56 protein-coding genes, 2 tRNA genes and 1 pseudogene (2 of these 59 running past the window's edge) are annotated in these 56,686 nt (G+C 47.9%); 46 read left to right on the top strand and 13 right to left on the bottom strand.

Annotated elements, in window-relative coordinates:
- On the bottom strand, positions 1 to 605 hold the 5' portion of the coding sequence (gene yfbR, locus ACFQ3W_RS11065) for a 5'-deoxynucleotidase (protein WP_379319281.1). The gene continues 16 nt to the left of window position 1, outside the view; only the first 605 of its 621 coding nucleotides appear in the window; the start codon lies at positions 603 to 605; its stop codon lies beyond the left edge, outside the window.
- Between the two features lie 168 nt (positions 606 to 773).
- Here yfbR and ACFQ3W_RS11060 point away from each other — a divergent pair, with 168 nt between their 5' ends.
- From ACFQ3W_RS11060 to ACFQ3W_RS11015, 10 genes are all read left to right on the top strand, one after another.
- Positions 774 to 2,321: a fumarate hydratase gene (locus ACFQ3W_RS11060; RefSeq protein ID WP_379319280.1), complete on the top strand. Its 1,548-nt coding sequence runs from the start codon at positions 774 to 776 to the stop codon at positions 2,319 to 2,321.
- 2 nt (positions 2,322 to 2,323) lie between these two features.
- Positions 2,324 to 4,123, top strand: a complete 1,800-nt coding sequence (gene pnpS, locus ACFQ3W_RS11055; RefSeq protein WP_379319279.1) for a two-component system histidine kinase PnpS — start codon at positions 2,324 to 2,326, stop codon at positions 4,121 to 4,123.
- A 147-nt stretch (positions 4,124 to 4,270) separates the two neighbouring features.
- A complete protein-coding gene (locus ACFQ3W_RS11050; protein ID WP_379319278.1) occupies positions 4,271 to 4,996 on the top strand; it encodes a response regulator transcription factor in 726 nt (241 codons plus the stop codon).
- A gap of 137 nt (positions 4,997 to 5,133) precedes the next feature.
- On the top strand, positions 5,134 to 6,252 hold the full coding sequence (locus tag ACFQ3W_RS11045) for a methyl-accepting chemotaxis protein (protein ID WP_379319277.1): 1,119 nt from the start codon (positions 5,134 to 5,136) through the stop codon (positions 6,250 to 6,252).
- A gap of 248 nt (positions 6,253 to 6,500) precedes the next feature.
- Positions 6,501 to 7,256, top strand: a complete 756-nt coding sequence (gene pstB / locus ACFQ3W_RS11040) for a phosphate ABC transporter ATP-binding protein PstB (RefSeq protein ID WP_379319276.1) — start codon at positions 6,501 to 6,503, stop codon at positions 7,254 to 7,256.
- Between the two features lie 19 nt (positions 7,257 to 7,275).
- Entirely contained in the window at positions 7,276 to 7,935 is a 660-nt protein-coding gene (gene phoU / locus ACFQ3W_RS11035) for a phosphate signaling complex protein PhoU (protein ID WP_379319275.1), read from the top strand.
- 219 nt (positions 7,936 to 8,154) lie between these two features.
- Positions 8,155 to 10,821, top strand: a complete 2,667-nt coding sequence (polA, locus tag ACFQ3W_RS11030) for a DNA polymerase I (protein WP_379319274.1) — start codon at positions 8,155 to 8,157, stop codon at positions 10,819 to 10,821.
- An 80-nt stretch (positions 10,822 to 10,901) separates the two neighbouring features.
- Positions 10,902 to 11,813 carry a DNA-formamidopyrimidine glycosylase gene (mutM, locus tag ACFQ3W_RS11025; protein ID WP_379319273.1) on the top strand — a complete coding sequence of 304 codons (912 nt, stop codon included), beginning with the start codon at positions 10,902 to 10,904 and terminating at the stop codon, positions 11,811 to 11,813.
- Positions 11,810 to 12,406, top strand: coding sequence for a dephospho-CoA kinase (gene coaE / locus ACFQ3W_RS11020; RefSeq protein ID WP_379319272.1), 597 nt, complete (start codon positions 11,810 to 11,812; stop codon positions 12,404 to 12,406). The genes mutM and coaE overlap by 4 nt, the downstream gene beginning before the upstream one ends.
- Positions 12,403 to 12,966 carry a lytic transglycosylase domain-containing protein gene (locus ACFQ3W_RS11015; protein WP_379319271.1) on the top strand — a complete coding sequence of 188 codons (564 nt, stop codon included), beginning with the start codon at positions 12,403 to 12,405 and terminating at the stop codon, positions 12,964 to 12,966. The genes coaE and ACFQ3W_RS11015 overlap by 4 nt, the downstream gene beginning before the upstream one ends.
- A 69-nt stretch (positions 12,967 to 13,035) precedes the next feature.
- Here the strand turns inward: ACFQ3W_RS11015 and ACFQ3W_RS11010 are convergent, their stop codons facing one another.
- Complete coding sequence (locus ACFQ3W_RS11010; RefSeq protein WP_379319270.1) at positions 13,036 to 13,257, bottom strand: small, acid-soluble spore protein, alpha/beta type; 222 nt, start codon at positions 13,255 to 13,257, stop codon at positions 13,036 to 13,038.
- Between the two features lie 135 nt (positions 13,258 to 13,392).
- Here ACFQ3W_RS11010 and nrdR point away from each other — a divergent pair, with 135 nt between their 5' ends.
- From nrdR to ACFQ3W_RS10975, 7 genes are all read left to right on the top strand, one after another.
- Entirely contained in the window at positions 13,393 to 13,863 is a 471-nt protein-coding gene (gene nrdR, locus ACFQ3W_RS11005; protein ID WP_379319269.1) for a transcriptional regulator NrdR, read from the top strand.
- Between the two features lie 193 nt (positions 13,864 to 14,056).
- Positions 14,057 to 14,989: a phosphate ABC transporter substrate-binding protein gene (locus ACFQ3W_RS11000; protein ID WP_379319268.1), complete on the top strand. Its 933-nt coding sequence runs from the start codon at positions 14,057 to 14,059 to the stop codon at positions 14,987 to 14,989.
- A gap of 79 nt (positions 14,990 to 15,068) precedes the next feature.
- The gene (pstC, locus tag ACFQ3W_RS10995; protein WP_379319267.1) at positions 15,069 to 15,971 is read left to right on the top strand and encodes a phosphate ABC transporter permease subunit PstC; all 903 of its coding nucleotides are present in this window, start codon (positions 15,069 to 15,071) and stop codon (positions 15,969 to 15,971) included.
- Positions 15,968 to 16,855: a phosphate ABC transporter permease PstA gene (gene pstA / locus ACFQ3W_RS10990; RefSeq protein ID WP_379319266.1), complete on the top strand. Its 888-nt coding sequence runs from the start codon at positions 15,968 to 15,970 to the stop codon at positions 16,853 to 16,855. Before pstC ends, pstA begins: the two co-directional genes overlap by 4 nt.
- Positions 16,856 to 16,866: 11 nt before the next feature.
- The gene (gene pstB / locus ACFQ3W_RS10985) at positions 16,867 to 17,625 is read left to right on the top strand and encodes a phosphate ABC transporter ATP-binding protein PstB (RefSeq protein ID WP_379319265.1); all 759 of its coding nucleotides are present in this window, start codon (positions 16,867 to 16,869) and stop codon (positions 17,623 to 17,625) included.
- A 202-nt stretch (positions 17,626 to 17,827) separates the two neighbouring features.
- Positions 17,828 to 18,445: a DedA family protein gene (locus ACFQ3W_RS10980; protein WP_379319264.1), complete on the top strand. Its 618-nt coding sequence runs from the start codon at positions 17,828 to 17,830 to the stop codon at positions 18,443 to 18,445.
- A gap of 243 nt (positions 18,446 to 18,688) precedes the next feature.
- A complete protein-coding gene (locus ACFQ3W_RS10975; RefSeq protein WP_379319263.1) occupies positions 18,689 to 18,805 on the top strand; it encodes a YjcZ family sporulation protein in 117 nt (38 codons plus the stop codon).
- Between the two features lie 50 nt (positions 18,806 to 18,855).
- On the opposite strand, the gene ACFQ3W_RS10970 is transcribed toward ACFQ3W_RS10975, so the two are convergent.
- A complete protein-coding gene (locus ACFQ3W_RS10970) occupies positions 18,856 to 19,158 on the bottom strand; it encodes a PadR family transcriptional regulator (RefSeq protein WP_379319262.1) in 303 nt (100 codons plus the stop codon).
- 106 nt (positions 19,159 to 19,264) lie between these two features.
- Here ACFQ3W_RS10970 and ACFQ3W_RS10965 point away from each other — a divergent pair, with 106 nt between their 5' ends.
- Both ACFQ3W_RS10965 and ACFQ3W_RS10960 read left to right on the top strand, forming a co-directional pair.
- Positions 19,265 to 19,906: an ABC transporter ATP-binding protein gene (locus ACFQ3W_RS10965; RefSeq protein WP_379319261.1), complete on the top strand. Its 642-nt coding sequence runs from the start codon at positions 19,265 to 19,267 to the stop codon at positions 19,904 to 19,906.
- A complete protein-coding gene (locus tag ACFQ3W_RS10960) occupies positions 19,894 to 20,673 on the top strand; it encodes an ABC transporter permease (protein WP_379319260.1) in 780 nt (259 codons plus the stop codon). The genes ACFQ3W_RS10965 and ACFQ3W_RS10960 overlap by 13 nt, the downstream gene beginning before the upstream one ends.
- Here the strand turns inward: ACFQ3W_RS10960 and ACFQ3W_RS10955 are convergent.
- Positions 20,668 to 21,489 carry a helix-turn-helix domain-containing protein gene (locus tag ACFQ3W_RS10955; protein ID WP_379319259.1) on the bottom strand — a complete coding sequence of 274 codons (822 nt, stop codon included), beginning with the start codon at positions 21,487 to 21,489 and terminating at the stop codon, positions 20,668 to 20,670. The two genes, ACFQ3W_RS10960 and ACFQ3W_RS10955, sit on opposite strands and share 6 nt — an antisense overlap.
- A gap of 237 nt (positions 21,490 to 21,726) precedes the next feature.
- Positions 21,727 to 21,787, bottom strand: a tRNA-Ala gene (locus ACFQ3W_RS10950).
- Between the two features lie 158 nt (positions 21,788 to 21,945).
- Here ACFQ3W_RS10950 and ACFQ3W_RS10945 point away from each other — a divergent pair.
- Together ACFQ3W_RS10945 and ACFQ3W_RS10940 are read left to right on the top strand one after the other, a co-directional pair.
- Positions 21,946 to 22,518 carry a PadR family transcriptional regulator gene (locus ACFQ3W_RS10945; protein WP_379319258.1) on the top strand — a complete coding sequence of 191 codons (573 nt, stop codon included), beginning with the start codon at positions 21,946 to 21,948 and terminating at the stop codon, positions 22,516 to 22,518.
- Entirely contained in the window at positions 22,502 to 23,482 is a 981-nt protein-coding gene (locus ACFQ3W_RS10940) for a BtrH N-terminal domain-containing protein (protein WP_379319257.1), read from the top strand. Before ACFQ3W_RS10945 ends, ACFQ3W_RS10940 begins: the two co-directional genes overlap by 17 nt.
- A gap of 24 nt (positions 23,483 to 23,506) precedes the next feature.
- Here ACFQ3W_RS10940 and ACFQ3W_RS26055 read toward each other — a convergent pair.
- Both ACFQ3W_RS26055 and ACFQ3W_RS10935 read right to left on the bottom strand, forming a co-directional pair.
- Positions 23,507 to 23,691 (bottom strand): annotated as a pseudogene (locus ACFQ3W_RS26055) (IS256 family transposase); the annotation flags it as partial.
- Positions 23,692 to 24,002: 311 nt separating this feature from the next.
- Positions 24,003 to 24,078 (bottom strand) — tRNA-Ala (locus tag ACFQ3W_RS10935).
- A 193-nt stretch (positions 24,079 to 24,271) separates the two neighbouring features.
- Here ACFQ3W_RS10935 and ACFQ3W_RS10930 point away from each other — a divergent pair.
- The 4 genes from ACFQ3W_RS10930 (at position 24,272) to racE (ending at position 26,633) form a co-directional block, all read left to right on the top strand.
- Positions 24,272 to 24,559: a Dabb family protein gene (locus ACFQ3W_RS10930; RefSeq protein ID WP_379319256.1), complete on the top strand. Its 288-nt coding sequence runs from the start codon at positions 24,272 to 24,274 to the stop codon at positions 24,557 to 24,559.
- A gap of 44 nt (positions 24,560 to 24,603) precedes the next feature.
- Positions 24,604 to 25,041, top strand: a complete 438-nt coding sequence (locus ACFQ3W_RS10925) for a DUF86 domain-containing protein (RefSeq protein WP_379319255.1) — start codon at positions 24,604 to 24,606, stop codon at positions 25,039 to 25,041.
- Positions 25,042 to 25,200: 159 nt separating this feature from the next.
- Positions 25,201 to 25,626, top strand: coding sequence for a YtxH domain-containing protein (locus ACFQ3W_RS10920; RefSeq protein WP_379319254.1), 426 nt, complete (start codon positions 25,201 to 25,203; stop codon positions 25,624 to 25,626).
- Between the two features lie 191 nt (positions 25,627 to 25,817).
- Complete coding sequence (gene racE, locus ACFQ3W_RS10915) at positions 25,818 to 26,633, top strand: glutamate racemase (RefSeq protein ID WP_379319253.1); 816 nt, start codon at positions 25,818 to 25,820, stop codon at positions 26,631 to 26,633.
- 78 nt (positions 26,634 to 26,711) lie between these two features.
- On the opposite strand, the gene ACFQ3W_RS10910 is transcribed toward racE, so the two are convergent.
- Positions 26,712 to 27,620, bottom strand: a complete 909-nt coding sequence (locus tag ACFQ3W_RS10910; protein WP_379319252.1) for a diacylglycerol/lipid kinase family protein — start codon at positions 27,618 to 27,620, stop codon at positions 26,712 to 26,714.
- Between the two features lie 97 nt (positions 27,621 to 27,717).
- On the opposite strand from ACFQ3W_RS10910, the gene ACFQ3W_RS10905 reads away from it, so the two are divergent.
- The 5 genes from ACFQ3W_RS10905 (at position 27,718) to ACFQ3W_RS10885 (ending at position 30,361) form a co-directional block, all read left to right on the top strand.
- Entirely contained in the window at positions 27,718 to 28,347 is a 630-nt protein-coding gene (locus tag ACFQ3W_RS10905) for a TraX family protein (RefSeq protein ID WP_379319251.1), read from the top strand.
- Between the two features lie 35 nt (positions 28,348 to 28,382).
- Positions 28,383 to 29,309 (top strand): M14 family metallopeptidase, encoded by a 927-nt coding sequence (locus tag ACFQ3W_RS10900; protein ID WP_379319250.1) that lies wholly within the window; start codon positions 28,383 to 28,385, stop codon positions 29,307 to 29,309.
- Between the two features lie 130 nt (positions 29,310 to 29,439).
- Positions 29,440 to 29,679 (top strand): hypothetical protein, encoded by a 240-nt coding sequence (locus tag ACFQ3W_RS10895; protein WP_379319249.1) that lies wholly within the window; start codon positions 29,440 to 29,442, stop codon positions 29,677 to 29,679.
- A gap of 100 nt (positions 29,680 to 29,779) precedes the next feature.
- Positions 29,780 to 30,082 (top strand): iron-sulfur cluster assembly accessory protein, encoded by a 303-nt coding sequence (locus ACFQ3W_RS10890; protein WP_379319248.1) that lies wholly within the window; start codon positions 29,780 to 29,782, stop codon positions 30,080 to 30,082.
- A 33-nt stretch (positions 30,083 to 30,115) separates the two neighbouring features.
- Positions 30,116 to 30,361, top strand: a complete 246-nt coding sequence (locus ACFQ3W_RS10885) for a DUF1450 domain-containing protein (RefSeq protein WP_379319247.1) — start codon at positions 30,116 to 30,118, stop codon at positions 30,359 to 30,361.
- Between the two features lie 126 nt (positions 30,362 to 30,487).
- Here ACFQ3W_RS10885 and ACFQ3W_RS10880 read toward each other — a convergent pair whose 3' ends face one another.
- Positions 30,488 to 32,494 (bottom strand): LTA synthase family protein, encoded by a 2,007-nt coding sequence (locus ACFQ3W_RS10880; protein ID WP_379319246.1) that lies wholly within the window; start codon positions 32,492 to 32,494, stop codon positions 30,488 to 30,490.
- Positions 32,495 to 32,540: 46 nt separating this feature from the next.
- On the bottom strand, positions 32,541 to 33,686 hold the full coding sequence (locus ACFQ3W_RS10875) for a THUMP domain-containing class I SAM-dependent RNA methyltransferase (protein ID WP_379319245.1): 1,146 nt from the start codon (positions 33,684 to 33,686) through the stop codon (positions 32,541 to 32,543).
- 180 nt (positions 33,687 to 33,866) lie between these two features.
- On the opposite strand from ACFQ3W_RS10875, the gene ACFQ3W_RS10870 reads away from it, so the two are divergent.
- The 5 genes from ACFQ3W_RS10870 (at position 33,867) to ACFQ3W_RS10850 (ending at position 39,888) form a co-directional block, all read left to right on the top strand.
- On the top strand, positions 33,867 to 34,511 hold the full coding sequence (locus ACFQ3W_RS10870; RefSeq protein WP_379319244.1) for an O-methyltransferase: 645 nt from the start codon (positions 33,867 to 33,869) through the stop codon (positions 34,509 to 34,511).
- Between the two features lie 152 nt (positions 34,512 to 34,663).
- Positions 34,664 to 35,419 carry a DeoR/GlpR family DNA-binding transcription regulator gene (locus ACFQ3W_RS10865; RefSeq protein WP_379319243.1) on the top strand — a complete coding sequence of 252 codons (756 nt, stop codon included), beginning with the start codon at positions 34,664 to 34,666 and terminating at the stop codon, positions 35,417 to 35,419.
- Positions 35,416 to 36,330 carry a 1-phosphofructokinase gene (gene pfkB / locus ACFQ3W_RS10860; RefSeq protein WP_379319242.1) on the top strand — a complete coding sequence of 305 codons (915 nt, stop codon included), beginning with the start codon at positions 35,416 to 35,418 and terminating at the stop codon, positions 36,328 to 36,330. Before ACFQ3W_RS10865 ends, pfkB begins: the two co-directional genes overlap by 4 nt.
- A 139-nt stretch (positions 36,331 to 36,469) precedes the next feature.
- Positions 36,470 to 38,455, top strand: a complete 1,986-nt coding sequence (locus tag ACFQ3W_RS10855; RefSeq protein ID WP_379319241.1) for a copper amine oxidase N-terminal domain-containing protein — start codon at positions 36,470 to 36,472, stop codon at positions 38,453 to 38,455.
- Positions 38,456 to 38,583: 128 nt separating this feature from the next.
- On the top strand, positions 38,584 to 39,888 hold the full coding sequence (locus tag ACFQ3W_RS10850; protein WP_379319240.1) for an APC family permease: 1,305 nt from the start codon (positions 38,584 to 38,586) through the stop codon (positions 39,886 to 39,888).
- 28 nt (positions 39,889 to 39,916) lie between these two features.
- Here ACFQ3W_RS10850 and ACFQ3W_RS10845 read toward each other — a convergent pair whose 3' ends face one another.
- A complete protein-coding gene (locus tag ACFQ3W_RS10845; protein ID WP_379319239.1) occupies positions 39,917 to 40,417 on the bottom strand; it encodes a GNAT family N-acetyltransferase in 501 nt (166 codons plus the stop codon).
- Between the two features lie 176 nt (positions 40,418 to 40,593).
- Between ACFQ3W_RS10845 and ACFQ3W_RS10840 the strand changes: the two genes are divergently transcribed.
- Positions 40,594 to 41,766: an alanyl-tRNA editing protein gene (locus tag ACFQ3W_RS10840; RefSeq protein WP_379319238.1), complete on the top strand. Its 1,173-nt coding sequence runs from the start codon at positions 40,594 to 40,596 to the stop codon at positions 41,764 to 41,766.
- A gap of 729 nt (positions 41,767 to 42,495) precedes the next feature.
- Positions 42,496 to 43,788, top strand: coding sequence for a group II intron reverse transcriptase/maturase (ltrA, locus tag ACFQ3W_RS10835; protein ID WP_379319237.1), 1,293 nt, complete (start codon positions 42,496 to 42,498; stop codon positions 43,786 to 43,788).
- A 376-nt stretch (positions 43,789 to 44,164) separates the two neighbouring features.
- On the opposite strand, the gene ACFQ3W_RS10830 is transcribed toward ltrA, so the two are convergent.
- Positions 44,165 to 45,376, bottom strand: coding sequence for an MFS transporter (locus tag ACFQ3W_RS10830; RefSeq protein ID WP_379319236.1), 1,212 nt, complete (start codon positions 45,374 to 45,376; stop codon positions 44,165 to 44,167).
- Positions 45,377 to 45,599: 223 nt separating this feature from the next.
- On the opposite strand from ACFQ3W_RS10830, the gene hemE reads away from it, so the two are divergent.
- From hemE to ACFQ3W_RS10785, 9 genes are all read left to right on the top strand, one after another.
- Positions 45,600 to 46,664: a uroporphyrinogen decarboxylase gene (gene hemE / locus ACFQ3W_RS10825; RefSeq protein WP_379319235.1), complete on the top strand. Its 1,065-nt coding sequence runs from the start codon at positions 45,600 to 45,602 to the stop codon at positions 46,662 to 46,664.
- 14 nt (positions 46,665 to 46,678) lie between these two features.
- Positions 46,679 to 47,623: a ferrochelatase gene (hemH, locus tag ACFQ3W_RS10820; protein ID WP_379319234.1), complete on the top strand. Its 945-nt coding sequence runs from the start codon at positions 46,679 to 46,681 to the stop codon at positions 47,621 to 47,623.
- Positions 47,624 to 47,629: 6 nt separating this feature from the next.
- Positions 47,630 to 49,054, top strand: coding sequence for a protoporphyrinogen oxidase (gene hemY, locus ACFQ3W_RS10815; RefSeq protein WP_379319233.1), 1,425 nt, complete (start codon positions 47,630 to 47,632; stop codon positions 49,052 to 49,054).
- Positions 49,055 to 49,183: 129 nt separating this feature from the next.
- Positions 49,184 to 50,569 carry a CapA family protein gene (locus ACFQ3W_RS10810; RefSeq protein ID WP_449290207.1) on the top strand — a complete coding sequence of 462 codons (1,386 nt, stop codon included), beginning with the start codon at positions 49,184 to 49,186 and terminating at the stop codon, positions 50,567 to 50,569.
- Positions 50,570 to 50,590: 21 nt separating this feature from the next.
- The gene (locus tag ACFQ3W_RS10805) at positions 50,591 to 51,322 is read left to right on the top strand and encodes a glycerophosphodiester phosphodiesterase (protein ID WP_379319231.1); all 732 of its coding nucleotides are present in this window, start codon (positions 50,591 to 50,593) and stop codon (positions 51,320 to 51,322) included.
- Between the two features lie 30 nt (positions 51,323 to 51,352).
- On the top strand, positions 51,353 to 51,994 hold the full coding sequence (locus ACFQ3W_RS10800; protein ID WP_379319337.1) for a fumarylacetoacetate hydrolase family protein: 642 nt from the start codon (positions 51,353 to 51,355) through the stop codon (positions 51,992 to 51,994).
- Positions 51,995 to 51,996: 2 nt separating this feature from the next.
- Positions 51,997 to 52,812, top strand: a complete 816-nt coding sequence (locus ACFQ3W_RS10795; RefSeq protein WP_379319336.1) for a DUF92 domain-containing protein — start codon at positions 51,997 to 51,999, stop codon at positions 52,810 to 52,812.
- 14 nt (positions 52,813 to 52,826) lie between these two features.
- Positions 52,827 to 54,791 (top strand): ABC-F family ATP-binding cassette domain-containing protein, encoded by a 1,965-nt coding sequence (locus tag ACFQ3W_RS10790; protein WP_379319230.1) that lies wholly within the window; start codon positions 52,827 to 52,829, stop codon positions 54,789 to 54,791.
- 241 nt (positions 54,792 to 55,032) lie between these two features.
- The gene (locus ACFQ3W_RS10785) at positions 55,033 to 56,424 is read left to right on the top strand and encodes an MATE family efflux transporter (protein WP_379319335.1); all 1,392 of its coding nucleotides are present in this window, start codon (positions 55,033 to 55,035) and stop codon (positions 56,422 to 56,424) included.
- A gap of 80 nt (positions 56,425 to 56,504) precedes the next feature.
- Here the strand turns inward: ACFQ3W_RS10785 and ACFQ3W_RS10780 are convergent, their stop codons facing one another.
- A protein-coding gene (locus tag ACFQ3W_RS10780) for an acyl-CoA dehydratase activase-related protein (RefSeq protein ID WP_379319334.1) crosses the window boundary here: on the bottom strand, positions 56,505 to 56,686 show its end. Its footprint extends 4,027 nt past the window's final position; 182 of the gene's 4,209 nt are visible here — the last part of the coding sequence; its start codon lies beyond the right edge, outside the window; its stop codon occupies positions 56,505 to 56,507.

The following is a 56,686-nucleotide window of genomic DNA, read 5'->3' as shown; positions in this document are numbered from 1 at the left end:
GGCTCAGACAGCTCATCCAGAGTCATCTCAAAGCTAGGAGCGAGGTGCTCCAGGAAATAAGCAACTTCCGGTAAATCGAGCCGCTGCAGCTTCTCCAACAGCTGGCTTTTGGCGACAGCGAACTCACGGTTGCCGGAAGTGAGCTCCCAGGCGCATTTTAAGTAGGCGTCCAGGCTGTCCGCTGCTTTTACATATTTCAGAAGCTCCGCATCCTCATTGGAGCCGGAAGCGATAGCTTTACCAGGGGAAAGCAGGGAGGTGTAGCTTTGCTTCAATTCTGGGGGAACCATGCCTAGCAGCCGCTCGGCGGCAATATCCTCCATCTCTCGAAAATTGGACAGCAGCCGCGGATTGTGATGCTTCACCGGAGTAGGTATATCACCGGTAAATACTTCGGTAGCGTCATGAAATAGAGCCAGAACAGCTGCTCTTTCTGAGTTTAAGCTCCTATTGTATAGGTGGTTCCCTACCTCGCAGAGCAGGTGCGTTAGAAGTGCCACATGGTAGGAATGCTCTGCGACATTATCAGCCGCAGTGCTGCGCATCAGACTCCAGCGCTGAATCGAGCGCAAGCGGTACATATAAGCTGAAAAATGATAGCTCATCAGTGATAAACCTCTCTTATCATATAGTTATTTTTGTACAAAAATTGTCAACCTGGAAGGTTTTATTATGTTATTATAAATCTATTGAAGAGCATATAGCTATGCATACATTTACGGTGATTTAAGCGAAAGTGTTTATCCGAAGAATGAGAGGGGAAATCTTGGATTATGCACCAGTTTGAAGAAAGCGTATATCAATTAATTGTAGAAACATCAACCCAACTGCCGGGAGATGTCCGCCGTGCGGTAAATCGCGGGTGGGCCAGTGAGAACGAGGCGACGCGCGCCGGGTTAGCACTATCAACCATTTCACGAAATATTAAGATGGCTGAGGAGCAGGTTTCTCCGATATGCCAGGATACTGGAATGCCTACCTTTATTGTACACACTCCGGTTGGTGCAAACCAAATCAAAATGAAACGGGATATTGCTGCAGCTGTTCAGAAAGCTACAAAAAACGGAAAGCTCCGGCCCAACTCTGTTGATTCGCTTACCGGAGAAAACAGTGGAGACAACCTTGGTCCGGGTACCCCGGTGATTCATTTCGAGCAGTGGGAGCATGAATATATTGATATACGACTTATTCTAAAAGGCGGGGGCTGTGAAAATAAAAATATACAGTACAGCTTGCCAACTGAACTCGAAGGCTTAGGTCGCGCGGGACGAGATCTCGACGGAATACGTAAATGTATATTACACGCCGTTTATCAAGCACAAGGCCAAGGCTGCAGCGCCGGCTTTCTCGGCGTAGGGATCGGCGGTGACAGAACTACCGGTTACGAACTGGCTAAGAAGCAGTTATTCCGACCTGTCGATGACGTCAACCCGGTGCAAGAGCTGGATCGACTGGAGAAGTACATCATGGAGGCCGCCAATCAGCTGGGTATTGGGACGATGGGCTTTGGCGGTGAAGTCACGCTGCTCGGCTGCAAGGTTGGCGCTGCCAATCGGCTGCCAGCCAGCTTTTTTGTGTCTGTAGCGTACAACTGCTGGGCGTTCCGGCGCCAAGGAGTGGAAATTAATCCGGCCACAGGCGAAATCGCCAAATGGGTGTATGAACGCGGCAGCGAAGTGTCTGTCGAGCGGAAAACAGAGAATGCGGCGGGTGAACCCAAAGAAATGGAATCCTCTAAGAGCCGGGAGATTGTGCTGCATACCCCAATCACTGAGGAGCAGGTGCGGGAGCTGCGGGTTGGCGACGTGGTAATCATCCAAGGGGAAATGCATACCGGCCGCGATGCGCTTCATAAGTATTTGATGGATCACGATTCTCCGGTTGATCTGAACGGTGCAGTGATTTACCACTGCGGACCGGTGATGCTGAAAGATGAAGAAGGCTGGCATGTCAAAGCGGCCGGGCCGACAACCAGCATCCGCGAGGAACCTTATCAAGGTGATATTATGAAAAAATTCGGGATCCGCGCCGTTATTGGCAAAGGCGGAATGGGCCCTAAAACGCTGGCTGCGCTAAAAGAGCACGGTGGCGTATATTTGAATGCTATTGGCGGGGCCGCTCAGTATTACGCCGAATGCATTAAAAAGGTTAATGGCGTTGATTTTATGGAATTTGGTATTCCGGAAGCGATGTGGCATTTAGATGTTGAGGGCTTCGCCGCCATCGTTACGATGGACTCACATGGAGACAGCCTGCATGCGGGTGTAGAGAAAGCTTCGCTTGAAAAACTGGCCGCATTCAAGGAACCGGTGTTCAAATAAAGATGAAAACATTTCGTACACGACTAACACTAATCCTGATGGGGCTCGTCGGCATATCGATGTTAGCGTCGGGTATAACGATGGCACAACTGTTCAAGGATTCGCATATCCGCGCTTTGGAGGAGAACATGGCGCGGGAAATCAAGTTATTGGAAAGTACATTGCATTTCGTTCCAGCGGATGGTAAGGCTGAGGCAAAAACGTATTATACGGAGCAGGCTAAAAAATTGGAGAAAATGACCGATTCGCGGGTCACTTTTATCAACCTGGATGGTACGGTTATCGGCGATTCTGATATGGCGGCTGAAGAGATGGACAACCACAGCCATCGAAAGGAAATCGTATCTGCCTCAAAAGGGGAGGTCGGCAGCGCAATCCGTTTCAGTGATACGATCGGGGAGAACATGTTATATGTTGCTCATCGCGTGACCTCCAAGGAAGGGTTCGACGGATACATCCGCTTATCAATGAGTCTGGCTGCCGTTGAGAAAGGCCTGAAGCAGGGCTTTCTGCTCATGTCGGGAGGTCTTCTCATTCTCTTTCTCCTTGCAGCATTGATTAGCTATCGGGTGGCAACGGGGCTGACCAAGCCGCTTGTACAAATTACACGAGTAGCGAACCGAATCTCGAAGCTCGATTATGATGCCAGAGTTAGGCTCAGACGGCGCGATGAAATCGGACAGTTGGGGCAAGCCATTAATGGAATGGCAGACAGTCTGCAGCAGCAGCTGAAGCGGATTCGTGATAATGAGGACCTAATGCAAAGCGTTCTGGCCAACATGACTGGGGGTATCCTTATGGTGGATGCCTCCAGTAAGGTTGCTCTGATCAACCGGGAGGCAGAACGGATTTTGCACATGAAAGGCGACCTGCTACTTGGAAAATCCTATCATGAACTGAAAAGGAATTTTGAGTTGCATAAGTTTGTTGAGGAAGGGATTGAACGCAAGGATTTTTTGCGGGAGGAACGAACCGTTTACGATCCCGAGGAGAAAATCCTGATGTTTGATGGCGTGCCGATGTTTGAAGATGACGACAGCTACCGGGGCATGCTTTTCCTCCTTCAGGATGTTACGGACATTCGTAGGCTGGAACGGATGCGAAGTGAGTTCGTGGCCAATGTGTCCCACGAGCTTAAAACACCGATTGCCGCCGTTAAAGGCTTTGCCGAGACGCTTCTGGCTGGTGGGGTTAAAGACGAGGAGACCACACGTTCTTTCTTGCAAATTATTTATGACGAAGGCGATCGCCTCAACCGTCTGATAGGGGATATACTCGAATTGTCCAAGATTGAGTCCAAGCGGATACCTCTGGAATACGCGCCTGTGCAAATCAAGGATTTGATCGACAACATCTATGAAGTACTGCTTCCGGCGGCTAAGAAGAAATCTATCGTTATGACACATGACATCCCCGAACATCTCTTCATCGAGGGAGATGAAGACCGGCTGCAGCAAATATTCATGAATCTTCTCTCCAACGCAATTAGCTATACCCAAGAGGGAGGAAGGGTCCGCGTAGACGCCGAAATCATCAACGAAGGAGGAGAGGAGGAGCAAATCAGGTTTACCGTAAGCGATACAGGGATTGGTATTCCGAAAAAAGATTTGCCGCGTATCTTTGAACGTTTCTATCGCGTTGATAAAGCGAGATCTCGCAGTTCAGGAGGTACAGGACTCGGCCTTTCGATCGTGAAGCACCTTGTCGAACTGCATCATGGCACGATCCGTGTAGAGAGCAGGGTTGGGGAAGGCTCATCGTTTATTTTGGAGCTTCCTTTGATGCATCCTTTTGAAAACTAATCCTTGTGTAAACCGTTTTTTTAATATTTTACACCGAGTTAACAATGTCGTGATATGCTGAGCTTGTCATGAGATGTAAATCCATGCTGGTTTAAATGTGCGATCATTCTTTTTTTGAACTCGTACGTAAAATAAATGGGGGGTTCTATGACACAGCGTCTATTAGTTATTGAGGATGAACCGACGTTATCTAGGCTTTTATCTTACAATCTTTCTAGTGAAGGATATGAAGTTGTCGTAGAAGAACACGGGCAGACAGGTTATGAAACTGCGCTCCATCAAGAGTTTGACTTGATTCTGCTTGATTTAATGCTGCCGGGGATGAACGGATTTGAGATTATGTCGAGGCTGAGAAGTGAGGGAGTAATGACGCCGGTCATTATCTTAACCGCCAAAAATGCCGAAGAAGAAGTGGTCCAGGGCCTGAAGTCCGGGGCGGATGATTACATTACGAAACCGTTTGGCGTAGCAGAACTGCTTGCCCGGGTTGCTGCTGTTCTTCGCAGGTCCAACGGCCAGGAGGAAAGAGAGAAGCCTCTGAGTCAGGATAATCCACAAATTTCGCTTGGCGCGTTAACCATTTATCCGGAGAAATACGAGGTTACTTTAAATGGTGAGGCGATCACACTAAGACCGAAGGAATTCGAAGTGCTGCTATATCTGGCTCGAAAACCCGGAGTTGTTATGACGAGGGACGATTTAATGAACGCGGTTTGGGGATTTGACTATATTGGTGGTCAACGAACGGTAGATGTTCATGTCAGCTCCCTTCGTAAGAAGCTAGAGCTGGATCCTCAGTCCGTACATATAGACTCCATCCGTGGGGTTGGCTACAAGCTGGTAGTAAATAAAAAAAAGGCACCTATCATGTAATCCCTTCATGATGGGTGTTTTTTTCTAAACGTCAAATAGTTAATTTTACACAGGCCTAAAGTACCGAAAATACACCCCAAATATAAGATTTCTATGATTCTAGCATGAACGCATCTTTTTTTCGGGGAGTGTTAGAGTTGGAAAATGAAGCTGTTGCGGTTTTAGAGCGTCCCGACATGGATGCTGGGCAGATGATTAGCCCCCGTCCTTATTGTAGAAACGTTCCCGTTATTGGGCTCGGCGAATTATGCCGGAATGTTCTGCAGTTATTTCGAAAGCAGGAGGATATTTCCTGTATTGTGTGCTGTGATGAGGCTGAACAGCCGCTGGGACTTCTAATGCGTGATCGCTTCTACCGCCATTTGACGGGCAGATTTGCGGCGGATTTGTTTTATGATCGTCCGGCCCTGCTTTTCGCTGACAAACTCCCTCTCATATGTGAACTAACGATGCCGGCTGAAGATTTGCTTGATGCAGCCTTGGGACGGGAGGATGACCGTTTCTACGATTGCATGATTATGACCGAGCGGGGGAAATTTTATGGGGTTCTAACCGTGCAGGACTTGATGCAGATTTCCCGCGATTTGCAGCGAGTGACGAACGAATCTCGCCGGATAACCGTTAGGGAAAGCCATGATCGTGTCGTCGAGATTAAACAATCGGTTAAACGCGTATCGACTACTGCTGAGCGAAGCCTGCGGGAATCGGAAATAATGAGCGGGCTTGCGAAGGCTGGCCGGTTGGAGCTTGAGGAGGTTAAGGCTTCTTTTACCAGAGTACTGGAGATGACTCGCTCCCAAGAGAAACAAGTGGCGGAGCTGCTGGAACGAGCGGAACAGATATCGTCCATTGCAGCACATATTCAAGCGCTTGCAGAACAGAGTGGGATGCTTGCCATCAACGCATCTATTGAAGCGGCACATGCCGGAGAACACGGACGGGGATTTGCCGTCGTTGCCAGCGAGGTGAAAAAACTGTCCGAGCAAACGAAGCGGCTTTCCGAGGATATCGGGAAATCGCTGGCCACGGTAAATCACCTTGTTGAACAAACGGCTGATACAGCTACCTCAACTGCGGTAGAGATGGAGGAAAGTCACATTAGGGTGGGAAAAGCTGACCAGACGTTTGAGGAACTGGTTCAATCCGCTCGAGCTGTTGAGACAAGAGGAAGAGAAATGTATCAATTTTCGGATACTGCCGCTTCAAGAACGGATTTCGTATTGAGGGAGCTCGAACAATTAGCCCTGCCGGAATAAGATTTTACACTGTGTTTACATTTCGAATTATTTTCTTTTACATAAACAAGCTAAAATTGTTTTATACATGTTGATGGGTTTTTGGTACTGGAGCATACTAATCCCATAGGGCTAAAGCGCCAGCACGGGCTCTCGTCGAACGTGAGTACCGTGCTTGAAGTTTTATGAGGCCATGTTTTGCAGGCCTTGCTCAGGGATAAGGATGGCCGCCAAAGGCAAGGATGTTTACTTAGCGAAGGAGAACTGACATGGATACGATTATCCACATTGAGAAGTTGAATTTGTACTATGAGCAATTTCACGCATTGAAGAACGTTTCCCTGGATATACCGGAGAAGGCGATTACCGCATTTATTGGACCATCGGGCTGCGGGAAGTCGACGCTCCTGCGAACACTGAACCGAATGAATGATATGATCCCAGGTACCAAAATTGAAGGTTCCGTACAAATTGCCGGAACTGAAATATACGGGGATGACGTTCAGGTCGAAGCGCTGCGCAAGCAGGTAGGTATGGTTTTCCAACAACCGAACCCGTTCCCGAAATCAATCTACGATAATGTGGCTTATGGTCCTCGTTTACATGGTGTCAAAAGCAAAGCGGCTCTTGATGAACTTGTAGAACAAAGTTTAAGACAAGCGGTCCTCTGGGATGAAGTCAAGGATTTCCTGAAACGCTCGGCCCTTAGCTTGTCTGGTGGACAACAACAGCGTCTTTGCATTGCACGGGCTATTGCGGTGCAGCCGGATATTTTATTAATGGATGAAGCGACTTCGGCACTTGACCCGATTTCAACCTTAAAGATTGAAGAGTTGGTTCAGCAATTAAAAGATAGGTATACGATCGTAATGGTAACGCATAACATGCATCAGGCGGCGCGAATTTCGGGACGAACTGTCTTTTTCCTGAATGGAGAAATCGTCGAGGCGGATGAAACGGAGAAGCTGTTCTCCACCCCTCAAGATTCGCGTACAGAAGACTACATTTCCGGTCGTTTCGGATAAACAAGGAGGCTACAGCAAGATGATTCAAAGAAAGGAATTTGATCAAAACCTGGAGGAATTACGCCAGTTGCTTAGACAAATGGGTGAGCATGTTGAGAATGCACTATCGGAAGCGATCGTCGCCCTGCAAAATCTGGATTCGGCCAAAGCTAAGCAAATTGTCGAGCGGGATATCGAGCTGAATAAACTGGAAGAACAGGTAATGGAAATCGGTTCGCGTTTGATTGTAACCCAGCAGCCGGTTGCCAAGGACCTGCGGCGGATTATCGTCGCTTTTAAAATATCGAGCGATCTTGAACGTATGGGAGATTTAGCGATCGATATTGCAAAGGTAACGACCCGGCTTGAAGGGCAAACGTTAATTAAGCCGTTAATCGATATTCCGAAGATGTCCGAGATGGTCATATTGATGCTGAAGGAATCACTGCAATCATATCTGGATGAGAACACGGACCTGGCTTACAAAATGGCAAGGGATGACGATGAAGTGGATCATTTGTACAGTCAAACGATCCGCGAATTGTATTCGTATATGATCGATAAACCGGAATCACTTCAGCAAGCCATGCTTCTTACGCTGGTTGGACGCTATATTGAACGGATTGCCGATCATGCCACCAATATCGGAGAAAGTGCTGTTTATCTTGTTACCGGACACCGTCCCGATTTGAATCAGTAAGAGTAAGCACTATATAGACACTCTAAGCTATTAAAGGCCACTCGAAACCGGCTGCCGCTTGCAAATTGCATACGGCGGCCGGTTTGTTGTTTGTAGGCTGGCTAATTATTAGATCAATTCCCAGCGTTTAGTCATTTGGTTTTGACCTTCGTTTGTGTTATACGTGGGCGCCCTGTGTTATCATAAGTAACAGGAAGAAAACTCTTAATGAGGTGTAGTATGGATAAATTGATTCTTATAGATGGCAACAGCATCATTTACCGGGCCTTTTTTGCCATGCCGCCGCTGACGAATTCTAGCGGTCTGCATACCAATGCCGTTTATGGCTTTACGAATATGCTGTTGCGGCTTATACATGAGGAACAACCTAGCCACATTTTGGTTGCTTTTGATGCGGGGAAGGTAACATTTCGCCATGAGGGCTATCAGGATTACAAGGGAGGACGTGACAAGACACCGCCGGAGCTGTCGGAGCAGTTCCCACTAATGCGTGAACTTCTTGAGAGCTTCGGAATCGCTTGGTTTGAATTGCCCGGCTATGAGGCAGATGACATCATCGGCACACTTACCAAGCAAGCTGAGGAATCAGGGCGTGAAGTGCTTGTTGTGACCGGGGATAAGGATATGCTACAGGTAGTCAGCGACCGCGTGAAGGTAGCCCTAACACGAAAAGGAGTTAGTGAAGTAGAACCTTACGGGCCGAAGGAAATTGAGGAGCGGTACGGTCTCAAGCCTGAGCAAATTATTGATCTTAAAGGTTTAATGGGAGATACTTCGGACAATATCCCTGGAGTACCAGGAATCGGTGAAAAGACGGCGCTCAAACTGCTCCATCAATTCGGATCGGTTGAGTCGGTATTGGCTCATACGGATGAGTTGAAAGGAAAAATGAAGGAAAATCTGGTAAACCATGCTGATGATGCTCGGATGAGTAAGCAGCTGGCAACGATTTATCGTGAAGTCCAAGTTGAACGCTCTTGGGAGGATATGACTTTCTCTGGCATCGAAGCTGAGAAAGCCGTACCAGTACTGCGAAGACTGGAGTTCAAATCGTTGCTTGAACGGCTACCGGCTGTTTCTGGAGCCGCAGGAACTGAGGCGGGGGCGACTGAGCGTTCAGAGTCACCTGATTTGGATGTTACAATCGTAGATGCAGCTAAACTGTCGGAAGTTGAAAAACACCTTCACGAAATTGAAGGGATTGTTATAGAATCTTATGGGGAAAATCCGCATCATGCCACAATCATGGGCTTGATGCTATCGACGGCTAAGCGGCATTTCTTTCTACCGCTGGAACTGCTTAAGGAGGAGGAGGCCAAGCCTGTTTTGAGCTGGCTTGGTGACGAGAACATCCCGAAACGTGGATATGATCTGCATCGTGCGGATCTCGCATTGTTTTGGCAGGGAATTGCTTTTGCCGGTGCTGAGCATGATGTGGAATTGGCTGCTTATTTGCTGGACCCTACGGAAAATGATCAGACAATTAGCGGACTAGCTGCAAAATACGGCTTGCCGTACTTGCCTAGCGATGAAGAGGTTTACGGAAAAGGTGCTAAATTCAAAGTTCCTAATGTCGATATACTGAGCTTACATCTGGCCCGAAAAGCGGATGCACTGCTGCGCATTATTCCCCTGCAACGAAGTGAGTTAGAGAAATATGAGATGAACCGACTATTTTATGATTTGGAAATGCCTCTATCTCGCATCTTAGCGGACATGGAAAAGCAAGGAGTGGCGGTTAATCAGGATGCACTGAAGGAGCTGGGGGTTGAATTTGAGACCCAGATCAATAAGCTCGTTGCACGGATTTATGAGATAGCCGGTACGGAGTTTAATTTAAATTCTCCGAAACAATTAGGGGAAATCCTATTTGATAAGCTGAGCCTGCCGGTGATCAAGAAAACCAAAACCGGTTACTCAACCGATGCGGAAGTGCTGGAGAAGCTGGCTCCTTATCATGAAATTGTCCAGTTCATTCTGGAATATCGTCAACTGGCCAAGCTGCAATCCACTTATGTGGAAGGGCTACTTAAGGAAATATCCCCGAAGACGGGGAAGGTTCACACTTATTTCCGCCAGACAGTTGCCGCTACCGGCAGATTAAGCAGTCAGTTTCCAAATCTGCAGAACATCCCGATTCGACTTGAAGAGGGCCGGAAAATTCGGAAAGTGTTCGTTCCCTCGGAGGAGGGCTGGTATATTCTTTCTGCGGACTATTCCCAGATCGAGCTGCGCGTGCTGGCACACATATCAGGGGACAAAGGATTGCAGGAAGCTTTTCTTCACGATATGGACATTCACACGAAAACAGCTATGGATGTGTTTGGCGTGGGTCCGGATCAGGTGGATGCGAATATGCGCCGCTCGGCCAAGGCAGTCAACTTCGGTATCGTATACGGGATTAGCGATTACGGCTTATCACAAAACTTGAACATAACACGAAAAGAAGCAGCTAGATTTATCGACCAATATTTTGACGCGTTCCAGGGTGTACGCCGCTATATGGATGAGATCGTCAAGGAAGCAAAGCGGGACGGGTATGTTAAGACATTGCTCGAACGCCGTCGCTATTTGCCGGAGATCAACGCCTCTAATTTTAATCTGCGATCTTTTGCCGAGCGTACAGCCATGAACACGCCAATTCAGGGAACTGCAGCGGATATTATTAAGCTCGCCATGGTGCTTATGGATAAAACGCTATATGAGCATAAGTTGAAAAGCCGCATGCTGCTTCAGGTTCATGACGAATTGGTATTCGAAGTACCGCCAGATGAGCTTGAGTTGATGAAGAAGCTTTTACCTGAAACGATGGAAAAGGCGCTCCAGCTGTCCGTTCCTCTAAAGGCGGAGGTAAGCTGTGGGTTGAACTGGTACGAAGCGAAGTAAAAGAGCCTGGGGATCATGCCTATAAGCATGGTTCCTTTTGGGCTAAGCCGTTTTTTATAAACAACAAATGAGGTGACGAAATGCCGGAATTGCCAGAAGTAGAGACGGTCAGAAGAACGCTTTCGCAATTGATCGTCGGAAAAACGATCCGGGCTGTTAAGGTATCGCTACCGCGAATTATTCAGCGGCCGGACGATATCAAGCGGTTTGAAATGGAGCTGGCAGGGCACCGGATTGTAGAGATAGGTCGAAGAGGAAAATTTTTACGAATTGTAATGGATGGGCTGGTATTGGTTTCCCATTTGCGAATGGAAGGTAGATACGGGTTATATGCTAAGGATGAGCCTGTTGAAAAGCACACTCACGTTATCTTTGAATTTACGGATGGCACGGAGCTAAGGTACAAAGATGTTCGCCAGTTTGGTACGATGCATTTGTTCTATCCGGGTGAGGAATTTAAGGAGAAGCCTTTGGTCAAACTGGGATTGGAGCCACTCGACAACTCTTTCACCAAAGAGGCATTCAGGCAGGTAATGTCCGGTCGGAAAACAAAAATTAAACCTGCGCTCCTTAACCAGGAATATGTCGTTGGACTGGGGAATATTTATGTAGATGAGGCCTTGTTCCGAGCGGGGATTCACCCTGAATACCCGGCGGACAAGCTAACGGATCACGAGCTGGATCGGCTGCATGAAGCAATTGTTGCAACGCTTAACGAGGCGGTTAATGCCGGCGGTTCTTCCATTAAGTCATACGTCAACGGTCAAGGCGAAATGGGGATGTTCCAGCATTCACTGAAAATTTACGGACGAAAGGGCGAAGCGTGTGTCGTCTGCGGTCATCCGGTGGAAAAAACAGTCGTTGGTGGCCGCGGAACCCATTTTTGCCCGGAATGTCAAATGCCTTACGGGACAAGCCAGAAGAACGAAGCACATAAACAGAGCAATGCGAAATCCCGTTCCAAGAAAAACAGTGAGGTGTTAAAGGGATGAATATCGGTTTAACGGGGGGCATTGCCACCGGGAAAAGTACGGTATCCCGAATGCTGACTAGTCGTGGCGCGGCGCTCATTGACGCGGATGTGATTGCAAGGCAAATCATGGAGCCCGGGCACCGGGTTCTGGCTGCTGTAGTCGATCGTTTTGGACAAGCGGTGCTGCTGCCTGACGGAACCTTAAATCGCAAAAAGCTAGGCGAAATTGTGTTTTCTCATCCGGATGAGCGCAAAGCACTGGAGCAGCTCACCCATCCGGCAATTCGTACAGAAATGAAGAAGCGGATGGAGGAGCTGGAGGCTGAAAAACCTCACCGATTAGTGGTAGCTGATATCCCGTTGCTTTACGAATCTGGCTTGGAATCGCTATATGAAGCAATTATGGTCGTATATGTACCCCGGGAGCTGCAGCTTGCTAGGTTGATGAACAGAGACGAATTGAGCAGGGAAGAGGCTGAGGCCAGATTAAAGGCCCAAATGGATATCGAACAGAAAAAGGAGAGGGCGGATATCTTGATTGACAACAGCCGCGGATTGGAAGAAACGGAGCGTCAGATTGAACAATTTTGGCGGGACAAGGGTTTGTCATGAGATGGCTTAGAAAAAAAAGAGTGCTGCTTTTGCTTTTTCTCGGGTTTACGGTTCTCATTTTTTTTAATTCAGCATGGCTTTCGCTATTCTATCCGATTTATTATAAAGAAGAAATTCGGCAGCATGCGCGCAGCAATAACCTCGATCCTTTTATCGTTGCGGCGATCATCAAGGTGGAGACCAACTATAAGCCCGGGGCTCAGTCAAAAAAAGGGGCGCTCGGAATAATGCAAATCATGCCCGATACGGCAAAGTGGGTCATTATGAAAGCCAAGCTTCCTGATACATCGCTAGTTCAGGTGCAAAACGAAATAGGAACCAATCTGCAGATTGGAACATGGTATTTAAAATCACTGGAAAACCAGTTTGACGGCAACGAAATTGCCATGATTGCGGCATATAATGCAGGGCCAACAAATGTGAAAAATTGGCTAAAAAGCGGTGTGTGGGACGGCCGACTCGAAACGTCGAAGGATATCCCTTTTGGCGAGACCCGGCACTATGTACAAAGGGTCAGCCATTACTATAAGCAGTACTCGGAGATATACGACGATTTCTGATGCCTTTTAGATAAAAGAGAGCATTGACTGCATTTTACTGCAAGCCAATGCTCCCCGGTTAGATCGGCGTTATTTAAATTGACCAGCAAGTGATTGCTCGGCCAAGGTTACCAGACGTTTCGTAATGAAACCCCCGATCGAACCGTTTTCGTAGGAAGTCAGGTTACCAGCATATCCGTCTTGCGGGAAAGAAATGCCAAGTTCCTGAGCTATTTCATATTTCATTTGATCCAAAGCTCCGGAAGCATGTCTAACCACCAGGTCGTTCGAAGAATTGTTATTTTGGGCCATGATTGTTCACCTCCTTGTGGTTGGTAACAGTATTATGTACCGCAAGTAGGGACTTCATTACGAAATTTTTAAGTTATTTATTGGTAGTCATGCAAAAATGGATTAAGCTCGATGATTAGAGGGGAGGAACCTAGTTTGAAATGTCCGTATTGCGATTATTTAGGAACGAAAGTGTTGGATTCTAGACCTGCTAACGAAAACCGTTCCATTCGCCGGAGGCGAGAATGTGAGAAATGCAGCCGCCGCTTTACAACCTTTGAAATGGTGGAAGAAATGCCTCTCATCGTTATTAAAAAGGATGGCAGCCGCGAAGAGTTCAGTCGGGAAAAAATGCTGCGGGGCTTGATTCGCGCATGCGAGAAACGCCCTGTTTCCGTCGAACAGCTGGAGTCCATCGTTTCGGAGGTTGAACGCTCCTTACGTCACTCGGCCAATGCTGAGGTTGAAAGCCGCGAAATTGGTGAATTGGTAATGGAGCAGCTTTATCCGGTGGATGAGGTAGCTTACGTTAGATTTGCTTCGGTCTACCGCCAGTTTAAAGATATCAATATGTTTATGAAGGAACTAAAAGGGCTTTTGTCGAAAAATACCGGAGAAGACGATTAAGTATATTTATTCTTTTTAAACACTCTTGCGAGATGTATCGCAGGAGTGTTTATTTTTACGCAATTTTGACTAAATTACAGGCAGACAATATTCGACGAATATTTTTACACAGAATTTACAAAACGAAAACATGGGATTGATAATCGATGCCTATAATCAAGATGTACAAACAATAAGGGGGAAACCTGAGACGATGAAAAAAAGTATGTTATTGATTTTGACTGTGGTTCTTACTCTGACGTTGGCTGCATGTGGTCAAAACAATAAGGCTGAAAGTAATGGTGGAAACGGGACAACTACTGCTGGTAACGGTGAAAAGGCAGCGGGCTCCAAATTATCCGGTTCCATTTTGGCAGTAGGCTCTTCGGCCCTGCAGCCATTAGTTGATCAAGTGTCTAAAAAGTTTATGGATACCAATCCAGGCGTTTCTATACAAGTTCAAGGTGGAGGAAGCGGTACGGGCTTAACACAAGTATCCGGCGGGCAAGCAGACATCGGGAACTCTGATGTGTTTGCAGAAGAAAAGCTCGATGCTGGTCCTGCAGGCGAATTAAAGGACCATCAAGTAGCCGTAGTCGCTATGGCAGCTGTTGTAAATCCTGACATTACCATCGATAACTTAACGAAAGACCAATTGGTCAGCATCTTTACAGGAAAAGTTAAGAACTGGAAAGAAGTAGGCGGACCAGATCAAGCGATTCAAATCATCAACCGTCCTTCGAGCTCCGGTACTCGTGCTACATTTGAGAAATACGCTTTAGGAGCCAAAACGGATGATCTTCCGGGTTCCGTCCAAGAAGAAGCCTCCGGTACAGTAAAGAAGATGGTTAGTGAAACCCCAGGAGCTATTGGTTACCTAGCTCTATCTTACCTCAGTGACGACAAAGTCAAGGCTCTGAAATATGAAGGTGTCGAAGCGACAGAAGATAATGTAGCGAACGGTACTTATCCGGTTTGGGCATACGAACACATGTATACAAAAGGTGACCCGAATGAAGCCGTTAAAGCATTCCTCGACTACATGGTATCCGATGAAGTTCAAAAAGCCGATGTTGAAGAACTGGGCTACATTCCAGTGAGCAAAATGCAAGTTAAACGTGATAAAGATGGAAACATCACAAAATAATTTTAAATTAACATCATAATGGCAAGGTAAGAGGCGGAGCATTCTGCCTCTTTCTGTGCTGTGTAAAGGGAGAGGTTTCATGGCTCAGTCCGGCGGAAGAAAAAAAGTACAGCCACATATTGTAGAGGAATGGACCGGTAAAATATATTCATCCATTTGTATCGTTTTATTAGTGGTAATTATATTTTCCATGGTCTATTTCGTTGCGACCAAAGGGTTATCGACCTTTTTCCGGGACGGAATCGATTTACAACAAATTTTTGGCGGAACCCAGTGGAAGCCGGAGGGGGAACCGCCGCTGTTTGGGGCGCTTCCATTTATTATTGGGTCCTTCAGCACATCCATTCTAGCGGCATTAATTGCTGCTCCATTGGGGGTTTGCGCTGCTTTATTTATGGTTGAGATCATGCCGAAAATCGGTAAAAAGTATTTACAGCCGGTCATTGAGCTGCTGGCTGGTATTCCTTCGGTTGTATACGGCTTTGTCGGCTTAAGTGTCATCGTTCCATTGTATCGGGATATCTTTCCTGGACAAGGACTCGGTATTTTAGCAGGGGCGACTGTCTTATCTATCATGATTTTGCCGACTATTACATCCATCGCTACAGATGCTTTATCCGCATTGCCGCCAGGATTAAAAGAAGGATCTTATGCATTAGGGGCTACGAGATGGCAAACCTTATCCCGTACCGTAATACCAACCGTTATGCCTGGATTGCTAACAGGGGTAGTCCTTGGGATGGCACGCGCCTTCGGTGAAGCGCTGGCTGTTCAAATGGTTATTGGGAACGCACCACATATCCCGAACTCTCTATTTGAATCAACATCGACATTAACAAGCATCATTACGCTTAGCATGGGCAATACAGTAATGGGCTCTACACAAAATAACGTTCTGTGGACGCTTGCCCTTATTCTAATGCTGATGACGTTCGTCTTCGTGTTTATTGTTCGGTGGCTTGAAAGGAGAGCAAAACGATGAGTGCAAAAACAAAAGATAAAATAGCGACAGCCGTCATCGTAACCATGGCGGGACTTATTGTTCTAATTATGGCAAGCCTGCTCGGCTTCATACTGGTGCGTGGGCTTGGACACGTCAGCTTTCATTTTCTGACATCACCACCAGAGACGATCCGAGAAGGCGGCGGGATTGGGCCACAGTTGTTTAATTCCTTATTCCTATTGGTACTTACATTGATCATTACGATTCCGCTTGGTATTGGTGCGGGTATATATATGAGCGAGTATGCAAAGCCAGGAAAAATAACGGATTTTATCCGGCTCGTTGTAGAGGTATTATCTTCTTTCCCATCGATCGTTGTCGGTTTGTTTGGATTATTAGTCATCGTCAACGTTTTTGGATTTGGATTCTCTCTATTTTCCGGCGCACTTGCATTAACGGTATTCAATCTACCGCTCATTGTACGGATTACGGAGCAAGGCTTGTCCGGCGTACCTGCTGCTCAGAAGGAAGCGAGTCTCGCTTTAGGTCTTTCAAAATGGAAAACAATCAGATCGATTATGCTGCCGATTGCTATGCCAGTTATTTTAACCGGGACGATTCTCGCTGCTGGTCGTGTATTTGGCGAAGCGGCTGCACTGCTGTTTACAGCTGGGATGAGCAGTCCTAGACTTGATTTCACAAACTGGAATCCATTTAGCCCGACTTCACCGCTAAATCCGTTCCGTCCTGCGGAGACGCTGGCCGTTCATATCTGGAAGATCAATTCTGAGGGACTGGCTCCGGATGCTCCTGAAATTGCCGCAGGTGCTTCGGCTGTTCTTATCCTTACGGTGCTCCTGTTCAACTTACTGGCACGCTGGATCGGACGTTTGATGTACAAGAAATTTACGGCAACGAAATAGGGGGCCTGGAAGTGCAAAATATCGAATTATACACGAAAGATTTAAGCGTATATTACGGCGAGAAGCAAGCCGTTAAAAATATATCCCTAGACTTCGCATCGCGCTCGGTGACTGCCTTGATCGGGCCATCCGGATGCGGAAAATCAACGTTCTTGCGCAGCTTGAACCGTATGAATGACCTGATCAGCGGGGCACGTATTACCGGGGAAATATGGATCGGAGAAGATAACATCAATAACCCCAAAACCGATGTCGTACTTCTGCGGCAAAAGATCGGGATGGTGTGGCAGCGTCCGAATCCATTTCATAAGTCTATATATGAGAATATCGCTTTCGGACCTCGTTACCATGGTATTCGTGATAAGAAAAAGCTTGATCAAATTGTTGAGGAGTCTCTAAAGAAAGCCGCTCTTTGGGAAGAGACCAAGAATCGTTTGAATACGTCGGCATTAGCCTTATCTGGAGGTCAGCAGCAACGGCTATGTATTGCGAGATCGATTGCTGTTAATCCAAGCATTATTCTGATGGATGAACCAGCTTCAGCACTTGACCCAATTTCTACGTCTAAGGTTGAAGAACTGATCGCTGATCTAAAGCAGGAGTTCTGCATCATAATTGTAACCCACAACATGCAGCAGGCAGCTCGTGTATCCGATAGGACAGCCTTTTTTCTCATGGGTGAACTGGTCGAGTTTGACGATACGAGCAAAATGTTCACGAATCCGTCTGAAAAACGAACAGATGACTATATTTCAGGTAGATTTGGTTAATCTTAAAGCAAGTGTCATTTTTGAAGAGCCGGCCGCAGACTGGCTCTTTTTTGATACTGCCTTTTATGAGAGACTGGACCAGGGTCCGGGAAGAAACTTGACCTTAGACTATGGCTGATTGGAAATTGAACGTATATACTGATAACATAAGATAATAAGGCAAATTATGGTGGTACGTTGAACTATTTAAAGGAGAAAGGTTATGGGCGTATTAAATTGGATTGAACGGATGTTTGAGCAATACGGGTATTTTGTGCTTTTGCTTGGGCTCCCCGTCGATTTTATTGCATTACCACTTCCTCCGGGACAAACTACGCTGACATACACTGGATATTTAGCGTTTAAAGAGGTGCTTGAGTTTCTTCCAGCACTGCTAGCCGGCCTCGCCGGATCCATTATAGGCGTGACGATTACTTATTTAATCGGTCATTTTGCAGGAGCACCTCTAATAGAGAGGTTTGGTAAGTGGATCTTCCTCAAGCCTGAGCACTTAGACAAAACGAGACGCTTCTACAAAAAATATGGCAACAAGATGCTTTTAATCAGCTTTTTTGTGCCAGGAGTCAGACAGTTTTTCGGTTATTTCGTGGGGATAATTCGGGTACCTTACCGAACCTTCGCTTTGTACGCTTATTCGGGTGCAGCATTATGGGTTATGGCTTTTATAGGAGTCGGATTTGTGTTTGGGGAGCAGTGGCAGTACGCATTTCATATTATCGAAAAGTATTTAAAGTATTTTTTCATCGCTCTGGGAGCGGTATTGTCGGTGTTTGTTTATGTGAAGTGGCGCAAGTGGCGACTCAAAGTGGCAAAACTGTAGCAGGAGCCGGAAGGTAAAAGGGTGTTCCTTTAACTACTGATGCTAATACGGAAGACGTGAGGGTGTAGGCCTTGCGTCTTTTTTGTTTACGGTTACTTCGGCATATACGGCCTAAACAGGAGGATAAAGTGCTAAGTGACGACTCGGGACTCTGGGTTATTTTTGTTATCTGTGCATATGCCGTGGCGACGTTTGTCAACGATTAATATGATGTTCTATATTTAAAAAGGAGGGGAAACATTAATGTCTGGTTGTGAAAATGGAAATATCGGCGGCTACGGTGGTGGCCTTTTTACATCCACAGGCGTGATTTTGGTCCTGTTTATACTTCTGGTTATTGTATCCAAAGCATTCGTATAAGGCTATAAATTGTAAACGTCAGGCTCTGCGATGCAGGGCCTGTTTTATGTTCACAATTCCTTCGTCAATTCGTGTATTTTTTTCTTGGCCTCGGCAAGGACGTCCTCACCGAGCGGAGTAATAGAATAGTACTTTCTAACTTTCCCTTCAACAATCTTACTCTCTACGGCAAGAAGCCCGGCTTTGTTGAGATTATGAAGAATCGGATACAACGTCCCGGCGCTCATATCATAACCATGGTGCTGCAGCTCCTGGATCATCCAAGAACCGAAGAACGGTTCTTTTTTTGCGTGGTGTAATATGTGTATCTGCATAAAGCCCAAAAATAGTTTTCTAAGAATCGTCTCTTGCACAATGTCACCCCGCATGCTACGATTTTCATATCGAAAACCGATATTGACTCACGATAATGATAGCATAGCTTACTGCATTTCCAAATGCAAGCAGAAAGGTTAATGGATGATGGATATACTACGAGCTAGTCACGTGACGTTCAAAGCGGGAATTCAATATCCCGAGATCGAAATAGAAGCAGGCTTAGCCACTTTTATTCAGGGGGCCAGCGGCTGCGGTAAAAGTACTTTGCTGAAACTGTTCAACGGGACTGCATCACCTGATCACGGCAAATTGTTTTACAGGGACAAGCCTTTGAATACACTGGATACGGTAAAGCTGCGACAAGAGGTATTGCTTGTTGGGCAGGTTACTTTTCTATTTCCGGGTACGATCGAGGATAACTTTCTCGAGTACTATAAGTATCGGGAGCTGGATCCGATTTCTGCGGAGCGCATGAAGCATTACCTGTCGCTTTGCAGCTTGGATTTTCCTCTGGATGCGGTCTGCGACACGATGTCCGGCGGCGAGCGTCAGCGGGTGTACCTAGCGATTTGCCTGTCTTTAGGACCGAAGGTACTCATGCTCGATGAACCAACCTCTGCGTTAGATGAGAAAACGGCACATCACCTGATTCATCATATTAAACGGTTTTGTAAGGAGGAAGGCATTACCCTGGTCGTAGTAAGCCATGACGCAGCATTGACTAAGCAATTTGCCGATCACATCATCGTTTTGGAAAAGGGGGGGCTCCCATGCAAGGCATAGCGGAATTGAACCTGCTGCAGTTTGGCCTCGTATACTTACTGCTCCTTATCGTGCTCGGCATTATGAAAAAATGTAATGTAAGCCAGACGAAGCTGCTGATCGTTGCCAGTTTACGAATGACCATTCAGCTGACTTTAGCTGGTTTTATATTAACGTACATATTTAAAAATCCGCATCCCATTTTTATTGTGTTGTATTTGGTGGTCATGACGGCTTTTGCCATCCATCGTGTGCTCTCTAAGAACAAAACGATTAACAAAAAATTCAAGCTGGCTATTGGCATTTCATTGACGTTTTCGGGCCTTTCAATTATCGCATTTTTCGTTATGATCGTCGTCGGAGAGAGCATCTTCAACCCGCAATACGTTATTCCGTTAAGCGGCATGATCATGGGAAATGCGATGACTGGTGTTTCTCTTGGAGTTAAGACTTTTCGAGAAAGCCTTGAAAGTCAACGATACCGGATGGAAACACTGCTCAACATCGGGGTTACTCCTAAAAGAATTCTGCTGCCTTTTGTAAATCAGGCCTTGGAAACCGCCCTACTCCCAACCATGAACTCGATGCTAGGGATGGGGATCGTTTCATTGCCGGGTATGATGACGGGGCAAATCTTATCGGGAACGCTGCCGACAACCGCTATTTTGTATCAAATTTCCATTATGATTGCGATTTGCACGGTGGTATGCCTCTCTGTATTTGGTTCGCTGTATTTGGGCTACCGGACTTTGTATAATGACAGAAATCAAATGGAGATCATGTCATGAACCGAATATAGCGACAATCTGATCCACCAGATGCTTCCACAAGTTCGGATATTCTTGGTTAATGATCTGCCTTACCTTCTCGGCTGGAATACTACTGAAATCGTGGTTATCAACCATTAGCGTATATGCTCCTTTCACAGTGTCTCCGATAGCGATATGCCCACTGGCATAACCTCCAATTGCAATTTTGGAAGCTATTGCAGAGCCTCCAAGTGCAAACATACCCATGGACAAACCGCCGATGGCAACCACGCCGAGAGCAAATCCACCGACAGCGACCGCTCCGGCCGCAAGACCCCCTATTGCCAGAAGTAAACCGAGTGCAAGGCCAGCCAAGCTGATTAGACCAACTCCAATCGCGCCAATGCACAACCCTCCTAAGGCTACAATGCCGCAGGATAATGCACCGATGGCTATATTTCCGACGGCAATGATTCCTTTAGCGACGCAAGGTCTTCTACCAAAGTGGATGTGAACTAACGGAACACCAAAGCAAGTCGTTTTACTTTTGTACTCATAATGATAGTAACCAAATCGATCGTGCGGAGGGGCTGACAAGCCATGGCCCTCGTTCTGGTTCTGGTCCTGAGTCTCATTAAAAGCAGGCGGATCAAAGACAGGAGTATCCTTGACCAATTGATCAAGACTAACGTGAAACAGTTCACTTATCTTCACGAGCTTATCTAAATCGGGGTAAGATAGGCTATATTCCCATTTGGACACCGCTTGCCTGGATACGCCAATAACCTCTGCCAAATTTTCCTGAGACATACCGTTTTGTTTTCGATACTTTTGCAATTTGTCTGCAAATCCCATAAAGTCTTCACCTCAAGCTCATCATATTATAATGCACCAAAGATGACTAGCATGTGAGGCTGACAATCTGTCAACCAGAGGTTGCGAAGTGGATACTGGCTTTATTTATGACCAAAATAACGAAGGATACAGATTTCATGGAGCAGCTTTGTAGTTGTCGAGGTATGAGGCACATACGGGTCAACTCATCAAAAAAAGAACCGCAGCAGCCAAAGGCTACTACGGTTTTTCATGTTATGGAGCCAAGGGGGATCGAACCCCTAACCTCATCGCTGCCAGCGATGCGCTCTCCCGCCATAGTCGGTTTCACTCCACCAGTCACCATAAATACAAAGCAGATCGAATCTATAGCGCCATACGAGCCTGTATTATTTATCTGGTAGTCTCGGTTATTGATCTTTTATTACACTAGTGTTATATTACACATATGAAATACCAAATATAAGGGGGGCCCCCATGCACACAATTTCGAATGTCGAATTCATGCTCCTGCAAATGTTCGCAGAATGTCGTCAAGCTTCCGGGTACGATATCAAGAAGCTAGTCGATCAGCGAGGCTATAGAGAATGGGCTAATATCGGTACGACTTCGATCTATGTAGGACTGAAGAAATTGAACGATAAAGGATGGATCGTACCCGAGGAATCCGACGGGAAATCCGGCAAGGGACCAATGCCGACCCGGTTTTCCCTCACCGAAGCTGGTATGGCCAAGTTGAAAAATGAAATCCTTGACAGTCTATCTTCAACAAGGGAACGCGACAACCGATTCGATCTCGGTTTGGCTGCTTTGCCTCATATCGGGAAAGACGAGGCTATCATTGCTTTACGGAAACGTTTGGATTTCCTTGCACAAATTTCGATGAAAATTAACCAAAAGTACGAATCACAAGGCGGTGTCAGCATGCCGCTGAACGTAAGGGCGTTGTTCTTGCATCCGATAAGCTTAATCGAGAACGAGCAGGCGTTCGTTGTTCGTCTAATAAATGAATTGTTTGAGGAGAGAGGGTTATATGACAAAAATCATTGAAGGTTTTGTTCCTTATCAAGGCGAACATTGCGAGACGACCGCCATCGGCAATTTACTGCAACATGCTGGGGTCCAACTATCTGAACGGATGCTGTTCGGACTCGGGCAAGGGCTTGGATTCATATATTGGGACTCGAAGGGAATGGAATTTCCGTTTATCGGAGGAAGGATAAAACCGGACGCATTGATTGCCAACCTCGCCAACCGGCTTGATTTGACCGTCAAAATTCAAGAAACGTCATCCGTCGACAAAGCTTGGCAGAACGTACGGAGTTGCATCGAACGCGGAATTCCGGTTGGGCTGAAATTAGACTCCTATTACTTAGATTATTTTGTGAACAAAGTGCACTTTGCTGGTCACTATGCGGTCCTATACGGCTTCAGTGATGAACACGCCTACATGGCGGACACTAGACAACAGGGCGGACAGGTGAAAACGAGCTTGACAAGTTTGGTCGCGGCCAGAAACGCAAAGGGGCCCATGAGTTCCCGAAATCGTTCCTTTATGCTCGAACCAATCGACGAATTGCCTCCGCTCGTTCCTGCTATACGCGAATCCTTGACCAAGAATGCGTATGACTATCTGAACCCACCCATTCGCAATATTGGCAATAAAGGCATTGTAAAAATGAGCGATGAAATCTTGAAGTGGCCTTCCCGCAGCAACAATATCGAACATGATTTATGTCTGACCGCGTTGCTGATGGAGCGGGCGGGCACCGGCGGTGCTTTGTTTCGAAATTTGTATCGGGATTTTTTGAGAGAATGCGCCGATCTGTTGGAAGAGCGGAAAATCGAACAAGCCCACTGTTTGTTTTCGGAAATAGCTCCGATGTGGGTCAGTGTTTCTGCGTCGATCGACCGTGCGGGCAGAACAGGTGACTACCAAGAGCTATCGCGAGCGTCGAAACTTTTACTTGAGATAGCGGATAAAGAACGCACAGCCATGGAATTATTGTTGTGAAACATTAAATTTGGAGAGTGAATACTGTTTCACTTTGAAGTGAATGGCGTCGAGGAATACAACCGCGTACACGCCTTGCATCCTCGATGCCGGTCATGCTGGACTGAATTCTTCACCACGATCGGATCGAATTTGCTTAACCGGTCTCTCGGAACGGCAATCTCCTGCTCGCCGTATTCGCTGGTGATCGACTTCTTGCTCTTGCTGTTGCATCGCCTGATTGTTTTGTACGTCCAGCTTGTTCTCCTTGATGAAGGCTCGGAGTTACTCTTTCGTCCAGAGTTTACACCTTTATTTTACAGACTTTATCCTCTCTCCGAACCCTTGGTTCACAAATGAAAACGAGCACCCCGCAAAAGGTGCCCAGTAAACTGCGGTAAGATCCATATGTATCATTACATATATGAGTAAAAACGGGCATGTAAAAACATCCCAAGGAACAAGTTTATTGCATGTTAACTTGGAATAAAGCCAAAAAATACAATAAAAAAACGGCATTTCTGCCGTTTAAGTTAGGTGTTGGTGGAGCCAAGGGGGATCGAACCCCTGACCTCATCGCTGCCAGCGATGCGCTCTCCCAGCTGAGCTATGGCCCCGTGAGCGACTATTTTATTTTATAAAAATGTTACTTAGCTGTCAACTGCTTATTCATAAAAATTAAGCATTGCGAATTGTTGACGGTAACGTTTATCATGTACAGCTATTGGGCATTATCACTTTCCTATAGGTACTTGTTATGTTATATTTTGTACAGATACCGAATCGGAACACAAGGAGAGATAGGCTGAAATGATTAAGCACATCGTATTGTTCAAACTAAAGGATGCTTCTCCGGAAAGTGTCGAGCGTACGGCGGCGGTACTGCGGGGATTAGAGGGAAAGGTTGAGCAGCTGCGCGGGCTTGAGGTTGGCGTAGATGTCATCCGGTCCCAGCGCTCCTATGATATCGCCTTAGTGGCAACCTTTGAATCCCTGGAGGATTTGGAAGGTTATCAGGTTCACCCGGAGCATAAAAAGGTGATTGAGCACATGACCCAGGTGCGTGAAAGCCAGGTAGCGGTAGATTTCGAATTTTAGGTTCAAGCCTGGACAAGCCATCTGAAGCAGAAGGGGGATATCCCGTGTATTATGTGAACCGGGAACAAATTGAACGGAGACTAGCCTTGCTGCCGGAAGTTACGGAGGTTCTTAAAGCCTCGGGCTCTACGGTGGAACAGTCCTTGCTTGAGCGGTACGCCGAGGAGCGGGCACTGCATTTGGCCGTTGAAATTGTGACCGACGTGGGCAGCTATTTAATCGACGGCTTTATTATGCGCGATGCCAGCAGCTATGAAGATATTATCGATATCATCTTTGACGAGAAGGTGATTACTTCTGAGCTGCACCTCACTTTCACAGAACTAGTACGTTTGCGTAAACCGCTCGTACAAGACTACTTTGCGTGGGATCGCCATGAGCTGCATCAGCTTACAAAACGCCTTCCGGATGCCTTAAATACTTTTGCGGGGAGTGTACTTTTATATTTAGACCGTGAAGGAATCACTGAAGGCAGACGGTAAAAAATTATTCATCTCCAAGAGTGACCAGACAAACAGTATTTGCTTATAATACACTAACTATATAGGCATTCGCCCTGATTCGGGTTCGGCAATCCGTTAGGTCTCTATCATCCTGTCTCAAATGGCAGGGGGAATGCCCAAGACGAGGAGAGATGGAACGTGAGCAATGAAAAAGGAAACAAAGGTTGGTTGTGGGGTGCGGCGATCGGAGCGATCGCAGGATCGGTGACTGCTTTGCTTTTTGCTCCAAAAGCGGGACGCGAGCTTCGCAAGGATATTGCTAGTGGAGCGCGGCAAGTAGGAGAAAAGACGCAGGAAGTAGCTGGCAAAGTCGGTGAAAAAACGCAGCAGGTTGTTGAAAAAGTAGGAGAGCAAGGAGTTCAGCTTGTTAACAAAGTTAAGGAAACTGCTGAAGGTGTAATCTGCGACTTCCAATCGCGTCGTGCTGGGAAGGTTGCGGCTGAAGACGAGGCTCAGGAAGCGCATGTGTCCGGATTTATTGAAGAAACTTCAGCTAGTACGGAAGCATTAGCATCTGCTACAGAAGCTGCAGCCTCGGCTGAGAACGGCGAAGACAACAAGTAAACGGCAAAGACGGCTCTAAGGTGGTATAGCCCATCCGAAAAAGACCCGAAAAAAGGGTCTTTTTCCTTTTTGTCGTGCCCTTAAAGTTTCTTGTTCCTCCCCCCAAATTGGGTTAAGATTTAGGTACGCTTTATGGCCTTCATTCATAAAGTAACGGAGAGAGTAATTAAACTATACACAAAGGAAGCGGTATGTTCGTGCAGCAAGCCATCGCGATATTAGACTCGGGAGTGGGAGGCCTCACTGTCTGCAAAGAAGTGATGAGACAGCTTCCAAGAGAGAAAATTATTTACTTCGGAGATACGGCCAGAACTCCTTATGGACCTCGTTCTTCTGAAGAAGTCCGCTTGTTTACCGAGCAGATCGTAGATTTCTTAATTCAGTTCAATCCTAAAATGATTGTAATTGCCTGTAATACCGCAACGGCGGCTGCGTTGGATTATATCAAGGCAAAAGTAAAAATTCCAGTTATTGGCGTCATTCATCCCGGAGCCAGGGCGGCCATCAGTGCCACCAAGACAGGTAAAATCGGAGTGATCGGGACGATCGGGACGGTCCGAAGCGGCGCCTACTCGGCAGCTTTGAGAGAACTGAATCCACAAATTGAAATCGTAAGCGCAGCTTGCCCTGATTTTGTTCCGTTTGTGGAGAAGGGCTTGTATAATACTCCAGAAGCTCTGAGTGTTGCTCAGGACTCTTTAAGGGAGTTTAAAGAGCACCCGATGGATTGCTTGATTCTAGGCTGCACTCATTATCCTTTTTTGAAGAAGCCAATCCAGCAAGTAATGGGTCCGAAAGTGAAACTGATTAGCTCAGCGGATGAAACGGCCCGGGAGATCAGCACAGTGCTGCATCAAAAAGGCAGTCTAGCCCGTGGCAACGGGGTACCTGTCCATCAATTTTTTTGCAGCGGCGACCCGGATATGTTTAGAAAAATAGCCCGGCAATGGCTGGGAGAACAAATTGAGCTGACGCCGATCGTTTGGCAGGTGTCTAGCCCGGTCTAAACCAAAAACCTTTGGAGGGGGTTCCCCAACCAAAGGTTTTTTTGAAACATTTTTATGGCCTATTCATAGGCGGCGGATTTACGAGTTACCTACCGGGACCATCACCTTCAAAACGCCTGGATCCACCGAAGCCTTAAGTGGTGTGGAGGCGATGTATTCGCCGTCACCTAGAGCGAGTCGTGAAAGATTGCTGTGTACCGATATGTTCCGGCCACGAAGCATCGTTACAAAGGAGAGCCGGGTATGGCCTCCATAAAGTATAGTCGGGAAAAGCAAGAGCAGCTTTAGCTTCGAGCAATCATGAACGATACAGATATCAAGGAGTCCGTCGTCGGGCTTGGCTTCCGGGCAAATAGCGAGCCCTCCACCATAGCTGATAGAGTTGTTAACCGCAGTCAGCCAGGCGGATGAAAAGCGATGCGTGACCCCATCGCATTCCACTTCTAAAGGGCCGGGACGAAACGTAAGTAAGGTGTGGAATACGCCGATAATGTATGCGAGTCTTCCTAAGCCTAAGGCATTGCATATTTTTTTATATCGACTATTGTTGACGTTATGGGCAACTTCAGCGTCAAATCCAACGGCCAGTGCAGTCAGAGTGCTGCGATCGGATATCGAAATGAGGTCAGCTACTTGGGGCAAGCCTTTAAGCATAATATCTAGAGCGGCTCCAACCTTGCGCGGAATCCGGAAGCCGCGGGCGGTGTCGTTGCCGGAGCCTGCAGGAAACACAGCAAGTGGTACGCCGGAATTACGCAGGGCTGGCAGTAAACTATGAATAGTCCCATCGCCACCAACAACGCCAACCGCCTGCCATGCGGCCGATTCCGACAACCGCTGCGTGAGAAATGAATGCGCTTGCTCGGCGCTATGAGTGTAGGCATGCTCGTAGGAAATACCTTTTTTGATCAGCTTTTTTCGTATTTTATTCCAAACCTTTTCGCCGCCCCCGTTACCTGAGTTTTTATTGACAATAAATAAGTACATGATAATTCCCCCATCTGTTAAGCAGCACGGTATCTATAGATCCAGTCTAAACAAAAATTAAATAAATGGAAATCAAAAATTTAAGGAGTGTGAGACGATGCAGCTGATCGCGATGCTCACGATGGCTATCGACCATATCGGGTTGATATTTTTCCCGGGTGAAGTATTGTGGCGGATAATCGGGCGGCTCGCTTTTCCTATTTACGCCTATGCGTTGGTGCAGGGCTATAAACATACGTCCAGTTACGGAAAATATTGCTTTCGGCTTTTTCTGATCGCAGTGTTGTCTCAAATTCCTTATCAGCTTGCTTTTGATACGAACGGTCTTAATGTTGTTATGACATTGTTCGTGTCTTTTCTGGTCATCCGGCTGCTGGATTCTATACATCCGGGGATATTCACCGCTCTAATCATTGCCGTCGTATGTGTAGTTATGGAAGTGCTTCCGTTCGATTATGGGGCATATGGACTGCTTCTCGTGCTTATATTCAAATATGCGGGACCGAAAATGATGCCTGGCATGCATTTGCTGCTTAATCTTGCTTACTTGCTCGCTTACGGATGGGTGCTCCAATTAGTTAGTTTGGTACCAACGTTAGTTATTGCTTATGGGCCTAAATTGTGGAGAAGGCTGGAGTCCTGGCGCATGCCCCGGTGGATTTGGCGAGTATTTTACCCGGCACACTTGGCGGTACTGGCTGGGATTGTCTATTTTTTTAGTCCATAAACGTGACAGCATAGAAGGGGAGTGGAGTTTTAAATATGGATACTGGGAGCGGAGTAGGCACCGGTGGAAATGGCTTGCCCCAAATCGTTCGGTTGGAAGGAAATTATCGCTATTCAGACTGCTGTAGGCATTGTGAAGCTTTGCTTCGAAAATACAGCTTTATCTCGATGAGAAAAATTGGTGAGAGTGTGTTGGGAAAACCGATTTTTGCACTTGTGCTTGGCCATGGGCGGGAGCATGTGCATATAAATGCCGCAGTGCACGCCAATGAGTGGATCACGGCGCCTCTACTGCTGCGTTTCATAGAGCAGGTGGCCAAAATGGCCGATGAGGGGAGCTCGAAGGAAGCGCGGGAATGGCTTCAAAAAGTAACGCTATGGGCTGTACCTATGGTGAATCCCGACGGGGTTGACTTGGTTCAAAACGGGGTCCCGCAGCCTTGTCCATACGGTAAGCAGCTGCTGGAATGGAACAACGGCCTTGACGACTTTACTCGCTGGAAGGCCAACATCCGCGGGATAGACCTGAACGATCAGTTTCCGGCATTTTGGGAGGAAGAACGGAGTCGCAGAGCGATCCAAGAACCGGCCCCTCAAGATTATGGAGGACTAAAGCCATTAAGCGAGCCGGAAGCAGCAGCGCTTGCTAACTTAACCCGGGACCATCAATTTGCCAGGGTGCTGTCTTTGCACAGTCAAGGGAAGGAGATATACTGGAATTACCGGAATATGGAGCCTGCTAATGCGGAGGGTATTGCGGTGCGTATGGCAGATGCAGGAGGATATCGGGCGGTCAAGCTAAGCGGCAGCGATGCTGGCTATAAGGATTGGTTTATCTATGAATTTCGCCGACCCGGCTTTACGGTTGAGGTAGGCGAGGGCGTTAATCCGCTTCCTCCGGAGCAATTTGCCCTTATATTTGAGGAGCTCGCACCAATTTTGGCGGAATTTATGAGAGAGTAAGTCGAGGATACCACTTGTTAATTTTTGGACACTTCTGGAGTGAGCGGACCTTCGTTGATCGTAGTGGAAAAAGCGAAAATGGGGTATCTTATTCGGGAAGAACAGCAGAGTGATTGGGGGATGTATGCATATGAAATGGAGGTCCTGGTGGTCGCTTCGGCGATGGGCTCATATTTTGCGGCGGGTCCCGCCATTGCTCGCTTCCCGAGAGGTTCCGCTTTCGGACAAGCTGCTGCTCGTCGTTCCTGCGCTCCTCTATTGGATTTTGCCGGATGTACTTCCTTTTATTGCACTGGATGATATGGCGGTGACACTGCTGCTCATGGATTGGTTCATAACTCGCGCGGAGAGAAATGAACCTAAAACTTAGCCGCTGTAAAAATGGTTTTGGGTAAGGTGGACTTGCTTGTTTTCCGGGGTTTCTTTACAATAGGAATGTTAGGAACCTACTTTAGAACAGGAGAGATCGAATGAACGTCAAAATTACCCGCAATGCGGCTAAGGTTATAAACAAAGAATTGAGTAAAGAAGAGAATCAAGGGCTTACCTTGAAAGTATTCATCACCCACTCTCATGGCGACCATGCCCATTATGGCATGGATTTGGTAAAGGCGAGCAAGAAGGATCAAATCGTATCGACGGATAAAGAAATCGACGTAATCATAGACGGCAATGATCCGCTTCTGGATGGCGTGAAGATCGACTATTTGTATTTTCCTGAGGAAGGCTTTGTGATCACGAATCCGTCCAAAGGCAATCACGGAGACCACTAAGCTTTAGTTTATGAAAAAAGAAGGGATATAGGCATGGCTAACGACATTCGTATTTGCGATAAATGCAATCATATCCGAATGAAGACATTTTTACCGAAATTGCAAAAGCTTGCTCCGGATGCCGAAATCAAGATCGGCTGCAAATCCTATTGCGGCCCTTGCGGCAAAAGAGCGTTCGTATATATTAACGGCCGCTACGTCAGCGCCCCAACGGAAGATGAAGTGCTGGCCAAGGCTGCACCTTTTGTTAAGAAGCCGAAAGAGGAAAAACAGGAATAATCTTATAATTATAAAGCGCGAGTCGTAGGAGCAGGTGCTCACACGACTCGCGCCTTTTTGTGTCTATTCTGTTTCCTCTGGTTATCCTGAAACTTGACTCGTATCATGGAGTTCATATTATCATCATCATTTATTTTGATTTGCCTTTCGCAGATCCGTAATGACATCGTAGTTAACGACCTTGTCGGAAATCCGCAGCCGCTTTGAGGCCTCTTCATGAAGGGGGCTAGCCTGCTCAACGCTTGTCAAAGACCGCGTCTTCAAATCATAGCAGCTCCCGTTCTCATATCGATAGTCGGAAGAAGGAATATAGTACAGCTTCCCATTCGTAAACGCTCCTGACCGAAGGACGACCAACCGGTCCGTAGCGGAGCCAGCGAACAGATTGTTACCCATCATGTAATATGGCGACGAAGGAATTCCAAGCAAATGCAGGATAGACGGTGCCAAATCGAGCTGCCCTGCAGGCTCGTCGTTGACCCCCTTAAGCTTTCCATCCGGAACGTGAACAAGCAGCGCCACCTGATTCATGATTTGATGCATGTCGAGATCAGATAACGTTTTGCCAAGGAATTTTTCATAGTCTGTTTTTCCCTTAATCGAGTTGTCGTGATCCCCGTAAAAACAAAAGATGGTGTTATCCCACAACCCGTCCTGCTTCAACCCTTCAACCAGTTCACCCAATGCGGCGTCTGCATAATGAATGGATTGCAAGTAATCCCCGAACATCGTACCTTCAAATTTCCCAACGTTAAGCTCTTGTACATTTTTTGGAAGCGAATATGGATGATGGCTGGATAATGTAATCAGAAATGAATAAAATGGCTGCTTCTCCTGCTTCATGTAATCCAAAGATTGTCGGAAAAATGACTTGTCCCCGAGCGACCAGCCGAGAGGTTCGTCCATGTGAAAGTCTTTTTTGCTGTAAAACCGTTCATAGCCCATCGCTTTGTACATGTTGTTCCGGTTCCAGAAACTCCCCTCATAGGCATGAAATGCACCGGTCCTGTATCCTGCTTGTTCCTTCAAAATATTCGGCAGCATATCGAAAGTATGATCGGCGTATCGAACGAATACCGAACCGACCTGCAGCGGATGCAGCGAGCTGTTTGAGGAGAAATCAGCATCCGATGTACGACCTTGACCGGTTTGGTGATAATAGTTTGGAAAGTACAGGCAGTCCTGCATTAGCTTATTGATGTTCGGTGTAATTTCCTGGCCTTCGATCAGTTTTCCAATCATGAAGTTCATAAACGCCTCAGCCTGTACCACAATAACGTTGCTCCCGGCATAGGCGCCATAGGTTTCGTTATGAACCTCGCGGTTTCCTTTGGATTGATCGAACCACTGCTGAATCTCTGCTTTTTCTTTAGCGGTTACCCCACTTTGGCCGCTTAAATGCTGCTTAATGTAACGGGAAGCATCATAATAATGGAAACCTAACAGCCCGGTTATGTTGTACAGGGAAACATTCCACCAGTTGTTTTCAAACAACCCGACCGCCCAGGTCTTGGTGTAGTAAGTAATTGGTCCCATTGTCAGAACGAAGCCAATAACAAAAGCAGCAGCGCCGGTTGAGAAACGTTTAAGCCAGCTGCGGCGAGAGCCCCTGCCTTTATTTTGAAACGAAAAGGCGGGTCCACTGTAGTATGCTGTTCTGGATTGACGGCGTCCACAAATGAACACTCCGATCTTTAGAATCAGCCAAGCTCCCCAATCGGCGATGAGCCACAGATCGTAGCCGTGAATCAGCGACTGTATGCTGTCTCCGAGCTCCCCGACTTGACCCGCCTGCAACAGTACCGGAACGGTAATGAAATCTCCAAAATAGCGATAATATACTAAGTCGGAGAAAATAAGCGCGGTAAGCAGTACGTTCAGTACCCCGAGTGCTATAGCCCGTCCGCGGCGCTGAAGCCACAGCGTCCAGAAGGAAACAAGAATGATGGAACCGATGGCGATGATATCGTCGAGCAGGTTCATATCGATATGTAGAGCATGCAGATGGCTGTGTAGCAGTACAAGTTTATAGAAGATGGCTAAAATAAACAGAATGTAAATCAAGTTGTGATTTTGCGACAGCTTCTTAACGCGTTCTGAGAGGCTGCCGCGTCTTGATGTCATTTGCAGCATAAAAGTTAACTCCTTTACTGAACGGGAGAAACCCCCTCAGCCATGGCTAATGCCGCGGCGGAAGGGGTCCCAAAAATTGAAGATATTGACATTCGATTCGCCCGTTAAACAGCTTGCGGCGTTTATCGGCTTTTCGGTGAAAATCATTCTCGAACTGTTTGGTTGGCGTGAGGGCGAAGAAGGACCATGTCGGAAGTCCGGCAGCTACCCGGCCCAGCTCTGAAATAAGTTTCCGGACATCTCTTTCTTCCCCGATTCGTTCCCCATATGGCGGATTCGTAATCATACATCCATAATCACCCTGGGGTCTGATTTTGATGGCGGGAAGACATTGAAACGTAATTTCTTTGGCTAACCCGGCGCTTTTGGCGGCGGCTTGGGCGATTTCAATAGCAGTAGGGTCAATATCGCTGCCAGCGATGTTTAGCGGGATGTCGTCACGCACCGCATCGAAGGCTTCCTCACGCGCCTGCTGCCAGAGATGCTCCGGTACGGCAGGCCAGCTCTCGGCGTTGAACGAACGGCGCAGTCCCGGCGCGATATTCCAGCCGATCATCGCCGCCTCGATCGGCAGCGTGCCCGAGCCGCAGCACGGGTCGTAGAAGGGTCTGGCCGGATTTTGGTTCCAGCGGCTGAGCAGGATCATCGCGGCGGCCATCGTTTCCTTTAGCGGAGCTTCGGTCGCATGCTTACGATAACCCCGCTTATGCAGCGCAGGTCCGGTCGTATCCAGCGTCAGCAACGCCTTATCGTCCAGCAGATTGATTTCAATGACGTAACGTGGGCCGGTCTCCTCGAACCATTCCGTGTTGTACGATTGTTTCAACTTTTCAACGATCGCCTTTTTGACGATCCCTTGACAGGCGGGAACGCTGCTTAGTTGAGATTTATGCGACCGGCCCTCGACAGGGAACTCGCCATGTGCAGGGATCCAGTTCTGCCAAGGCAGCGCTTTGGTCCCCTCGAACAGTTCGTCAAAGGTGACGGCGGTAAACTCACCCATTTTGATGAGAATACGGTCGGAGGTGCGGAGCCATAAATTGCACCGGCAAATATCGATCAAATCTCCGGTAAAGGTAACTCGTCCGTTCTCTACAACCGTATCGTTGTAGCCAAGATCTTTCAGTTCGCGCGCTACGACGGCTTCAAGGCCCATGGGTGCGGTTGCGATAAGGTGTAAGGGTCCTGCCATATTTCGTGTATCACTCCATTTTCATCTTATGTATACTTCGGGAAAGATCACTTCAAAAGGCTTACATATTCGAAGATCCCTTGTGAGAAAGGCGGAAAAACCATACAATTCAGTATAGGCCAATGTGCCGTAAGTTACAAACGATCATTTCATTAATAAATGAAAGGTGCGAAGTGCGAAATGCTAACGCCTGAACAATATGGAGATATGCTTTACGCTAAGGATGAAGTTCTCGAACGAGTGACACAGTCGATCCTCGACAGTGGACTTAAAGACGTGTCCATCGCTCCGGGATACGGACGGCTGCTAACTATGCTGGTTAAACTGTCCGGCGCAACAAGTGTACTGGAAATTGGAGCGCTTGGCGGTTATAGCGGTATTTGTCTGGCCCGGGGATTAGCGGATGCGGGGCGGCTTGTATCCTTGGAACTTAAGAAGGAGAACGCCGATCTGGCCCGGGAAAACTTAAATCAAGCAGGATTTGGCGAACTGGCGGAATATATGATTGGCCCTGCGCTAGACAGCCTGGAGAAACTCGCTGCTCGCGGGGAGCGGTTTGATTTCTTTTTTATCGATGCGGATAAAGAAAATTACCCGGCTTATCTCGAATATGCGATCAAGCTGGCGAATCCCGGAGCCCTCATCGCCGGAGACAACCTTTTACTGCGGGGCCGTACGCTTAACCCGGACAAGAACGGACCGTCGGTCATGGCGATGCGGCGGTTCAACGAGATGATCGCCCAGGACGAGCGGCTGATCAGCACGCTGCTGCCGGCCTATGACGGGTTGGCCTTGGCTATGGTGAAATCATCAGGTAAAATTTGAATTATTCTGCAGAATTGATCATGCTTGGGTCAACCGGAGGGCCGGTTGATCTTTTTTTTTGCATAAATTTGAATTAAAATGAATGAATATGATTGATAATGATTGTTTTTCGTCGTTTTTATGTTACGATATGATAAGTTAGGAGGGGAATTATGCTCACTGAAGCGAGATACCGCCAAATTATCCGCTGCTTGGAGGAAAAGGGCATTGCCAAAGTCACGGAGCTGGCCGATTGGCTGGGAGCATCCGAATCTACCGTGCGGCGGGATTTGATTGATTTGGAGGCGCAAAATAAGCTTAAAAGGATTCACGGCGGAGCCGTTTCGTTGAATCCCAAAGGCTTGGAGCCTGGCATTGAAGAGAAATCGAACAAGAACCTCGAGCAGAAAGAGCAGGTTGCCAAGCTAGCGGCGAGGCAGCTCCGTGATGGGGACTCTATCTATCTGGATGCCGGGACGACGACACTGGCGATGATTCCTTTTATTGAGGCGGATAATATAACGGTGGTGACGAACGGTTTGTCCCACATCGAGGCTCTGGTCAAGAGCCAAATCGAAAGCTATCTATTGGGCGGAAAGATGAAAATGCGCACCCGTGCCGTTGTAGGCAGTATGGCACTTCGAAATATTGAAAACTACAGGTTCGACAAATGTTTCCTAGGCGCGAACGGAATTCATCCCGATATGGGGTATACTACGCCTGATCCGGAGGAAGCGCTGATCAAACGCCGTGCCCATGAGCTGTCCGGTCAAACGTTCGTGCTTGCCGATTCCAGCAAAATCGGGGAAATTACATTCACAAAATTGTTTGATCTTCAGGAAGCGCAGCTTATCACGGAATCGGTGCCGGATCGCTTTCGCGAAGCCATATCCCGAAAAACTAACATGATCGAGGAGCATAAGAGATGATCTATACCGTAACACTAAATCCTTCCATTGATTTTATTGTAGAAGTCACAGATCTAAAGCTTGGAGGCTTGAACCGGATGAATCGGGATCTTAAGCTCCCCGGCGGGAAAGGAATTAACGTATCACGTATCTTGAGCCGACTTGGAGCGGAGAATACGGCAATCGGGTTCCTGGGCGGTTTTACCGGGCGGTACATTGAGCAATCTTTACAGCAGGAAGCTATTGTGACGGACTTTGTGCCGATTTCGGAAGATACAAGAATAAACATAAAACTTAAATCTGAAGAAGAGACAGAAATTAACGGGCTTGGTCCGAAAATATCTGATGCGGAAGCTGCGGCTCTTCTGCAAAAGCTGGCCTTGCTTCACAAGGGCGACATCGTTGTTTTGGCGGGAAGCGTACCTCCATCACTCGGAGCCGATTATTATGAAAAGTTAATCGGGGCATGCGAGCAGGCAGGTGCCGAATTCGCCATCGATACGACCGGGGAAGCGCTCCGCAATGCGCTAACGCATCGTCCGCTGCTCGTGAAGCCAAATCATCATGAGCTCGCCGAGCTATTCGGCGTTGTCATCGAGACGAGAGATCAGCTAATTACTTATGGCCGGCGGCTCCTTGAGGAGGGTGCTCAACATGTGCTTATTTCCATGGCCGGCGAAGGTGCGCTCTTCATTACCGCTGATGAGGTGTACCATGCGAATGTACCGTCCGGCAAGGTGCGGAATTCTGTTGGTGCCGGAGATTCGATGATTGCGGGATTTATCGGTACGTTCGTGCAGGAGGGAGATCCGTTGGAAGCGTTCCGTACAGGTGTTGCAGCGGGAAGCGCCACAGCTTTTTCCGACGATCTGGCTGAAAGGGAATTGATCGACAATTTGCGTTCTCAGGTAACTATTACGAAGTGGAGTTAATATGGAGCACTGTCAGACATCCAGTCTGGCAGTGTTTTTTTTGTATTGTACCGCAGGAAATATCAGGAAGGATTTTGAAGCATATTGTCGAAATAAGGAAAGTCTTCAAAATAAAAAGATAAAAGAGAGAGGGTACGAAATGAGAAAGGTGTTTATGCTTATCGCCGCGTTTAGCTTGCTATTTAGCTTTGGGCCAGCGACAGGTTGGGGGAGCGAGAAAGCTTTCGCGGAAGAATCGATGCCACAAATCAAGGACATCATTAATAAAGATACCATGTTGATGGACAATGGGGTTTTATGGTCACGAGTGTATGGATTATATGAAGGAGGTCTGACCCGCACTCCCGCTAATCTGGTTTCTGGAACGGACAACACTGAGTCCAGCGGTGGCTTAGGTATAACTAAAGATGGCAAGCTTATGGAATGGGACATCTTTACTCCTCCAATTGCGGTGGAGGGCCAAACGGGAATAAAGCAGGTTTCAGGAAAAAACTGGTTAAAAAACGATGGAACCGTTTGGAGTAAGCGGGGGAAATACAAAAATCTTGATAGTATAGAGATGATCGCGTACGGAGACAAAATGCTTGCAGCCTTGTCTAGTAACGGACAACTTCTCTTTGAGGATCGTTACAAACTGGGAGTATTCAAAAAGCTGGGAACCATCTCAGATGTCGCTTCCGTTAAGGCTATTGCGGCTTATGAGGATGGAGCCGCTGTGCTTTACAATAGCGGTAAAGTTGTCCTGTACCAAACCTTTGAGTTTGATGATAATGGCAACATTATACCGTTTACAGTTGCTGACGATGCAGTACATATTGCTTTTGCCGCAAGCACAGCCGAGCATCCTACTAAAGCGTTAGTCGTTACACGTAAAGATGGATCTGTTTGGACAACGGGGAACTATAAAGACCGGGTCAAGCTGACAAAACAGATGTCAGGCCTTAGTCAAATCGTAAAAACAGCGGGACTCAAGAACTTGGAGCATTTCTATGCACAGCGCAGCGACGGTAGTTGGCTTCTATACAATGAAGGGGAAGTATCCCCTGTCGATGTTCCAAGTGTTAGCAGCATTTCATTGGCAATATCTGATAAGAAGCCTTATGTTGGAGACAGCTTAGAAATAGACATTCAGGAGACTTATACGAACGGGGCCAAAATTAAGGTGCCTGCTGGTCAGTCCGATTTCCAGATTGAAAAGCCGCAATTGCTTCGGCTGCAGCCAGATGGAAAAGTAAAGGTGCTTGGAGTCGGTGAAACGAAGATTACCGTTTCTTCCAGCGGCAAATCAGAATCTGTAACGATATCGGCGAGTCTCCACAACAATCTTAAGTTTTCTAAGCTGGTGAATGGCGTCGTTTATTTGCCCGCTAACCCTGTGTTTCAAGCAATAGGCGGAACCGTCACTTCACTGGGTGGGGGAATCGACGTGAAGCTAGGCGAAACTTCACTTTCGGTACGACCGAAGGATTCACATGGAGTGCTAAACGGAGAAACAATTCAGCTTAAAGCTGCGCCCACTATGGATAAAGGGAGTTTACTTATTCCAGCTTCGCTGTTAACGGATGTCTTAGGGGCAAATGTACAGTGGGATAATAAGTGGAAGCAAGCGAATATATCCTTCGGGGCTGCCCATATGGCCGTTGTTTCTTCCGAAACAGCTTCTTTGATCAAGAAAGCAGCACAAGGGAACTTAGCTAAATTTATTGGGAGATCGTACTGGGTCAATTATTTTCAGGATTGGACACGTTTCTCGAAAGTCACAGTGACCGATATAGTGCCTGAAGATTCTGGGGATTTCGTTATTGAATTTAAGACTGGCTCAGGTAAAACACTAAAAAGTTATGCGATGACCTCATCTAGTGTTTCGCAATTGTTCAGTGATCGTTCTTCCTTCTTTAATTTTGATCCTTATAAGAAATATAAGTGGTCTGCAGCTACTTGGAATCAAATTAAAGCAGGGCATATTTCCATGGGGATGACGAAGGAACAGGTTCAACTCTCTTGGGGAGATCCTTCAGGAAGAAGCACGACGATGGAGAGTGGACAAACGATCGAAACATGGGTTTATGCGAATTTTGATATCGTTGGTTTCATTAACGGAAAAGTGGCAGTTATACTATCTTAATCAGATTAAGATGGAAATGTGCGGATCAAATATGAATTGATAAAAAGCGGAACGATAAAGTATAATGTTTCGGTGCAATGCAAGACTTGTCCAAAAAATTTGCATCTAGAAGGAAACGTGAGTAAGTAATGACGAACCGTCCATTAAATAAGTCTGTCAATTTTGTAGAAGCACTATCGATTGTAATTGGCGTGATCATCGGGTCAGGTATTTTCCTGAAGCCCGGGATTGTTTTGAATAATGCCGGATCGCCTTGGATGAGTATTCTGGCCTGGGTGGCCGGGGGTATCATCACCTTGGCTTCTGCCTTATCCGTTGCTGAAATTGCTTCTGCTATTCCAAAATCCGGAGGTTTATATACCTACCTAGGCGAACTTTACGGTGACATCTTTGGATTTTTGCTCGGATGGGTGCAGACGATTATTTCTTATCCCGCATCAGTAGGGGCATTAGCCATCGCCTTTGCTTCTTATTCCGGCTATTTCCTTCCGATGAACGGACTGCAGCAGAAGCTACTTGCTGTAGCGATTTTAGCTTTTATATTGATCATGAACGTCATTGCTACCAAGTATGGAGGCATTATTCAAACCTTAGCCACGGTCGGAAAGTTGATTCCGGTAATTGGTATCATAGGCTTCGGTCTCTTCTCCGGGGATGCTCCTGGATTCTCAGGAATTCATGCGGCAGCGACCGGCGCTGGATTTGGTGTAGCGGTACTTGGGACACTGTGGGCTTATGACGGCTGGATCGGTGTGACCAATATGGCAGGCGAAATTAAAAATCCTGCTCAAACGCTGCCTAAGGTGATTTCGATCGGGGTTATTTTTGTAATATGCGTCTATGTGCTATTTAACATCGCCATTTTTAAAGTATTGTCTTTTGAGGCGATTGTTAGTTCCAAAGCTCCGGGTGCAGATGCTGCCAACGCCTTGTTCGGTAGCGGCGGTGGTGTGTTCATAACGGCTGGTATTATCGTGTCTGTGCTTGGTGCGTTAAACGGCTACCTGATGACCGCAGCTCGGGTTCCTCAAGCCATGGCGGAACGAGGCCAAATTCCTTTTTCGAGGGTGTTTGGTAAAATTCATCCGAAGTTTGGAACGCCAGCAAACGCTTTGATTTTTCAAGGGGCTTTGGCGGTGATCTATATTTTCTCCGGCACGTTTGATACGTTAACGGATTTGCTGATTTTTGTTTTGTGGATTTTCTTCACGATGGGCGTCCTTGGCGTGTTTCTGCTGCGCCGTAAATTTCCTGCCGCAAAGGGACAGTACCGGGTACCCTTGTATCCCATTACACCGCTAATCGGGGTGGTGGGTGGAGGATATATCTTGGTCAGCACTATTATCAGCAACCCGGTGCAATCCTTCATCGGCATTGGCATTACGCTTATAGGTCTTCCCCTTTACTTCTATATGAATCGAAAGACGGCGTAAACGCTATGATTTTCTATAGAGCTCGTTTTCATATGCTTTGCGGGATGAATAATTGATAGAAATGAACATCTTGCCACTCACCGAATTTCAGGCCGACTTCCTTAAAGCAGCCGATATAGGAGAATCCGAACTTCTCGTGCAGTTTCCGGCTTGCTTCATTGCCACCGACCACGCCGCTGATCACCGTGTGGAAGCCAAGCTCTCTGGACCGTTTCAGGATTTCTTCTGTCAGAGCCGACCCAATGCCTTGGCCGCGAAATGCGGGAGCTAGATAAACAGACAGCTCAGCGGAATCGTTGTAAGCCGGTTTGGCTCGAAACGGGCTAAGGCAGCTGTAGCCGGCTACTTTCCCCTGAAGCTCCGCAACGATCAGTGGGTATCGGCCTCCATATTTATGAAACCAGGCCGCGCGCTCTTCCATCGTCTGGGCTTTTAAATCAAAGGTGGCTGTGGAATTCAGCACGGATTCGTTGTAAATATCGAGCATTTCAGGCAAGTCCTCTAGTTCGGCTTCTCTTAGTTTAATCATTTCTACTCCTCCTGCCATAAAAATCAAGTCCCATGATATTATCATATCACTGGGACTTTTGTATAACCATGATAATTCAGCTTCGTTTTCCTTGTTGAACAGTCCTTTTTTCTGTGAAAGCAAATCTATGATATGATAATCAGCAAAATAAGAATACCGAAAGAGGAACTTGACTCATGACCCAAAGACTCTATTATGATTCTTCCTATTTAACCGAGTGGCAAACCCACGTCAGCCAGACGCTGGAGCGTGAGGATGGCCTTTATGTGATTCTGGAAAAGACGGCCTTTTATCCGCACGGGGGCGGACAGCCTTGCGATGAAGGAACGATTCAAGGGATTGCCGTACTGGATGTTATCGATGAAAATGATGAAGTGCTGCACAAAGTCGAGCGTTTTCCGGAAGAGCCGGAGGTTAATTGCGTAATTAACTGGAACCGCAGGTTTGATCATATGCAGCAGCATAGCGGTCAACACCTTCTCTCCGCCGTATGCCGAGATCTTTATCGAGCGATGACTGTAAGCTTCCACCTCGGTAACGATTATTGCACGATCGATGTGGATAAGCCGGAACTGACCCAGGACCAACTCAGTGCCATCGAAATAGATGCAAACCGCCACATATATTTGAATCACCCGATTCTAAGCTATTTTGTGTCTGGGGAGGAGGCGGCAAAGCTGCCGCTGGTGAAACCGCCCAAAGTAACGGATCACATTCGCATTGTCGAAATGAAGGACGTGGAATACAACGGCTGCGGCGGGACGCACGTCTCGGCCACGGGTGAAATCGGCATCATCAAGCTGCTCAAAACCGAAAAGCAAAAAGGAAACGTCCGAATTTACTTTAAATGCGGCAAACGTGCGCTGGTCGAATTTAGTGAAGATGAGCGGATTTTAGGGCTTTTAACGTCCAAATTTAAAGTTGGAAAAGAAGGTATTCTGGAGCGTATTGAGAAGTGGGAATCCGAACAACAGCAGTTGCAGGCAGAACTGTCGAGACTTAAGGAACGAAACAACGAATTTATCGCACGGGAGCTGCTCACGCAGCAAGAAGGAAGCCTGATCGCTCATGTCTTTACAGATTTACTACTGAAAGATGCGCAAAATTTGGCCGCAAAGCTCACCGCTGAAACCAATGGTTTCGTGGTTTTGGCGACTGAAGCGGATTGCAAAGTGCTTTTGGCGCATAGCGGAAGTACCCCCGTTTCCTGCGGCGTTTTCTTTAAACAGCATCTTGGGGAATTCCGCGGCAAAGGTGGGGGCAGCGATAAGCAGGCTCAAGCCGGATTTGCTTCTTGGGAAGATGCGCTTGCTTTTTATGAATTTGCGAAACAGACTCTCCCTTTATAAAACCGTTGTGCTTTGAACGGGAAAAAGCAGCCAAAGCAGGCGCTTGAAGACGCAGCCAAGCAGATTACGGAGAAGATCGGACAGTACAATTCGACTGTCATGTAGATTATGACTAATAACTGGAAAAAACAGGCAGGTTAGGTGAATCAGGGATAAGCTGATGTAAGCGGAAGGCCGGGTAAACGCCCGGCCTTTTTGTGCATAGCGTGCCCAGAGGCACGCATCTTCTAATCGGTGAAAATCCGGTCGCGGGAGGGGCCAAGCCCCCGCGTAGCTAGGATACTTGCGTATGGCGAAATCTGTACGTAAAAGCGTATCGACGAAAGTACCCGTCAGAGACGGGGCGAGCAACATACCAGGCCGTAACATCAAGTGAATCCTGCCGCGTCGTCAAAAAGGCCTTGCAAGAGGGAAGAGAGGAAGCCGAGTCCCGTGTGCATGGACGAAGGCCACGGAAGCTGCTTAGAACTTGGAGCGGCAGCGAAGAATCCTCCGGCGTAGAGGGAGCGGCATGGTATGAAAGAGGATGCAGTGAACTGGGGAGACCCTCCCCTGCACGAATTTTTTTTTTGATACTCGTAAAGAGGCGTTCTATAAGCCAAAGGTGAAGTGAGCGGCCTGCAGGAAGGGAGTCCGAGGGGCTCATACTACCGAGGAACGTAGGACAACACAACCTGCGGGAGGGAAGGAGCCCTGCTTTGTTCATGCTTTTCAAGGAGGTACGAGTCAGTGAATGCCCAACGGCTAACGACACCAAAGGAAAACGTTCAAGAATTCCAAGAGAAGCTAGGTCATGCGGCCAAGGAAAACAAGAAGCGAAGATTTCACGCGTTGTATGACAAGGTCTATCGGCTAGACATTCTGTGGGAGGCCTGGCGAAGGGTACGAGCCAACAAAGGCTCAGCCGGAATCGACGGGGAGACATTAGCAGACATTGAGGAGCAAGGAGAAATTGACTTTATCATGAACTGCCATCGTCGGCTCAAGGAAGGGAAGTATCATCCGCAACCCGTAAAACGCCAGTACATCCCAAAGAAGGACGGAAAACAGCGACCATTAGGCATTCCCACGGTCAGAGACCGTGTCATACAGATGGCAACCAAGCTAGTCATTGAACCCATCTTCGAAGCAGATTTTCAAGAAACGTCCTTCGGCTTCAGGCCAAAGAGAAGTGCGAAGCAAGCGCTGGAACGTATTCGGAAAGCATGCAATCGCAAGGGAAACTGGGTGGTTGACGTCGACATCCAAGGCTACTTCGACAACATCAACCAAGAGAAGCTCATGAAGCTGGTGGAAATGCGAATCAGCGACAGGCGAATTCTAAAATTGGTACGAAAGTGGCTAGGTGCGGGAGTCATGGAGGAAGGTAAGGTCAGGCGCTCAGATCTAGGTACACCGCAAGGGGGAGTGATTTCTCCGTTGCTTGCGAACATCTACCTGAATTACTTTGACCTCCTGTGGGAACGACATGGCAGCAAGGTTGGAGAACTAACACGTTATGCAGATGATTTTGTGGTTATCTGCAAAACAAAGAAGGATGCAGAGCGGGCATATGAACTCATAAGAGCGATTATGGAACGACTGGAGTTAATCCTTCACCCAACGAAAACGCGCATCGTCGGACTTTGGACAGGGGAAGAAGGCTTCGACTTCTTAGGAATGCACCACCGAAAGACAAAGGCTGAAACGTCTAAAGGTCAGGTGTACCATACAACCCAGCAATGGTTGTGCCGTAAGGCGGAGGAACGGATAAGAGAAGTGGTGAAAAAGCAGCTAGCTCCACCAAAGATGCGCCACAAATCAATTCAGGAGCATGTAGATTACCTAAACCCTAAAATTCAGGGATGGCGTAACTACTACTTCACAGCTTGCAGCCAAAGAAAGATGGCAAAACTGGACTGGTACATCCTGATCCGACTCGCAAGATGGTACGCTAAGAAACGTCAACGAGCTGGATGGATGAGCTCGTTGCGTGAAGTGAAATCACTATCCATACAATATGGACTCAAAACGCTTTTGTAAACTGCACGCACATGAATGACGAACATCGGAAAGCCGTATGAGGGAAAACCTCACGTACGGTTTGATGAGGAGGGGCTGAAAAAAAAAAAAAAGTTTCAGCCCTTCACTCTAGCTAGAATTTAATTGCATTTAGTACATTTAAAAGATCGCCTTAGTGGCAGTATTGAGCATTTAAATGTATATAGTGCAGCTAAAAGGAACGAAACAACCCTGGCAAACCAAATTGGCCCAATATGAATGTATTTTTTACAACTAAAATTCAAAAATAACCATTTCAGCCAGAAATAAATGTACTAAATACATTTAGTGATGGATGGTGCGCATCGGGAATCGTGGACATGAGTATTCTCGCTCGTTGACCTACTACTCCCCTGCCCTACTTGCCAACCGCAACCTTCGGGTTCGCATAAAGCTTCCACCGCACCCACATCGTGTTGACCAGCAGCATAATGCCAGAAATGATAAACAGCCCTTCGATGCCGATGAACCCGGACAAGAAGCCGCCGATCAGGGAGCCGAGCATATTTCCAAGTGCCAGCGTGCTGCTGTTGAAGCCGAATGCCCGGCTTTCCATACCGTCCGGCGTATAGAAGCGAATGAGCGCGTTGACGCTGGGCAGCAGTCCGCCCATAAACACGCCCATCAGAAATCGGATGGCTATAAGCTGCCAGACGGTTTGCACGAACGCTTGCGGGATCAGCGTTGCCGACGCCCCAATGAGACAAAACGTAAGGACACGATGTGCGCCAACCTTATCGCTGACCCGGCCCAGTATCGGGGAAGTCACCATGTTGGAGATTCCGGTTACGGCGCTGACAAACCCGGCCCAGAAAGTCACATTGGCTGCTACGCCATGCAGTTTTTCCACATACAAAGGCAGCAGCGACATTGGGCTAAGCATAGCAAATTGCAGCAGAAACGTTACGGCAAACAAAGCGGTAAGCTGCGGTGTTTTGTTTAACTCGAGAAAGCCCTGCAGCACGGAAATTTGCGGGGCGTGGGCGGCCTCCTCCCGGTCGAACTTCTCACGTACAAACAACAAGGCAAGGAGGGAAGCAGTAAACAGCAAACTCCCCGTAATGTAAAAGATCGGCCGAAATCCCACCCAATCTGCCATAAGCCCACCGATCAATGGACCGAGTATCGTTCCGGCCACATTGCCGGATTGGATCGTTCCCATAGCAAAGCCCATCCGTTCTTTCGGTGCTGTACCCGAAATCAGCGACACAGAAGCAGGGTTAAAGCCGGAAATTGTACCATTAAGCAGCCGCAAGGCGAGCAGATGCCAAGGCTGTGTGGCGAAGCCCATCATCGTTATAACTATGGCCATCCCGAAGCCGGAGCGAAGTAGCATGATTTTACGCCCGTACTTATCGGACAACTTCCCCCAAATCGGCTGAAAAATAAAGGAGGTTGCAAAGTTAGCCGCAAAAATCGAACCTGCCCAAAGTCCGATCGCTTGCTCACCGTGAACACCCAGGTCTCTCGCCAGGTATAGAGATAGAAATGGGGTTATCATGGTCATTCCAGCGTTCACTAAAAAACTGCCGAACCAAAGCACGATGAGATTTACTTTCCAGGTCTTCACGGTGCTTTCACTTCCTTTCCGCGCGGAAATCTAGTTGTTGTAAACAAAGTTCTATTAGTATACCACATTGTGGAATAATCGCTTCGGGAGCAATGTCATATGATTGTCATTCGTTTGCCCATTGTGATAGTTGTTACTTACAATCAAAAAGGGCATAATGTAAATTAGAATGTTTATAGTGTAGGTTTAGGCTAGCACTATTGAAGAATTGGGGGAAAATGGATTGGCTTATAATGATCTCTTTATCCGCGCCTGCAAACGACAGGAAGTGGAACGTATCCCTGTTTGGTACATGCGCCAGGCGGGCAGATATGATCCTGATTATCGGAAGATCAAAGAAAAGTACAGCCTGCTAGAGATTTGCCGGCAGCCGGAACTGGCCGCCGAAATTACGATGATGCCCGTCCGCAAGCTAGGGGTGGATGCGGCCATTTTGTATTCCGATATTATGAATCCGGTTGCTTCCCTCGGCGTCGAATTCGACATCGTCAAGAACATCGGACCGGTCATTGAGCATCCGCTTCGTACCGCGGCCGACATTGACCGTTTAAAACCGATTGATGTAGAAAGCGATCTCTCACATATACTGGAAACGATTTCTATCTTGGACCGAGAGCTTGACGTTCCGCTGATTACATTTGCAGGGGCGCCGTTTACAATCGCCAGCTACTTAATCGAAGGACGACCGTCCAAAAGCTATATCCGTACCAAATCGATGATGTATGGCGAGCCCGAGCTGTGGTTTAAGCTCATGGACAAGCTAGGCGACATGGTTATCGCTTATTTGCGAGCCCATGTAAAAAGCGGCGGCAAGGCGTTTCAACTGTTTGACAGCTGGGTTGGCACACTCGCTCCGAAAGATTTTGAAAAATATGTACTTCCGACGATTACCCGTATTTTTGCCGAACTTCACGATTTGGATGTACCGAAAATTTATTTCCCTGGAGTCAGCTCCGGAGAGCTTCTCGGGTCTCTAATCCATATTGAGGCCGATTGTATCGGACTAGACTGGCGGGTGTCGATTCAAGAAGGCCGCCGCCGTACGGCCGATCGTTATACGATGCAGGGCAATCTGGATCCATATGTCCTCACTGCACCGATGGAGATCATCAAGCAGCAGGCGAAGGAAATCATCGATGAGGGGATCGAGTCGCCGGGATTTATTTTTAACCTGGGACATGGCCTGTTTCCAGAAGCGTCGATAGATAAGCTCAAGGAATTGACGGAGTTTGTTCACAGCTATTCGGAAGAAGCTATCGTCCGAAAAGCCATATTGAATACGAAGTAGTGAGGTGAATCAGATTGGATCAATCAAAGACCGGCGTACTGGTCATGTCTTATGGCACACCGGAAAGCCTGGATCAAATAGAGTCTTACTATACCCATATACGCCGCGGACATCCACCAACGGAGCAGCAGCTTAAGGAGTTGGTCGGCCGCTATGAAGCCATCGTGGGCGGAGTGTTTCCGCTTCGGGCCAATACCGACAACCAGGTGGCAGCGCTTCAGGAAACATTGGATCGTCTGAAGGGGGAAGGTACACCCGATTTCAAGTGTTACCAAGGCCTAAAACATGCCTATCCTTTTATCGAAGACGGCGTTGCCGAAATGGCCAAGGATGGAATTACCGAAGCGATTGGAATTGTACTCGCACCCCATTACTCCGTCATGAGCATCGGCGGATACATTAAACGGGCGGAAGCCAAGGCGCAGGAAGTCGGCATCTCTATGAGATTTGTACATAGCTACCATTTGCATCCGAAGCTTATCGAGGCCTTGGCGAACAGAGTATCCCGTAAGCTCGACCAGTTTGTAGAGGCTGGCGCAAACCGAGATCAAGTTAGGGTATTATTCAGCGCACACAGCTTACCGGAAAAAATACTGCAAATGGGCGATCCCTATCAGGAACAGCTGCTGGAAACGTCTAAAGCAGTTGCCGAGAAATGCGGGATTACGTCCTGGCAGTTTACATGGCAAAGCGCGGGGCGAACCGCCGAGCCGTGGCTTGGACCGGACATTCTCGATACCTTGAAGGATTTAAGCCAGGAGCAGGTGGAGGATGTACTTGTCGCTCCGGTAGGTTTTGTGTCCGATCATTTAGAGGTTTTGTACGATTTGGACATTGAAGCCAAGAAGATTGCCAAGGAACTAGATATGCGACTGGAACGTATTGACTCCTTGAACACGGATCCACTTTATATGGAGACGCTTAGTGATGCTGTTATGAAAACTTGGGAAAAGAGATGAAGAAGCATGGGAAATTCTTTTCGTAAGGTTGTCATCATCGGCGGGGGACTGACCGGGCTTAGCACGGCTTTTTACATCCGTAAGTTTTACCGGGAAAAGGGTCTGGAGCCGAAAATAACGATTCTGGAGCAAGGCTGGGCGATGGGTGGGAAAATTGATACCCTGCGCCGCGACAATTTCGTGATCGAAAAGGGCCCGGACTCCTTCCTTGCCCGGAAAACAGCGATGATCGATCTGGCTCGCGAACTGGGCTTGGACGAAGAATTGGTACAAATGAATCCGAATGCCAAGAAAACGTATATTGTGAACGGCGGGCAGCTTCATCCGATGCCGTCCGGACTGGTGTTGGGCATCCCGACCGAATTGGAGCCGTTCCTGGAAAGCGGCCTCGTGTCTGTAAGCGGTAAGGCCAGGGCTATGATGGATTTTGTGCTTCCTCCTAGAATGAGTGAGGAGGACGAATCTTTGGGGGCTTTCATCGAACGGCGACTGGGTGCTGAGGTGCTGGAAAATATGACCGAGCCGCTGCTGGCCGGGATTTATGCGGGCGATACGTATAAGCTGAGCCTGAAATCGACGTTTCCACAGTTTGCAGAGCTTGAACGGACTTATGGCAGCTTAATCAAAGGAATGATGACGGGCAAGCAGCCGAAGGAAACGCACACCGGAACAAAGCGCAGCGCGTTTCTCACTTTTCGCAATGGACTGCAAAGCCTCATTGACGGGCTCGTTCAAGAGCTTGGGGATGTTGATCAGCGCCTAAATAGTGAAGTTTCGGACATTCGCCGAACTGGAGAGGAAGCTTATGAAATCGCGCTATCCTCAGGCGAGGTGCTGCCAGCGGACGACGTTGTTGTCACAGTACCTGCTTTTACCGCGGCCGGGCTTCTCAGACCGCACGTTGATGTGAGTGCGCTGGATGCGATCAATTATGTGTCGGTAGCGAACGTTGTTCTGGCTTTTGACAGACAGGATGTCACCGGCAAATTCGACGGTTCAGGTTTCCTCGTTCCGCGGAAGGAAGGGCTGAATATCACGGCCTGCACCTGGACCGGCATTAAGTGGTTGCATACGAGTCCAGATGACAAAATGCTCCTGCGTTGTTACGTGGGCCGCTCGGGAAATGAAGAGAACGTATTTCTATCTGACGAGGCATTGACCGAGCTAGTGCTAAAGGACCTCAACAAACTGATGAATATTACTGCACGGCCGCTATTTTCGGAAATTACCCGTCTGCCCAAATCGATGCCGCAATACCCGGTTGGTCATTTAGAGCAAATTGCTGCGCTGCGCGGGCAAATGGAGTCTAAAGTACCAAATGTTTATGCTACCGGAGCGGCTTTTGAAGGCGTCGGTTTGCCGGATTGCATTAAGCAAGCCAAGGAATTAGCCGAGCGAATGGCATCTAAGTTCGAAGTTGCACATGCGTAAGGAGTAACAAAACTCTTCATCATCTACTAGGCCCCTTTCCTGAAAATAGGCGAGGGGTTCTATTTATTTCCGGATACCTGATATAATAAAATCAATACGGTTCAAATAAAGCTTTAAAAGGAGTCCGTAATGTATCCACCAAGATCTGAAAAATCAAAAAAACGAAAGCAGGAAAAACAACGGCGGCTTAACCGCATTTGGTTAATGGTGAACTTAACGCTTATCACTTTGATCATTGTGCTGGGGGCCTACTTTTATTTAGGAGAGCGAACGCAGCAGGGCAGTCCGGTGAAAAGTCCATCCGGGGTACAGACGAATCCTAGTGGTGTTACGAATGGGCAAGGAGGACAAAATACGGGGCTAACATCCCCCGAAGGACAGCCGGAAAACGAGAACGAAGCTGGTGATAACCTCCTGACGGGGGATGGTGTAGCGGAGGCGGAGCAGAACCCGGATGAGCTTGATCTGGTTAACGAGCCAGGGTCACCCATCGGCGGAGTCCGTGATGATGAGCTGCTGATTCATTTTGCAGGCGATACGATCTTTTCGAGCAAAGTTGCCGAGAAGCTGGAGAAAGCTGGGTATGATTATCCATATAAATATGTACAAAATTTGTTTCAAAAAGATGACCTAACCGTACTGAATTTGGAGACTCCGGTGACGAAGGGCGGCCAGGCGGCTAAGAACAAACAGTTTGTTTTCAAGTCGTCGCCGAAGGCGCTCGCTTCGATGGAGATGGCTGGAGTCGATGCAGTGAATTTAGCGAATAACCATATTTTGGACCATGGCATTTCAGGCCTTCGGGACACCATAAAATATTTAAATCAGTACAAAATCGTTCATGCCGGAGCGGGAAATAACAGCAAGGACGCCTATGCTCCAGCATATATCGAACGCAAAGGCATCCGAATTGCCTTGTTTGGTTTTAGTCGTGTTATGCCTGAGCCAAGTTGGGCAGCCGGAAAAACACAAGCCGGTGTCGCTTCGGTATATCAACCTGATCTTGCCGTAAAAGCGATAAAGGCAGCTCGTAAAAATGCCGATGTGGTGCTGGTCGTTACCCATTGGGGAAAAGAACGTGTTACTGTGCTGGAGAAGCATCAGAAAGATTTGGCCCACTCCTTTATCGATGCGGGAGCAGATTTGGTCATCGGCGGGCATCCCCACGTCCTTCAAGGGTTGGAGAATTATAAAGGGAAGTGGATTGCTTACAGTACAGGCAACTTCATTTTCACAAAGTCGAAGGATCCAAAGACATGGGAAACAGCTATTTTTGCGGTAAAATGCACTCGTAAAGGAGCATGTACGATGCAGCTGATCCCTTACCGCACAGAGCTGGGACAGCCGGTTCCGATGAATAAGCAGGAGGGGAGCAAGTTGCTGAGGGAAGTGCAAAGCTATTCTCCGGGCGTGAAGATTGGAAGCAATGGAGAAGTATTATCGTTGGGTGCGAAAAAGACAGGCAGATTTGGTTCATTTCCCACTGAGCAGCGTATAGCAGCGTTTACGGAGTAGCACGAAAGAAGGGGGCAGAAGATGCAAAATCCTTGTGTGGCTCACCGCGGTTTTTCCGGAATTGCGCCGGAGAATACGATGGCCGCGATCAAACTGGCGATGGAGCAGCCTGATGTCCATTGGGTGGAAGTCGATGTGCAGCTGTCAAAGGATGGAGTTCCTCTGTTGATCCATGATTTCACGCTAAATCGGACAACGAACGGCCGGGGACCGGTGAAGCAGAAAACGTGGGCGGAGCTGCAGAAATTGGATGCCGGAAGCTGGAAATCGAAAGATTTTAAGGGAGAACGCCTGATTAGCCTGGACGAATTTCTTGACATGATCGCCGGGCGGATGCGGGCTAATATCGAGATCAAGACGGAAGGCAATCTATACCCCTGCATTGAGGAAAAAGTGATCTCCGCAGTCAAAAAACGCCACATGGAACACGAGGTTGTGCTGACCTCCTTTGAACCACGCATCCTGGCGAAGGTTAACGAAATCGGACGCGGTATTCGTACCGGACTTATCATCGACGGCAACCCGAAGGATTTGCTTCTTCGTTTGCAACTGCTGAACTGTTCTTTTCTCTCCATTCGCTATAAGTCTCTGACGGCGGATCTCGTCTCCAAGACGATTCGTCGCGGAATTGAAATTATGGCTTGGACGATGGATGATGTTAAATCACTGCGGCGTACCGCTGCGCTTCACAAGGATATTCTACTCTGCACGAACCGGCCCGATATTTGGCGCAAAGCGATGGCGGAGTCGTAATAGAAACTATCTCTGGGGGAAACGTGAATGATGAATAAAATGGTGGCAAATGTATATTGCGTCGGTAGAAATTACCGGCAGCATGCCAAAGAGCTCGGGAACGATGTGCCAACCGAGCCGATGATTTTTCTAAAGCCGTCTCACGCTGTTCTGGCGATGGACGGAAAAGGAATTAAGCTGCCTGAAGAGCGGGGCGAGGTGCATTATGAGACCGAGCTTGTACTGCGTATTGGACGCCCCTATCAACCGGGGATGAGTGTGGACGAGCTTGTGGATGTTATCGCGTTTGGCATCGATTTTACACTGAGAGATGTACAGAACGAGCTGAAAAAGAAGGGGCATCCATGGACTGCGGCCAAGGGTTTTCTCGGTTCAGCTCCGATGACGCCGTATATTGCGTTTCCGGGTGAAGCTGAGGTGGCAAAAGAGGACTTCCTGCTTCGGATAAACGGAGAAATGGTGCAGCGCGGCAATGTCAGCAACATGATCTTCTCGCTGCAAACCATTGTAGAATACATTGCGGAGCACTATGGTCTTGGCGAAGGTGATTTGATTTTTACAGGAACGCCGGAGGGGGTTGGCCCGGTATATGCGGGAGACAAACTGGAGCTTATTTATGGTTCACAGGTGCTGGGTAGCTGCATAATCGAGTCTGGCCCATCCCGAGTATGATGATGGATTGGATTGTGGGGGCGCTTTGCGCCCTGCTTGTGTCTGCGGCCGCCTACACGAAGCGTTCGCTTTCTTTTTCAGGAATGCTGGCTGCAATCGTCATGGGAACGGTGTATTATGGGGCAGGGAATTTGTTTTGGTTCGGCATTTTACTTCTGTTCTTCGTCAGTTCATCGGTTTTCTCTCATTTTCGTGGGGACCGCAAAGAAGAACTGGAGAAATCGTATGCGAAAAGCGGGAAAAGAGATGCCGGACAGGTGCTCGCTAACGGTGGGCTCGGGATGCTGGCCTGCCTCGGAAACTGGTTATGGCCGCACGCCGATTGGAGTTATTTTTTCGTTGGTACAATGGCTGCGGTAACGGCGGATACATGGGCCACGGAATGGGGTGGGCTTAGTAAAAAACCACCACGCTCAGTACTGAACGGCAAAAAGATTCCGCCAGGAACTTCTGGAGGGGTAACCTTCCTGGGCAGCTCTGCGGCGCTCATCGGCGCTGCCATCATCGGCGGGGCCGCATGGCTGCTGCTGCATTGGACGGGGCCGAATACAGGTTTACCCAACCTGCCGCTTTGGAAGTGGATTTTGGTTGGTGGTCTTTCCGGATTTGCCGGGGCATTTGCCGATTCCTTCCTGGGAGCAACGCTTCAACGGATGAACCGCTGCCCGGTTTGCGGCAAGAGCGTTGAGGTGACTGCCCACTGCGGGCGTCCTACTGAACGGCTGCGGGGACTAGAATGGATGAGCAACGATATGGTGAATTTGCTGAGTTCCTTAGCTGCCGGGGGGCTTGCGATTGGAATTGCAATGATTATGTAAAGTAGGGGTCCTGAATGAATATATTAACAGTAGAACATATCACGAAGAGCTACGGAGAGAAAGTGCTGTTTCAGGACGTTTCTTTCGGTATGGAAGAAAATGATAAGATCGGCGTCATCGGTGTGAATGGAACGGGTAAATCAACATTTCTACGGGTGATCGCCGGTATGGAGCAAGCCGATGAGGGGAAAATCGCCGTTAACCGCGGAGTACGGGTAACATTTCTCGCCCAGAACCCGGAATATGATCCCAACATAACGGTTCTGCGTGGTGTATTTCAAGGGAGCGAGCCGAAGCTCCAAGTCGTATCGGCCTATATGGAGGCCGAGGAACTGCTGGAGCATAAACCTGGCGACGCGAAACTGCAGGCCGAAGTGACCCGACTTGCCCAGGAGATGGACAAGCAGGATGCGTGGGGGCTGGAGAGCGAAGCGAAGAGCGTACTGTCCAAATTAGGCATAACGGATTTCAACCAGAGTATGGGGAGTTTATCCGGAGGTCAGCGTAAACGGGTAGCGCTCGCTTCCGCGCTGATTGTTCCTTGCGAGCTGCTCATTATGGACGAACCAACGAACCATATTGACAATGACACCGTCACTTGGCTGGAGACATTTTTGCAGCGGCGGCGCGGGGCGCTTCTCCTGATTACACATGATCGGTATTTCCTGGACCGCGTGTGCGGTGTCATGCTGGAGCTGGATCACGGAAGGTTGTTCCGCTATGAAGCGAACTACAGTAGATTCCTTGAGCTGAAGAGCGAACGCGAGGAGAGGGAGGCTGCGTCCGAGCAGAAACGGCAAAACCTGCTGCGCACGGAGCTTGCCTGGATTCGCCGCGGAGCCAAAGCACGCTCAACGAAGCAGAAAGCGCGAATTGAACGCTTTGAGAAGCTGCAGGCTGCCAAAACCGAATACAAAAGCGATTCACTGGATATTTCGGTCGCATCAACTCGTCTTGGCCGCAAGATTGTGGAGATTGAAGGCTTGCGTAAATCGGTGGAAGATCGGCTGCTCATTGGGGATTTAACTTATACGGCGGTTCCAGGTGATCGAGTCGGCATCGTTGGACCTAACGGGAGCGGCAAATCGACCTTGCTGAACATGATCGCGGGTCGAATACAGCCGGATGAAGGCGAAATCGTTATCGGTCAGACGGTGAAGCTGGGTTATTTTACCCAGGAGCATCAAGAGATGGACGGAAGCCAGCGGGTGATTGAGTATATCAAGGAGGAGGCGGAAGTGGTCACCACGGCTGATGGTACGCGGATAACCGCTGCTCAAATGCTGGAGCGCTTCTTGTTTCCTCCGGCCATGCAGTGGACTCCGATCGCAAAGCTGTCGGGCGGTGAGAAGCGGCGGCTGTACTTGCTTCGCGTATTGATGGGGGCCCCAAACGTCCTCCTGCTGGACGAACCAACGAACGATCTCGACATTCAGACGTTGACCGTGCTGGAGGCGTATTTGGATGAGTTTCCCGGCGCTGTGTTTGCCGTATCCCATGATCGTTACTTTCTGGACCGAACCGTGGATAAAATTATGGCCTTTGAAGGCGGCGGGGTCGTGGCCGTTCATGTTGGCGACTATAGTGACTATGAGGAGCGGGTGCAAGGAAGCGCTGGTGGTTCAGAGGAAATAGGCCGCAGCAAAGCAGGGGAGACGGCTAAGTCCAAGGCATCCGCCGCGGATTCGGTTCAAAATGCAGCAGGAGACAGCAGCAGAAATATGTCCCGAAACGAAAAATTGAAGTTCAGCTATAACGAGCAGAGGGAGTACGAAGCCATAGATGGCATGGTAGAAGCGGCGGAGCAGCAGCTTGCCAAAATCACCGCAGAGATGGAGACTGCAGCTAGCGACGCTGTCCGTCTGCAGGAGCTGATGCAGAAGCAGCAGGCTGCCGAAGCCGAGCTGGAGCGGCTGATGGAGCGTTGGGCATACTTGAATGAGCTGGCGGAGAAAATTGAAGCCCAGCGGAATTCATAATTCAATAAGTATTTTCTAAAGGGAGCTGATGTTCAGCTCCTTTTTATCATCATTTCATCAAATCTCTACATGTTGGAAATCAAAATTTCCAAAAATATGATATAATACATCATAGTGCATATTGGGGACGACAGAAATAGCCTAAAAAAGTTTATCTGGATCAGCCAAACTCTTCTATGGAAGGGTCTTTATTTTTTTCTAAAAGATACAACGACACCAATGAAAAAGAAGTGATGATGTGATTAGTGGACAACAACTAAGCGACAGGACTCATAAGTTTCTGAACAAGCACTTTTCCGGGGAATCCGTTGATTATCACCAGATTATCTCTTTAACATTCCCGGTTTTGATCGACCAGGCGTTTATCATTCTCCTCAATCTTATCAATACAGCGATGATCAGTTCATCGGGGGTTGCCGCCGTCAGTGCGGTCAATATGGTTGATGCCCTTAACATTTTCCTCGTCAACGTGTTTGTCGCGGTTGCCACCGGCGGAACAGTTGTAGTGGCTCAGTATAAAGGCAGTCGGAACGACCAAATGGTATCCAAGGCGGCAGCGGGGTCGGTTTCGTCTGTTTTTCTGCTATCGGTATTTATCAGTTTGTTCGTGATCGTATTACATAATCCAACCTTAAAGCTGCTGTTTGGTTCAGCGGAAGCCGATGTTTACAACAATGCTCGGACCTATTTGATTGGCAGCGGCATATCATTTTGCGGGATTGCGATCGTTCAGGCTGTAAGCGGGGTACTTCGTGGGATCGGGAAAACGAGGGCTTCACTCGCGCTCTCGCTGATTTTAAACTTCACTTACGTGCTCTTAAACTTCGTTTTGATCAATGTGGCGCATATGGGAATTCTCGGCATGACCATCTCGATTAATATCGCCCGATATTTGGGGGCAGCCTGTGCGATTTATTATTTGGTGAAGATGGAAACATCCCTGCATTTTCGGATTCGGGAAACCCTTCGCGTGAAGTGGTCTATGCTGAAAAAAATTATGTTCATCGGCGTGCCGTTTGCCGCGGAGCAGCTCTTTTTTAACGGTGGGAAATTGCTCACGCAAACGTTTATCGTAGGTTTGGGCACGTATGCGATTGCTACCAATGCGATCAGCGCTTCGATTGCCGGCGTTTTTCAGATTCCGGCGAACGCGCTGTCGATTACGATCGTAACAGTTGTCGGGCAGTGCATTGGACGAAATGAAATCGATGACGCCAAAAAGTTTATCCGTTCCTTTATATGGCTCGCTTCATTTTCCTTCGTTGTCATGGGAATTTTGATCATGCCTTTTTTCTATCCGCTCGTTTCATTATTTGCTCCTCCGGCCGAAATTGTAGACGACATCTTCTGGATTGTGCTCATTAACACTTTGATGCAAATCCCGCTTTGGCCAATCAGCTTCATTACTCCATCGGGGCTGCGGGCTGCGGGAGACGCGAAGTTCACATCTATTGTGGCAATGTTGTCCATGTGGCTGTTTCGTGTGGTGTTAGGTTACATCCTCGGGGTAGTGTTCCCGTTTGGCATATTAGGCGTATGGCTGGCAATGGATTTCGAATGGGGCATAAGAGGAGCTATTTTTATCAAGCGATATTTCGGCAAAAAATGGTACCAGCATCGTTTGGTGGAATAAGCAGATTTTCATACTGGCAAAATGATAAGCGGCCTTCAACCCAATTTCATTGGACGAAGGCCGCTTTTGATTTTATGACTCTAGCAAAGTACGCCGCTTGCGATCGACATCATGAGCTTAATCCGATTGATTTGGTTAACCTCGCTGGCTCCCGCATCATAGTCGATTGCAGCGATGTTAGCTTCAGGATATAAGTTTTTCAGTCCTTTAACCATCCCGCGCCCGGTAATATGGTTCGGCAGGCAGGCAAATGGCTGAATGC

Source organism: Paenibacillus puldeungensis, from assembly GCF_042678945.1.
In the GTDB taxonomy this organism is placed as follows: Bacteria; Bacillota; Bacilli; order Paenibacillales; family Paenibacillaceae; genus Fontibacillus; species Fontibacillus puldeungensis.
Note: the sequence above shows the minus strand (reverse complement) of the source record. Positions and strands in the feature narration are given on the sequence as shown.

Excerpts from the sequence above, each read along its gene's own strand:
- ACFQ3W_RS11060 (WP_379319280.1), top strand. The coding sequence starts at position 774 with ATGCACCAGTTTGAAGAAAGCGTATATCAATTAATTGTAGAAACATCA.
- pnpS (WP_379319279.1), top strand. The coding sequence starts at position 2,324 with ATGAAAACATTTCGTACACGACTAACACTAATCCTGATGGGGCTCGTC.
- ACFQ3W_RS11050 (WP_379319278.1), top strand. The coding sequence starts at position 4,271 with ATGACACAGCGTCTATTAGTTATTGAGGATGAACCGACGTTATCTAGG.
- pstB (WP_379319276.1), top strand. The coding sequence starts at position 6,501 with ATGGATACGATTATCCACATTGAGAAGTTGAATTTGTACTATGAGCAA.
- phoU (WP_379319275.1), top strand. The coding sequence starts at position 7,276 with ATGATTCAAAGAAAGGAATTTGATCAAAACCTGGAGGAATTACGCCAG.
- polA (WP_379319274.1), top strand. The coding sequence starts at position 8,155 with ATGGATAAATTGATTCTTATAGATGGCAACAGCATCATTTACCGGGCC.
- mutM (WP_379319273.1), top strand. The coding sequence starts at position 10,902 with ATGCCGGAATTGCCAGAAGTAGAGACGGTCAGAAGAACGCTTTCGCAA.
- coaE (WP_379319272.1), top strand. The coding sequence starts at position 11,810 with ATGAATATCGGTTTAACGGGGGGCATTGCCACCGGGAAAAGTACGGTA.
- ACFQ3W_RS11015 (WP_379319271.1), top strand. The coding sequence starts at position 12,403 with ATGAGATGGCTTAGAAAAAAAAGAGTGCTGCTTTTGCTTTTTCTCGGG.
- ACFQ3W_RS11010 (WP_379319270.1), bottom strand. The coding sequence starts at position 13,257 with ATGGCCCAAAATAACAATTCTTCGAACGACCTGGTGGTTAGACATGCT.
- ACFQ3W_RS11000 (WP_379319268.1), top strand. The coding sequence starts at position 14,057 with ATGAAAAAAAGTATGTTATTGATTTTGACTGTGGTTCTTACTCTGACG.
- pstC (WP_379319267.1), top strand. The coding sequence starts at position 15,069 with ATGGCTCAGTCCGGCGGAAGAAAAAAAGTACAGCCACATATTGTAGAG.
- pstA (WP_379319266.1), top strand. The coding sequence starts at position 15,968 with ATGAGTGCAAAAACAAAAGATAAAATAGCGACAGCCGTCATCGTAACC.
- ACFQ3W_RS10980 (WP_379319264.1), top strand. The coding sequence starts at position 17,828 with ATGGGCGTATTAAATTGGATTGAACGGATGTTTGAGCAATACGGGTAT.
- ACFQ3W_RS10975 (WP_379319263.1), top strand. The coding sequence starts at position 18,689 with ATGTCTGGTTGTGAAAATGGAAATATCGGCGGCTACGGTGGTGGCCTT.
- ACFQ3W_RS10965 (WP_379319261.1), top strand. The coding sequence starts at position 19,265 with ATGATGGATATACTACGAGCTAGTCACGTGACGTTCAAAGCGGGAATT.
- ACFQ3W_RS10960 (WP_379319260.1), top strand. The coding sequence starts at position 19,894 with ATGCAAGGCATAGCGGAATTGAACCTGCTGCAGTTTGGCCTCGTATAC.
- ACFQ3W_RS10955 (WP_379319259.1), bottom strand. The coding sequence starts at position 21,489 with ATGGGATTTGCAGACAAATTGCAAAAGTATCGAAAACAAAACGGTATG.
- ACFQ3W_RS10945 (WP_379319258.1), top strand. The coding sequence starts at position 21,946 with ATGCACACAATTTCGAATGTCGAATTCATGCTCCTGCAAATGTTCGCA.
- ACFQ3W_RS10940 (WP_379319257.1), top strand. The coding sequence starts at position 22,502 with ATGACAAAAATCATTGAAGGTTTTGTTCCTTATCAAGGCGAACATTGC.
- ACFQ3W_RS10930 (WP_379319256.1), top strand. The coding sequence starts at position 24,272 with ATGATTAAGCACATCGTATTGTTCAAACTAAAGGATGCTTCTCCGGAA.
- racE (WP_379319253.1), top strand. The coding sequence starts at position 25,818 with ATGTTCGTGCAGCAAGCCATCGCGATATTAGACTCGGGAGTGGGAGGC.
- ACFQ3W_RS10910 (WP_379319252.1), bottom strand. The coding sequence starts at position 27,620 with ATGTACTTATTTATTGTCAATAAAAACTCAGGTAACGGGGGCGGCGAA.
- ACFQ3W_RS10905 (WP_379319251.1), top strand. The coding sequence starts at position 27,718 with ATGCAGCTGATCGCGATGCTCACGATGGCTATCGACCATATCGGGTTG.
- ACFQ3W_RS10900 (WP_379319250.1), top strand. The coding sequence starts at position 28,383 with ATGGATACTGGGAGCGGAGTAGGCACCGGTGGAAATGGCTTGCCCCAA.
- ACFQ3W_RS10895 (WP_379319249.1), top strand. The coding sequence starts at position 29,440 with ATGAAATGGAGGTCCTGGTGGTCGCTTCGGCGATGGGCTCATATTTTG.
- ACFQ3W_RS10890 (WP_379319248.1), top strand. The coding sequence starts at position 29,780 with ATGAACGTCAAAATTACCCGCAATGCGGCTAAGGTTATAAACAAAGAA.
- ACFQ3W_RS10885 (WP_379319247.1), top strand. The coding sequence starts at position 30,116 with ATGGCTAACGACATTCGTATTTGCGATAAATGCAATCATATCCGAATG.
- ACFQ3W_RS10880 (WP_379319246.1), bottom strand. The coding sequence starts at position 32,494 with ATGCTGCAAATGACATCAAGACGCGGCAGCCTCTCAGAACGCGTTAAG.
- ACFQ3W_RS10875 (WP_379319245.1), bottom strand. The coding sequence starts at position 33,686 with ATGGCAGGACCCTTACACCTTATCGCAACCGCACCCATGGGCCTTGAA.
- ACFQ3W_RS10870 (WP_379319244.1), top strand. The coding sequence starts at position 33,867 with ATGCTAACGCCTGAACAATATGGAGATATGCTTTACGCTAAGGATGAA.
- ACFQ3W_RS10865 (WP_379319243.1), top strand. The coding sequence starts at position 34,664 with ATGCTCACTGAAGCGAGATACCGCCAAATTATCCGCTGCTTGGAGGAA.
- pfkB (WP_379319242.1), top strand. The coding sequence starts at position 35,416 with ATGATCTATACCGTAACACTAAATCCTTCCATTGATTTTATTGTAGAA.
- ACFQ3W_RS10855 (WP_379319241.1), top strand. The coding sequence starts at position 36,470 with ATGAGAAAGGTGTTTATGCTTATCGCCGCGTTTAGCTTGCTATTTAGC.
- ACFQ3W_RS10850 (WP_379319240.1), top strand. The coding sequence starts at position 38,584 with ATGACGAACCGTCCATTAAATAAGTCTGTCAATTTTGTAGAAGCACTA.
- ACFQ3W_RS10845 (WP_379319239.1), bottom strand. The coding sequence starts at position 40,417 with ATGATTAAACTAAGAGAAGCCGAACTAGAGGACTTGCCTGAAATGCTC.
- ACFQ3W_RS10840 (WP_379319238.1), top strand. The coding sequence starts at position 40,594 with ATGACCCAAAGACTCTATTATGATTCTTCCTATTTAACCGAGTGGCAA.
- hemY (WP_379319233.1), top strand. The coding sequence starts at position 47,630 with ATGGGAAATTCTTTTCGTAAGGTTGTCATCATCGGCGGGGGACTGACC.
- ACFQ3W_RS10810 (WP_449290207.1), top strand. The coding sequence starts at position 49,184 with ATGTATCCACCAAGATCTGAAAAATCAAAAAAACGAAAGCAGGAAAAA.
- ACFQ3W_RS10805 (WP_379319231.1), top strand. The coding sequence starts at position 50,591 with ATGCAAAATCCTTGTGTGGCTCACCGCGGTTTTTCCGGAATTGCGCCG.
- ACFQ3W_RS10800 (WP_379319337.1), top strand. The coding sequence starts at position 51,353 with ATGAATAAAATGGTGGCAAATGTATATTGCGTCGGTAGAAATTACCGG.
- ACFQ3W_RS10795 (WP_379319336.1), top strand. The coding sequence starts at position 51,997 with ATGGATTGGATTGTGGGGGCGCTTTGCGCCCTGCTTGTGTCTGCGGCC.
- ACFQ3W_RS10790 (WP_379319230.1), top strand. The coding sequence starts at position 52,827 with ATGAATATATTAACAGTAGAACATATCACGAAGAGCTACGGAGAGAAA.